The sequence below is a fragment of the Cypionkella sp. genome (genome assembly GCF_034376685.1).
Taxonomy (GTDB): Bacteria; Pseudomonadota; Alphaproteobacteria; order Rhodobacterales; family Rhodobacteraceae; genus Cypionkella.
Map to the genome: position 1 here is coordinate 1 of NZ_JAXMJJ010000055.1, position 54,422 is coordinate 54,422.

The 54,422-nt window shown below is 60.2% G+C and carries 61 protein-coding genes and 2 tRNA genes (1 of these 63 running past the window's edge); 31 read left to right on the forward strand and 32 right to left on the reverse strand.

Going from position 1 to position 54,422, the window contains the following annotated elements; translation table 11 throughout:
* The 3 genes from U1A24_RS11300 to U1A24_RS11310 all read left to right on the forward strand — a co-directional run.
* On the forward strand, positions 1-768 hold a 768-nt coding region (locus tag U1A24_RS11300), incomplete at its 5' end, for a TatD family hydrolase (RefSeq protein ID WP_322322077.1).
* Complete coding sequence (locus U1A24_RS11305) at positions 768-1,574, forward strand: MBL fold metallo-hydrolase (RefSeq protein WP_322322078.1); 807 nt, start codon at positions 768-770, stop codon at positions 1,572-1,574. The genes U1A24_RS11300 and U1A24_RS11305, both read left to right, overlap by 1 nt.
* A complete protein-coding gene (locus U1A24_RS11310) occupies positions 1,571-2,512 on the forward strand; it encodes an AEC family transporter (protein ID WP_322322079.1) in 942 nt (313 codons plus the stop codon). Before U1A24_RS11305 ends, U1A24_RS11310 begins: the two co-directional genes overlap by 4 nt.
* Before the next feature lie 26 nt (positions 2,513-2,538).
* Here U1A24_RS11310 and speB read toward each other — a convergent pair whose 3' ends face one another.
* The 6 genes from speB to U1A24_RS11340 all read right to left on the reverse strand — a co-directional run bounded on the left by speB (position 2,539) and on the right by U1A24_RS11340 (position 8,623).
* Positions 2,539-3,495, reverse strand: a complete 957-nt coding sequence (gene speB, locus U1A24_RS11315) for an agmatinase (protein ID WP_322322080.1) — start codon at positions 3,493-3,495, stop codon at positions 2,539-2,541.
* 8 nt (positions 3,496-3,503) lie between these two features.
* Positions 3,504-4,475 (reverse strand): ABC transporter permease, encoded by a 972-nt coding sequence (locus U1A24_RS11320; protein WP_322322081.1) that lies wholly within the window; start codon positions 4,473-4,475, stop codon positions 3,504-3,506.
* A gap of 4 nt (positions 4,476-4,479) precedes the next feature.
* Positions 4,480-5,733 (reverse strand): ABC transporter permease, encoded by a 1,254-nt coding sequence (locus U1A24_RS11325; RefSeq protein ID WP_322322082.1) that lies wholly within the window; start codon positions 5,731-5,733, stop codon positions 4,480-4,482.
* A 92-nt stretch (positions 5,734-5,825) separates the two neighbouring features.
* Positions 5,826-6,893 carry an ABC transporter substrate-binding protein gene (locus tag U1A24_RS11330; RefSeq protein WP_322322083.1) on the reverse strand — a complete coding sequence of 356 codons (1,068 nt, stop codon included), beginning with the start codon at positions 6,891-6,893 and terminating at the stop codon, positions 5,826-5,828.
* A gap of 72 nt (positions 6,894-6,965) precedes the next feature.
* On the reverse strand, positions 6,966-8,069 hold the full coding sequence (locus tag U1A24_RS11335; RefSeq protein WP_322322084.1) for an ABC transporter ATP-binding protein: 1,104 nt from the start codon (positions 8,067-8,069) through the stop codon (positions 6,966-6,968).
* Between the two features lie 467 nt (positions 8,070-8,536).
* A tRNA-Leu gene (locus U1A24_RS11340) sits at positions 8,537-8,623 on the reverse strand.
* A gap of 145 nt (positions 8,624-8,768) precedes the next feature.
* Between U1A24_RS11340 and lipB the strand changes: the two genes are divergently transcribed.
* Together lipB and ctaD are read left to right on the forward strand one after the other, a co-directional pair.
* Positions 8,769-9,422, forward strand: a complete 654-nt coding sequence (lipB, locus tag U1A24_RS11345) for a lipoyl(octanoyl) transferase LipB (protein ID WP_322322085.1) — start codon at positions 8,769-8,771, stop codon at positions 9,420-9,422.
* A gap of 231 nt (positions 9,423-9,653) precedes the next feature.
* The gene (gene ctaD, locus U1A24_RS11350) at positions 9,654-11,324 is read left to right on the forward strand and encodes a cytochrome c oxidase subunit I (RefSeq protein WP_322322086.1); all 1,671 of its coding nucleotides are present in this window, start codon (positions 9,654-9,656) and stop codon (positions 11,322-11,324) included.
* An 89-nt stretch (positions 11,325-11,413) separates the two neighbouring features.
* Here the strand turns inward: ctaD and U1A24_RS11355 are convergent, their stop codons facing one another.
* Entirely contained in the window at positions 11,414-11,824 is a 411-nt protein-coding gene (locus tag U1A24_RS11355) for a VOC family protein (protein WP_322322087.1), read from the reverse strand.
* A gap of 130 nt (positions 11,825-11,954) precedes the next feature.
* Here U1A24_RS11355 and U1A24_RS11360 point away from each other — a divergent pair, with 130 nt between their 5' ends.
* Together U1A24_RS11360 and U1A24_RS11365 are read left to right on the forward strand one after the other, a co-directional pair.
* The gene (locus U1A24_RS11360; RefSeq protein WP_322322088.1) at positions 11,955-12,443 is read left to right on the forward strand and encodes a DUF2244 domain-containing protein; all 489 of its coding nucleotides are present in this window, start codon (positions 11,955-11,957) and stop codon (positions 12,441-12,443) included.
* Between the two features lie 70 nt (positions 12,444-12,513).
* A complete protein-coding gene (locus U1A24_RS11365) occupies positions 12,514-12,894 on the forward strand; it encodes a VOC family protein (protein ID WP_322322089.1) in 381 nt (126 codons plus the stop codon).
* A 167-nt stretch (positions 12,895-13,061) separates the two neighbouring features.
* Here the strand turns inward: U1A24_RS11365 and U1A24_RS11370 are convergent, their stop codons facing one another.
* Positions 13,062-13,514 carry a GatB/YqeY domain-containing protein gene (locus tag U1A24_RS11370; RefSeq protein ID WP_322322090.1) on the reverse strand — a complete coding sequence of 151 codons (453 nt, stop codon included), beginning with the start codon at positions 13,512-13,514 and terminating at the stop codon, positions 13,062-13,064.
* Between the two features lie 173 nt (positions 13,515-13,687).
* Between U1A24_RS11370 and carA the strand changes: the two genes are divergently transcribed.
* A complete protein-coding gene (carA, locus tag U1A24_RS11375; protein ID WP_322322091.1) occupies positions 13,688-14,860 on the forward strand; it encodes a glutamine-hydrolyzing carbamoyl-phosphate synthase small subunit in 1,173 nt (390 codons plus the stop codon).
* Positions 14,861-15,019: 159 nt separating this feature from the next.
* Positions 15,020-16,810 carry a glycosyltransferase family 2 protein gene (locus U1A24_RS11380; RefSeq protein ID WP_322322092.1) on the forward strand — a complete coding sequence of 597 codons (1,791 nt, stop codon included), beginning with the start codon at positions 15,020-15,022 and terminating at the stop codon, positions 16,808-16,810.
* Between the two features lie 17 nt (positions 16,811-16,827).
* Here the strand turns inward: U1A24_RS11380 and U1A24_RS11385 are convergent, their stop codons facing one another.
* Positions 16,828-17,463 carry a GntR family transcriptional regulator gene (locus U1A24_RS11385; RefSeq protein ID WP_322322093.1) on the reverse strand — a complete coding sequence of 212 codons (636 nt, stop codon included), beginning with the start codon at positions 17,461-17,463 and terminating at the stop codon, positions 16,828-16,830.
* Between the two features lie 90 nt (positions 17,464-17,553).
* On the opposite strand from U1A24_RS11385, the gene U1A24_RS11390 reads away from it, so the two are divergent.
* On the forward strand, positions 17,554-18,198 hold the full coding sequence (locus tag U1A24_RS11390; protein WP_322322094.1) for a pyrimidine 5'-nucleotidase: 645 nt from the start codon (positions 17,554-17,556) through the stop codon (positions 18,196-18,198).
* 71 nt (positions 18,199-18,269) lie between these two features.
* A complete protein-coding gene (locus tag U1A24_RS11395) occupies positions 18,270-19,469 on the forward strand; it encodes a UbiH/UbiF family hydroxylase (protein ID WP_322322095.1) in 1,200 nt (399 codons plus the stop codon).
* Here the strand turns inward: U1A24_RS11395 and U1A24_RS11400 are convergent.
* Both U1A24_RS11400 and U1A24_RS11405 read right to left on the reverse strand, forming a co-directional pair.
* Positions 19,466-21,784, reverse strand: a complete 2,319-nt coding sequence (locus tag U1A24_RS11400; protein ID WP_322322096.1) for a Tex family protein — start codon at positions 21,782-21,784, stop codon at positions 19,466-19,468. The genes U1A24_RS11395 and U1A24_RS11400 overlap by 4 nt on opposite strands.
* Before the next feature lie 106 nt (positions 21,785-21,890).
* Positions 21,891-21,967 (reverse strand) — tRNA-His (locus tag U1A24_RS11405).
* 102 nt (positions 21,968-22,069) lie between these two features.
* On the opposite strand from U1A24_RS11405, the gene U1A24_RS11410 reads away from it, so the two are divergent.
* Entirely contained in the window at positions 22,070-22,285 is a 216-nt protein-coding gene (locus U1A24_RS11410; protein WP_054006934.1) for a DUF6324 family protein, read from the forward strand.
* Here U1A24_RS11410 and U1A24_RS11415 read toward each other — a convergent pair.
* From U1A24_RS11415 to U1A24_RS11455, 9 genes are all read right to left on the reverse strand, one after another.
* A complete protein-coding gene (locus U1A24_RS11415; protein WP_416173487.1) occupies positions 22,263-22,724 on the reverse strand; it encodes an MmcB family DNA repair protein in 462 nt (153 codons plus the stop codon). The two genes, U1A24_RS11410 and U1A24_RS11415, sit on opposite strands and share 23 nt — an antisense overlap.
* 347 nt (positions 22,725-23,071) lie before the next feature.
* Positions 23,072-23,917, reverse strand: coding sequence for a DUF481 domain-containing protein (locus U1A24_RS11420; protein ID WP_322322097.1), 846 nt, complete (start codon positions 23,915-23,917; stop codon positions 23,072-23,074).
* A gap of 250 nt (positions 23,918-24,167) precedes the next feature.
* Complete coding sequence (locus U1A24_RS11425) at positions 24,168-24,509, reverse strand: hypothetical protein (RefSeq protein WP_322322098.1); 342 nt, start codon at positions 24,507-24,509, stop codon at positions 24,168-24,170.
* Positions 24,510-24,576: 67 nt separating this feature from the next.
* Positions 24,577-24,948 (reverse strand): META domain-containing protein, encoded by a 372-nt coding sequence (locus U1A24_RS11430; protein ID WP_322322099.1) that lies wholly within the window; start codon positions 24,946-24,948, stop codon positions 24,577-24,579.
* Between the two features lie 61 nt (positions 24,949-25,009).
* Complete coding sequence (gene nusB / locus U1A24_RS11435) at positions 25,010-25,447, reverse strand: transcription antitermination factor NusB (protein ID WP_322322100.1); 438 nt, start codon at positions 25,445-25,447, stop codon at positions 25,010-25,012.
* 20 nt (positions 25,448-25,467) lie between these two features.
* On the reverse strand, positions 25,468-25,968 hold the full coding sequence (locus tag U1A24_RS11440; protein ID WP_322322101.1) for a 6,7-dimethyl-8-ribityllumazine synthase: 501 nt from the start codon (positions 25,966-25,968) through the stop codon (positions 25,468-25,470).
* A gap of 3 nt (positions 25,969-25,971) precedes the next feature.
* Complete coding sequence (gene ribB, locus U1A24_RS11445; RefSeq protein WP_322322102.1) at positions 25,972-27,066, reverse strand: 3,4-dihydroxy-2-butanone-4-phosphate synthase; 1,095 nt, start codon at positions 27,064-27,066, stop codon at positions 25,972-25,974.
* Between the two features lie 99 nt (positions 27,067-27,165).
* Positions 27,166-27,684: a hypothetical protein gene (locus U1A24_RS11450; protein WP_322322103.1), complete on the reverse strand. Its 519-nt coding sequence runs from the start codon at positions 27,682-27,684 to the stop codon at positions 27,166-27,168.
* 36 nt (positions 27,685-27,720) lie between these two features.
* On the reverse strand, positions 27,721-28,317 hold the full coding sequence (locus U1A24_RS11455; RefSeq protein WP_322322104.1) for a riboflavin synthase: 597 nt from the start codon (positions 28,315-28,317) through the stop codon (positions 27,721-27,723).
* Positions 28,318-28,477: 160 nt separating this feature from the next.
* Between U1A24_RS11455 and U1A24_RS11460 the strand changes: the two genes are divergently transcribed.
* From U1A24_RS11460 to U1A24_RS11470, 3 genes are all read left to right on the forward strand, one after another.
* Positions 28,478-29,767 (forward strand): capsular biosynthesis protein, encoded by a 1,290-nt coding sequence (locus tag U1A24_RS11460; protein WP_322322105.1) that lies wholly within the window; start codon positions 28,478-28,480, stop codon positions 29,765-29,767.
* An 89-nt stretch (positions 29,768-29,856) separates the two neighbouring features.
* The gene (locus U1A24_RS11465; protein WP_322322106.1) at positions 29,857-30,990 is read left to right on the forward strand and encodes a polysaccharide biosynthesis/export family protein; all 1,134 of its coding nucleotides are present in this window, start codon (positions 29,857-29,859) and stop codon (positions 30,988-30,990) included.
* 7 nt (positions 30,991-30,997) lie between these two features.
* Positions 30,998-33,061 carry a capsular polysaccharide biosynthesis protein gene (locus tag U1A24_RS11470; protein WP_322322107.1) on the forward strand — a complete coding sequence of 688 codons (2,064 nt, stop codon included), beginning with the start codon at positions 30,998-31,000 and terminating at the stop codon, positions 33,059-33,061.
* Positions 33,062-33,070: 9 nt separating this feature from the next.
* Here the strand turns inward: U1A24_RS11470 and U1A24_RS11475 are convergent, their stop codons facing one another.
* The 3 genes from U1A24_RS11475 to U1A24_RS11485 all read right to left on the reverse strand — a co-directional run bounded on the left by U1A24_RS11475 (position 33,071) and on the right by U1A24_RS11485 (position 34,327).
* Entirely contained in the window at positions 33,071-33,568 is a 498-nt protein-coding gene (locus tag U1A24_RS11475; RefSeq protein ID WP_322322108.1) for a MarR family transcriptional regulator, read from the reverse strand.
* A gap of 88 nt (positions 33,569-33,656) precedes the next feature.
* Positions 33,657-33,929: a succinate dehydrogenase assembly factor 2 gene (locus tag U1A24_RS11480; RefSeq protein WP_322322109.1), complete on the reverse strand. Its 273-nt coding sequence runs from the start codon at positions 33,927-33,929 to the stop codon at positions 33,657-33,659.
* Positions 33,926-34,327 carry a helix-turn-helix domain-containing protein gene (locus U1A24_RS11485; protein ID WP_322322110.1) on the reverse strand — a complete coding sequence of 134 codons (402 nt, stop codon included), beginning with the start codon at positions 34,325-34,327 and terminating at the stop codon, positions 33,926-33,928. Before U1A24_RS11485 ends, U1A24_RS11480 begins: the two co-directional genes overlap by 4 nt.
* Before the next feature lie 97 nt (positions 34,328-34,424).
* Between U1A24_RS11485 and U1A24_RS11490 the strand changes: the two genes are divergently transcribed.
* Genes U1A24_RS11490 through U1A24_RS11500 form a run of 3 tightly spaced genes read left to right on the forward strand, consistent with a single transcriptional unit; the run spans position 34,425 to position 36,430 of the window.
* Positions 34,425-35,627, forward strand: a complete 1,203-nt coding sequence (locus tag U1A24_RS11490) for a pyridoxal phosphate-dependent aminotransferase (RefSeq protein ID WP_322322111.1) — start codon at positions 34,425-34,427, stop codon at positions 35,625-35,627.
* A gap of 8 nt (positions 35,628-35,635) precedes the next feature.
* Positions 35,636-36,016 (forward strand): bleomycin resistance protein, encoded by a 381-nt coding sequence (locus U1A24_RS11495; RefSeq protein WP_322322112.1) that lies wholly within the window; start codon positions 35,636-35,638, stop codon positions 36,014-36,016.
* Positions 36,017-36,430 (forward strand): hypothetical protein, encoded by a 414-nt coding sequence (locus tag U1A24_RS11500; RefSeq protein ID WP_322322113.1) that lies wholly within the window; start codon positions 36,017-36,019, stop codon positions 36,428-36,430. It begins immediately after the preceding gene.
* 13 nt (positions 36,431-36,443) lie between these two features.
* Here the strand turns inward: U1A24_RS11500 and U1A24_RS11505 are convergent, their stop codons facing one another.
* Positions 36,444-37,781, reverse strand: a complete 1,338-nt coding sequence (locus U1A24_RS11505) for an MATE family efflux transporter (RefSeq protein ID WP_416173488.1) — start codon at positions 37,779-37,781, stop codon at positions 36,444-36,446.
* Between the two features lie 387 nt (positions 37,782-38,168).
* Between U1A24_RS11505 and U1A24_RS11510 the strand changes: the two genes are divergently transcribed.
* From U1A24_RS11510 to U1A24_RS11525, 4 genes are read left to right on the forward strand one after another with little or no spacing between them, the layout of a single operon-like run.
* Entirely contained in the window at positions 38,169-38,549 is a 381-nt protein-coding gene (locus tag U1A24_RS11510; RefSeq protein ID WP_322322115.1) for a DUF488 domain-containing protein, read from the forward strand.
* Positions 38,542-38,838 (forward strand): nitronate monooxygenase, encoded by a 297-nt coding sequence (locus U1A24_RS11515; RefSeq protein WP_322322116.1) that lies wholly within the window; start codon positions 38,542-38,544, stop codon positions 38,836-38,838. The genes U1A24_RS11510 and U1A24_RS11515 overlap by 8 nt, the downstream gene beginning before the upstream one ends.
* Positions 38,835-39,494 (forward strand): 5-formyltetrahydrofolate cyclo-ligase, encoded by a 660-nt coding sequence (locus U1A24_RS11520; protein ID WP_322322117.1) that lies wholly within the window; start codon positions 38,835-38,837, stop codon positions 39,492-39,494. Before U1A24_RS11515 ends, U1A24_RS11520 begins: the two co-directional genes overlap by 4 nt.
* Positions 39,495-39,542: 48 nt before the next feature.
* Entirely contained in the window at positions 39,543-39,917 is a 375-nt protein-coding gene (locus tag U1A24_RS11525) for a DUF393 domain-containing protein (protein WP_322322118.1), read from the forward strand.
* Positions 39,918-40,011: 94 nt separating this feature from the next.
* Here U1A24_RS11525 and U1A24_RS11530 read toward each other — a convergent pair whose 3' ends face one another.
* Both U1A24_RS11530 and U1A24_RS11535 read right to left on the reverse strand, forming a co-directional pair.
* On the reverse strand, positions 40,012-40,374 hold the full coding sequence (locus U1A24_RS11530) for a diacylglycerol kinase (RefSeq protein ID WP_322322119.1): 363 nt from the start codon (positions 40,372-40,374) through the stop codon (positions 40,012-40,014).
* A 54-nt stretch (positions 40,375-40,428) separates the two neighbouring features.
* Positions 40,429-40,788: a YigZ family protein gene (locus U1A24_RS11535; protein WP_322322120.1), complete on the reverse strand. Its 360-nt coding sequence runs from the start codon at positions 40,786-40,788 to the stop codon at positions 40,429-40,431.
* Positions 40,789-40,958: 170 nt separating this feature from the next.
* On the opposite strand from U1A24_RS11535, the gene aspS reads away from it, so the two are divergent.
* The 3 genes from aspS to U1A24_RS11550 all read left to right on the forward strand — a co-directional run bounded on the left by aspS (position 40,959) and on the right by U1A24_RS11550 (position 45,547).
* On the forward strand, positions 40,959-42,752 hold the full coding sequence (gene aspS, locus U1A24_RS11540; protein ID WP_322322121.1) for an aspartate--tRNA ligase: 1,794 nt from the start codon (positions 40,959-40,961) through the stop codon (positions 42,750-42,752).
* A 210-nt stretch (positions 42,753-42,962) separates the two neighbouring features.
* Complete coding sequence (locus U1A24_RS11545) at positions 42,963-44,318, forward strand: DUF1800 domain-containing protein (RefSeq protein WP_322322122.1); 1,356 nt, start codon at positions 42,963-42,965, stop codon at positions 44,316-44,318.
* A gap of 20 nt (positions 44,319-44,338) precedes the next feature.
* Positions 44,339-45,547 carry a DUF1501 domain-containing protein gene (locus U1A24_RS11550; RefSeq protein ID WP_322322123.1) on the forward strand — a complete coding sequence of 403 codons (1,209 nt, stop codon included), beginning with the start codon at positions 44,339-44,341 and terminating at the stop codon, positions 45,545-45,547.
* A gap of 59 nt (positions 45,548-45,606) precedes the next feature.
* Here U1A24_RS11550 and U1A24_RS11555 read toward each other — a convergent pair whose 3' ends face one another.
* Complete coding sequence (locus U1A24_RS11555; RefSeq protein WP_322322124.1) at positions 45,607-46,350, reverse strand: response regulator; 744 nt, start codon at positions 46,348-46,350, stop codon at positions 45,607-45,609.
* Positions 46,351-46,537: 187 nt separating this feature from the next.
* On the opposite strand from U1A24_RS11555, the gene mce reads away from it, so the two are divergent.
* Together mce and U1A24_RS11565 are read left to right on the forward strand one after the other, a co-directional pair.
* Positions 46,538-46,942, forward strand: coding sequence for a methylmalonyl-CoA epimerase (mce, locus tag U1A24_RS11560; protein WP_322322125.1), 405 nt, complete (start codon positions 46,538-46,540; stop codon positions 46,940-46,942).
* Positions 46,939-47,214, forward strand: coding sequence for a DUF1467 family protein (locus tag U1A24_RS11565; protein WP_322322126.1), 276 nt, complete (start codon positions 46,939-46,941; stop codon positions 47,212-47,214). Before mce ends, U1A24_RS11565 begins: the two co-directional genes overlap by 4 nt.
* Here the strand turns inward: U1A24_RS11565 and U1A24_RS11570 are convergent.
* Positions 47,208-47,897 carry an EI24 domain-containing protein gene (locus U1A24_RS11570; protein ID WP_322322127.1) on the reverse strand — a complete coding sequence of 230 codons (690 nt, stop codon included), beginning with the start codon at positions 47,895-47,897 and terminating at the stop codon, positions 47,208-47,210. The two genes, U1A24_RS11565 and U1A24_RS11570, sit on opposite strands and share 7 nt — an antisense overlap.
* A gap of 31 nt (positions 47,898-47,928) precedes the next feature.
* Complete coding sequence (locus U1A24_RS11575; protein WP_322322128.1) at positions 47,929-48,528, reverse strand: nitroreductase; 600 nt, start codon at positions 48,526-48,528, stop codon at positions 47,929-47,931.
* A gap of 90 nt (positions 48,529-48,618) precedes the next feature.
* Here U1A24_RS11575 and U1A24_RS11580 point away from each other — a divergent pair, with 90 nt between their 5' ends.
* Entirely contained in the window at positions 48,619-48,873 is a 255-nt protein-coding gene (locus U1A24_RS11580; protein WP_322322129.1) for a DUF167 domain-containing protein, read from the forward strand.
* Here U1A24_RS11580 and U1A24_RS11585 read toward each other — a convergent pair.
* On the reverse strand, positions 48,870-49,115 hold the full coding sequence (locus U1A24_RS11585) for a hypothetical protein (RefSeq protein ID WP_322322138.1): 246 nt from the start codon (positions 49,113-49,115) through the stop codon (positions 48,870-48,872). The genes U1A24_RS11580 and U1A24_RS11585 overlap by 4 nt on opposite strands.
* 173 nt (positions 49,116-49,288) lie before the next feature.
* Between U1A24_RS11585 and U1A24_RS11590 the strand changes: the two genes are divergently transcribed.
* A complete protein-coding gene (locus tag U1A24_RS11590) occupies positions 49,289-50,026 on the forward strand; it encodes a M48 family metalloprotease (RefSeq protein WP_322322130.1) in 738 nt (245 codons plus the stop codon).
* Between the two features lie 408 nt (positions 50,027-50,434).
* A complete protein-coding gene (locus tag U1A24_RS11595; protein WP_322322131.1) occupies positions 50,435-51,685 on the forward strand; it encodes a class I SAM-dependent methyltransferase in 1,251 nt (416 codons plus the stop codon).
* Here U1A24_RS11595 and U1A24_RS11600 read toward each other — a convergent pair.
* Together U1A24_RS11600 and U1A24_RS11605 are read right to left on the reverse strand one after the other, a co-directional pair.
* Positions 51,635-52,285: an aminotransferase class IV family protein gene (locus U1A24_RS11600; RefSeq protein ID WP_322322132.1), complete on the reverse strand. Its 651-nt coding sequence runs from the start codon at positions 52,283-52,285 to the stop codon at positions 51,635-51,637. The genes U1A24_RS11595 and U1A24_RS11600 overlap by 51 nt on opposite strands.
* Positions 52,243-53,388: an aminodeoxychorismate synthase component I gene (locus tag U1A24_RS11605; protein ID WP_322322133.1), complete on the reverse strand. Its 1,146-nt coding sequence runs from the start codon at positions 53,386-53,388 to the stop codon at positions 52,243-52,245. The genes U1A24_RS11600 and U1A24_RS11605 overlap by 43 nt, the downstream gene beginning before the upstream one ends.
* 297 nt (positions 53,389-53,685) lie before the next feature.
* On the opposite strand from U1A24_RS11605, the gene U1A24_RS11610 reads away from it, so the two are divergent.
* Positions 53,686-54,422, forward strand: the 5' end (the start) of a protein-coding gene (locus tag U1A24_RS11610) for an amino acid permease (protein ID WP_322322134.1). It continues 823 nt past the right edge of the window; the window shows 737 of its 1,560 coding nt (coding positions 1-737); the start codon lies at positions 53,686-53,688; the stop codon falls past the right edge of the window.

Genomic DNA, 54,422 nt, shown 5'->3' on the forward strand with positions numbered 1-54,422 from the left:
CTTGATTTCCCCGACTTTCAGGACGAGCTGCCACAAATCATCGCCCGCGCGCATGAGGCAGGGGTGTCCCGCATGGTGACGATCTGCACCAAGCTGCACAATCTGCCGAACGTGCGGGCGATTGTGGCGGCCTATCCTTCGGTGTTTTATGCGGCAGGTATCCACCCGATGAGTGCGGCGGAACATCCTCCGGTGAGCGTGGAGGATTTGGTGGCGCTGGCTGACGATCCGAAGTTTGTCGGCATCGGCGAGACAGGACTGGATTATCACTACACCGCCGAGACGGCGGAGATTCAGCAACGATCTTTGCGCATCCATATTGAAGCGGCGCAAGAAACCGGGTTGCCGCTGATCATCCATTCCCGCGCGGCGGACGAGGATATGACGCGGATTTTGGCAGATGGTATGGCCGTAAAACCCTATTCCTGCGTCATGCACTGCTTTTCTTCGGGTGAGGCTTTGGGGCAAGCGGCGCTGGAGATGGGGTTTTATCTGTCGATGTCGGGGGTGGCGACTTTTCCGAAGTCACAGGAATTGCGCGATATTTTTGCCCGCGCGCCGTTGGACCGGATTTTGTTGGAGACCGACAGCCCCTATCTTGCCCCCCCGCCCTACCGCGGGCGGCGCAATGAGCCGGCTTATACCGCCTTCACCGCAAAGGTCGGTGCATCTGTGTTTGGCATCGGCGAAGCGGAATTTGCCGCCGCCACCACCGCGAATTTTGACCGCCTGTTCCCCCGCGCAGCCCGCAAAGCGCAGGCGGCATAATGGCGACGATGCGATTTACCATTCTGGGGTGCGGCTCGTCTGGTGGCGTGCCTCGGCTGGGCGGTGATTGGGGCGATTGTGATCCGTTGAACCGCAAGAACCGCCGTCGCCGCTGCTCTTTGCTGGTGGAGCGGCTGTCAGGCGATGCGATCACGCGGGTGCTGATCGACACCTCACCGGACATGCGCGATCAGTTGCTGGACGCCGGGATTGGTACGCTGGATGGCGTGGTGTTCACCCATTCGCATGCCGACCATACCCACGGCATTGATGATCTGCGCCAAATTGTTTTCAACATGCGGCAGCGGCTGTCGGTCTGGGCCGATCATCCGACGCAGGGGGCGCTGCTCGCGCGATTTGCCTATGCGTTTGTGCAGCCCGAAGGCTCGCCCTATCCACCGATCCTTGATCTGCACACCATTGGGCATGGGCCGTTTGAAGTGCCGGGACCAGCGGGGCCGATCAGCTTCACGCCGATGGTGGTGGATCATGGCTCGATGGAGGCCTTGGGATTTCGGATCGGGGGATTGGCTTATATCCCCGATGTGGTGACGATCCCTGAGGCTGTCTGGACGCAACTTGAACACCTTGACTGCTGGATCATCGACGCTTTGCGCCGCAAACCGCATCCGACCCATGCGCATCTGGCGCTGACGCTGGAGTGGATCAACCGGGCGCGCCCGGCGCAATCGGTGATCACCAACATGCATCTGGATATGGATTATGACACCTTGACCGCAGAGCTGCCAAAGTGCGTGCAACCTGCCTTCGATGGCATGGTGCTGACGTTTGAGAATGTCGCATGAGCGCGTTGCTTGACGTTATTCTGCCGGTGTTTTTGCTGATTGGCTTTGGCTATGTGGCCGCGCGCGCGAAACTTTTCAGCGAAAGTGCCGTCGATGGGGTGATGCGCTATGCGCAAAGCTTTGCGTTGCCGGTGCTGCTGTTCAAGAATGTAGCGACGCTGGATTTGAGTACCGCCTTTGCCCCCGGCCTGCTGATATCCTTCTACACCGGGGCGGCGGTTTGCTATGCTTTCGGGTTCTGCGTGGCCCGGTTTGGCTTTGGCCGCCCGCTGACGGATGCGGTGGCGATTGGTTTTGCCTGCACGTTTTCCAACTCTTTGCTGCTGGGTGTGCCGATCACCGAGCGCGCCTATGGGACCGAAGCGCTGGCCGGCAACTTCGCGATCATCTCGATCCATGCGCCGCTGATTTACACCTTCGGCATCGTGTTCATGGAATGGGCGCGCTCACGCGAGGCCGAGACCCGCAGTCACGCTGATCTGGCGCGGCAGGTGTTGCGCGGTATGTTTACCCAGCCGCTGGTGATCGGGTTGATGATCGGTTTCGCGGTGAATCTGACGGGGGTGCCGCAGCCGGGATTCTTCACGGCAGCAATTGACATGATGGCGCGCTCTGGCCTGCCAGCCGCGCTGTTTGGCTTGGGCGGCGTGCTGCTGCGCTATCATCCCGAGGGTGACAAAGCGCTGATCGCAATGGTGTGTTTTGCCTCGCTGCTGCTGCATCCGGCGATTGCCTATGGTTTGGGGCGCTTTGTATTTAACCTTGATGTCAATGGTTTGCGCTCGGTCACTGTCACCTCGGCCATGGCACCGGGGGTGAATGCTTACATGTTCGCCAGTATGTATGGCGTGGGCAAGCGGATCAGCGCGACGGCGGTGCTGGTGGCGACCGGATTGTCGATTTTCACCAGCTGGGGTTGGCTGCACATTCTGCCGTGACGCCGATTTCCGCAGCGGAAATCGGCTTACCTCACGCCACGCGTGTGGAAAATGAAGCCAAGGAAGTTCAACAGGATTTGCGCCGCGAGAATGCTGGTTGATTGTGTCGGGTCATAATCCGGGGCGACCTCGACCAGATCCATGCCGACCACTTCGTGATTTTTGGCAATCGCCTGCAGCATTTCCAGCACTTCGTAATAGAGAAACCCACCATGGCTGGGCGTGCCGGTGCCCGGGGCAATCGACGGGCAGAATCCGTCGATATCCAACGTCACATAAACCCGCGCGCCTTTCGGGATGCGGGCGACCACGCCTTCTGCGCCCAAAGCGCGGGCTTGACGCACCGAGAGAATATCGGTGCCCATCGCGCGCGCCGCCTCATACCCCTCACGCGAGGTGGAGGAGACGTTGCGGATACCGACTTGTGTGAGCCCCGTGACATAGGGCTTTTCCGCCGCGCGGCGCATCGGTGAGCCGTGGCCAACCTTCACGCCATGGCGTTCATCGACGAAATCCAGATGCGCGTCGATCTGGAAGATGTGGATATCGCCGTGACCCTCAAACGCTTGAATACAGGGAATGTTCACCGAATGATCGCCGCCGATCACCACGGGCAAGGCCCCTGCAGCCAGTATCGCCTGCACACCCGTGCGGATGTTGTCGTGGCTGCGGGTGGTGTCGGTATGGATGATGTCGGCATCGCCAATATCGACGATCCGCACGGCGGCTGGCAGATAGGTGCAGTCATCCTCGTGATCATAGGCTCCGGCATGGCCGAAGCTGAACAGGGTGGACGCCTCGCGCACCGAGCGCGGACCAAAGCGCGCGCCCGCCCGGAACTGCGTGCCGAAGTCGAACGGCGCGCCCATCACGGCCACATCGGCGTCGATCTTGGACCAATCCTCGACGTACGGGCGTTTGCCGAAAGTCGAAATGCCGACGAATGGCAGGTTCAGCCGCCCGGTGTCATAGGTGTTGGCCATGATGGCTCCTAGTGCGGGGTGACGCCGCGCAGGCGTTCCGAGCGGCGGCGCAGGAGTTCGACGGTGGCGAGCATACAGACCGACAGGATCACCAAGATCGTCGCCACCGCCAGAATCGCCGGGCTGATGGCCTCGCGGATGCCATTGAACATCTGGCGCGGAATGGTTTGCTGTTCGGGGCCCGCGATGAACAGCACCGCGACCACTTCGTCAAACGAGGTCACGAAGGCGAACAGCGCGCCCGAAATCACGCCGGGCAGGATTAGCGGCATAATCACTTTGAAGAAGGTGACGCGCGGATTGGCCCCCAGAGAATGCGCCGCCCGGATCAGCGATTGATCAAAGCCCGACAGTGTCGCCGTCACGGTGATGATTACAAAGGGAATGCCCAAGATCGCATGGGCGACAATCACCCCCAGATGCGAGTTGGCCAGACAGCCCTTGTTCGATAGAAACACCCCAAAAATCTCGCCCATTGCGCTGTCCGGCGCGACACAGGCTTTGGCGTAGAAAAAGCTCATCCCCACAGCGATGATGATGATGGGCACGATCATCGGCGAGATCAGCGTCGCCATGATCAGGCGGCGATAGGGCATCTCGGGGCGCGACAAGCCAAGCGCTGCCAAGGTGCCCAGACTGGTGGCGAGGATGGTTGCCCACAACCCGACCCAAAGCGAGTTTTTCGCCGCCTGAATCCAGGTGGCGTGCCGCCATGCCAGCCGCCACCATTCACCGTCACGCGGACCTTCGGGTGCGGGATGGCCCAATGTCAGCAGCGTATCATACCAACGCACCGAGTAGCCCTCGGGATCAAACGACAGCATCTTTGAGCTGAAGGTGAAGTATGCCTCGGCGTTGAAGGACAGAGGCATCACGATCAGGATCGGCGCGATCAGAAACAGGAAGATCACGGCGCAGATCACCTTGTAGGTCAGGTGCCAAGCCTTCTCGAGCGGCGATGCGTAGATTGGTAGTGCCATGATTTCACCCGAGTTTCAGGCGGTCGATGCCGACCAGCCGGTCATAGACCCAATACAGAAGCAGGATTGCTCCCAGCAGCATCGCAGCAATCGCAGCGGCCAGTGACCAGTTCGATTTGCTCATGTGGAAGCTGATCAGGTTCGAGATCAGCTGGCCATCTGCGCCACCGACCAAGGCCGGGGTGATGTAGTACCCGACGGCAAGAATGAACACCAACAACGAGCCCGCAGCGATCCCCGGCAAGGTTTGCGGCAGATAGACCCGGCGGAAAGTCGTCCAGCTGGTGGCACCCAAGCTGCGCGCGGCGCGGGCGTAAGATGGCGGGATGGTTTTCATCACTGAATAGAGCGGCAGGATCATGAAGGGCAGCAGCACATGTGTCATCGCCACAATGGTGCCTGTCATATTATACATCATTCTCATGCGGTTATCGTCGCCCAAGAGACCAATGCCAACCAGCATGTCATTGACCACACCCTGCTCTTGCAGCAGCGCGATCCAAGCCGTGGTGCGGACAAGCAGAGATGTCCAGAAGGGCAGCAGCACCAGAATCATCAGCAACGATGCCTTCGCCATCGGCAAAGTCGCCAACAAATGCGCCACGGGGAACGCCAGAAGCAGGCACAGGATGGTGATGATCCCTGAGACAATGAAGGTTTTGAAGAACAGATACAGATAGATGCGTTCCTTATCGCCACCTTGCTCCCAGCCATCGTTAGTCAGCTTGCGGTCCGCAGCGACCAGATAGAACTCGGGCGTGTAGGGGTTGGAGGCGGACCGCATTGCGGCCCAAAGCCGCGGCTCGGCCCATTCCGGGTCTTGTGCCAGCAGGGACTCTTTGAACGGGGCGGTCAGATTGGCGGCTTCGCGCGCACCTGCCTTGAACAGGCTGATGGTGCCCGGCACAGTATAGTTGATCCGGGAGCCCGCCATGCCGCTGGATCTGTCGGTCTGCATCTGTGCCAGATCTTTGACCAGCGCAGCATAGGCGGCTTCGGGAACATCATGGGTGCCCACATCCGGGTTGGCAGCAAACCAAGCTGAAACGCTGGGGGCAGAGCTGGAAAAGCCATCATGCTCGACCGAACGCTTCAACATATAGCCGATCGGGATCAGAAAGCTGAGCAGCACGAAAATCAGCAGCGGCAACACCAAAAAGAAGGCGCGGCGCTTGGCGCGGGATTGGGCGGTTGCCAAGGCGGCCTTCAACGGACGGCCATCGGCGGTGGTCAACAATATCGTGGTGGCGTCGGCCATCCCGTCATCCCTTCTGGCAGAGGCCGGGCGCGAACGGTGATCCGCGCCCGGTTTTGATCAAGCCCGGCCCAAAATCGGGCCATCGCTTTTGCTTACTGCGCCAGCCAAGCCTGGAAACGCTCGTTCAGTTCTGCGTCATGGTCGACCCAGAACGTCGCCGAGGTTTCCAGGGCGTTGGTCATGTTTTCCGGGGCGGTCGGCAAATGCGGTGCCATCACGGTCTTGCCGTCTTTGAAGATGATCTCGGTGGCCATCGACGATTTACGCGCCGGGCCGTACGAGATTTGCTGCGCCGATGCGCGCAGACCTTCGGTCGAGGTGGCGAACTTGATGAATTCCATCGCATCAGCCATGTTCGGTGCGCCCTTCGGCACGACGAACATTTCGTTCTCATAGATCTGACCATCCCAGACGATCTGGAAGGGTTTGCCTTCGTTCATCGCCGCGGCAAAGATCCGGCCGTTATAGGCGGTGGTCATCGCGACTTCGCCATCAGCCAGAAGCTGCGGTGCCTGCGAGCCTGCTTCCCACCAGACAACGTCTTTCTTGATGGTGTCGAGTTTGGCAAACGCGCGGTCAACGCCTTCGGGGGTGCCCAGAACAGCGTAAACTTCGGCAGCCGGAACGCCGTCACCCAGCAAAGCCAGTTCGAGAACGGCTTTGGCGCCCTTGCGCAGGCCACGCTTGCCGGGGAACTTGGTCAGGTCGAAGAAGTCAGCGACGGCCGTCGGGCCTTCGGGGAACTTGGTGGTGTCATAGGCGAAGACGTTCGACCAGATGTCGGTCGACACGGCACATTCGGTCACGGCACCAGCGATAAAGTCTTCAGCAGCCGGGGTGCCGTCAGCACCAGCGGGCAACGAAGCCGCGTCGATTGGCTCCAACACGCCTTCGTCGCACAGACGGATACCGTCTGCATATTCAACCGATGCCACGTCAACGGTCACGTTGCCAGCTTCGACCATGGCCTTCAGCGCCGGAGCGGGGTTATCGCTGTCGGTCATGATGGTGGGTTTGCCGGTGGCCGCGATGAACGGCTTCACAAAGGCTTCGGTCTGGGCTTCGCCATAAGCGCCGCCCCACGACATCACCGTCAGGTCAGCATGAGCCGCAAAGGCCATGCTGGACAGAGCGGTGGACAGAACGAGAAGTTTCTTCATTGAGGTCTCCCAGGTTGGATAAGGACGTTTGTTAAGAGGCCGCGTCCCTGCGGCTGCCCCTTTTGCAGGGGATCACATTGGATCAAGGGCGCGGGCGTCTTGCGGTGCCCAGCCGATCTTGATCTTCTCACCCGGAGCCAGCATGCGCTGACCCAGGGTATTTCGCGATTTGATCACGAATTCATCCGATCCGGCAACGCGCAAACGCGTGCGGAACATGTCGCCCATGTAAATAAATTCCATCACTTCGGCGTCGATGGTATGCGCGCCTTCCGGCATCGCTTCGGGTTTGTATTCGACACGCTCGGGGCGGATCGACACCAGGGTTTTCGCACCCTTGGTCGAGACGTTGACCGGGGTTGCGTCAATCACTTCGCCGGTTTCCAAGCGCACGGTGCATTTGCCGTCACCGATGGATTCGATGGTGCCGGGCAGTTTGTTATTCTCACCGATGAACTGCGCGACGAAGCTGTTTTCCGGGCGTTCATAGAGATCAGAGGGCGGAGCAAGCTGCTGGATGCGGCCATCGTTGAACACCGCAACTCGGTCAGACATCGTCAAGGCTTCGCCCTGATCATGGGTCACATAGACCACGGTGATGCCAAGGCTTTCATGCAAGTGTTTGATTTCAAACTGCATATGCTCGCGCAGCTGTTTATCCAAAGCGCCCAAGGGTTCGTCCATCAGCACGAGGCTGGGATCAAACACCAAGGCCCGCGCCAAAGCGATGCGTTGTTGCTGACCGCCGGAAAGCTGTGCGGGGCGGCGATTGATGAAACTGTACATCTGCACCATGTCGAGGGCGCGTTTGACCTTGGCCTCACGCTCGGACTTGCCCATGCCGCGCACTTCCAGCGGGAATGACAGGTTTTCGCCCACGGTCATATGCGGGAACAAAGCGTAGTTCTGGAACACCATGCCGATGCCGCGTTTGTGCGGCGGCACCTCGTTGATATTGGTGCCGTCCAGCATGATCCGGCCATGCGTCGCGGTTTCAAACCCCGCCAGCATCATCAGACACGTGGTCTTGCCCGAGCCGGATGGCCCCAACATCGTCAGAAACTCACCTTTGCCAATCGAAAGGTTCAGGTCTTTGACGACCAATGACACGCCATCATAGCTTTTCTGAACGTGCTCAAAAGCGACGAAAGCGTCGTTCGGGCTGGTTGCAACCACGCCAATCTCCCCATGTGTCCGGCAGTTTTCCTGCGCTTGTCCTATACGCTTACGGCAATGGCCTACCGAATGGCAATTCCCGATTACGCAGCAGGAAGGTTGCACGGCCAAACTGGTTCAATCGGGCATTTTGCGCCCTGTTTGCCGCTTAGAACGGCAGTTGATGAACCAAGTGGCAGTCGGATCGGCTGCAAGTCGGTGAAGGCAGCCGGGGCAGCACCCGGTTTCAGTCCATCCGCTTAGCGCTAACTGATTCCAATCTGGTCTGCAGAAACGGGTTGCCGACAAGCGAGCTGACTTTTCACGCACAAAGCACCGCTAGGCGCGCAGCACAGCTCATGAACCTTGCGCCGTAGAATGTGCCAATACCAGCAGCTGGCCGTATTGCGCGTTAAGAATTGCCGCCGGGGTATTGTGAGGATTTTTATGGTCTGGCGAGCCAGAGGGCTCAAACCACCTTGCCGGATTGGTGCGGATGAAAAGACTCGAACTTTCACTCCGATTAAAGAACAGCGACCTCAACGCTGCGCGTCTACCAATTCCGCCACATCCGCACTGATCCGGCAAGGTGGCGGCTATGTAGCCGCACAACGCCGCGATGAAAAGGGGGATTCTGCACAGGCGGCGCTTTGTGGTCACCGCAGTTGCATTCCGCCGCAGCCCGCGCCATCTCTGACACGACGTCAACGGAGAGAGCTGATGAATCCTGTGCAGTGGCAGCATCTTCCGGGGCTTGCGCCCTATGCTGAAACCCTTGCCGCGATGGAGGCCCGCGCGGCAGCGATTGCTGCAGGCGACGCACCCGAGGCGATCTGGCTACTGGAACATCCACCGCTTTACACGGCCGGCACCTCGGCCATACCGGCCGATCTGACCGACCCTGACCGCTTTCCGGTGTTTCAGGCCGGGCGCGGCGGGCAATATACCTATCACGGCCCCGGCCAGCGCGTGGCCTATGCCATGCTTGATCTGAACCAACGCGGCCGGGATGTGCGCAAATTCGTCTGCGCTCTGGAAAGTTGGGTGATCGCAACACTGGCGGAATTCAACGTCAAGGGCGAGCGGCGCACAGGTCGGGTTGGCGTCTGGGTGGTGCGGCCTGATCTGCCCGCCAACCCGGATGGCAGCCCGCGCGAGGACAAGATCGCAGCCATCGGGGTGAAGCTGCGGCGCTGGGTGTCGTTTCACGGCATTTCCATCAACGTTGAGCCGGATCTTTCGCATTTCTCTGGCATCGTGCCCTGCGGCATCCGCGCGCATGGGGTGACCAGCCTTGTTGATCTGGGCCTGCCGGTCGGCATGGCCGATCTGGATGCGGCCCTTCTGAAAACCTTCCCGCGATTCTTCCCGTAACGCCCGCAAGTTAATGGCCACAACCGAATTGCGATAACCCCGCAAAACAGTCAGTCATTTCCCGCGGTTTTTCTGCACCAACCCTGTCGCATCCTCGCGCAACTGTGGGAAAATTTGACTCAGATCAAACTCTGACATTGCCCTGCCTTCGCCTGCAATCTAGATACATCTTGTAATCCGGCGTGGGCCTCCCATGCGCGGGCAAGAATGCAATGACAACGGGAGACGCCAATGGCCGACGCAGCCATCCATGGCCACGACCATGACCAACGCGGCTTTTTCACGCGCTGGTTCATGTCGACGAACCATAAGGATATCGGGATCCTCTATCTGTTCACCTCGGGCCTTGTCGGCCTGATCTCGGTGATCTTCACAGTCTATATGCGGCTCGAATTGATGGAGCCGGGTGTGCAGTATATGTGCATGGAGGGGATGCGCTTTGTCGCGGATGCCGCCCGTGAATGCACACCGAACGGCCATGTCTGGAACGCCACGGTTACCGCGCACGGTATCTTGATGATGTTCTTCGTGGTGATCCCGGCGCTGTTTGGCGGTTTTGGCAACTACTTCATGCCGCTGCAAATCGGCGCGCCGGATATGGCGTTCCCCCGGATGAACAACCTGTCCTACTGGATGTATGTCGCAGGCACCTCGCTGGCGGTGGCATCCTTGTTCGCACCGGGCGGGGAAGACCAGTTGGGCGCGGGCGTGGGCTGGGTGCTATATCCGCCGCTGTCGACCCGTGAAACCGGCTACTCGATGGACCTTGCGATCTTCGCGGTTCACCTGTCGGGCGCCTCGTCGATTCTGGGCGCGATCAACATGATCACCACCTTCCTGAACATGCGCACGCCGGGGATGACCCTGCATAAAGTGCCGCTGTTCGGCTGGTCGATCTTCGTCACGGCCTGGCTGATCCTGCTGTCGCTGCCAGTTCTGGCCGGCGCAATCACCATGCTGCTGACCGACCGCAACTTCGGCACCACCTTCTTCGACCCCTCGGGCGGCGGTGACCCCATTCTGTATCAGCACATCCTGTGGTTCTTCGGCCACCCGGAAGTGTATATCATCGTGATCCCTGCATTCGGCATCATCAGCCAAGTGATCTCGACCTTCTCGCGCAAACCTATCTTCGGCTATCTGCCGATGGTTTACGCAATGGTCGCGATCGGCGTGCTGGGCTTCGTCGTGTGGGCGCACCACATGTATACGGTCGGCATGTCGCTGAGCCAGCAAAGCTATTTCATGCTGGCCACGATGGTGATCGCGGTGCCGACAGGTATTAAGATCTTCTCGTGGATCGCCACGATGTGGGGCGGCTCGATTGAATTCAAAACCCCGATGCTCTGGGCGTTTGGTTTCTTGTTCCTGTTCACCGTCGGTGGTGTGACGGGCATCGTGCTCAGCCAGGCTCCGGTCGACCGCGCCTATCACGACACCTACTATGTCATCGCGCACTTCCACTATGTGATGTCTTTGGGTGCGGTGTTCGGCATCTTTGCGGGTATCTACTTCTGGTTCGGCAAAATGTCGGGCCGTCACTATCCGGAATGGGCAGGCCATGTGCACTTCTGGATGATGTTCATTGGCGCAAACATCACCTTCTTCCCGCAGCACTTCCTGGGTCGCCAAGGTATGCCGCGCCGCTACATCGATTATCCCGAGGCCTATGAATACTGGAACTATGTCTCGTCGCTGGGGGCATTCCTGTCCTTCGCGTCGTTCGTGTTCTTCATCGGCATCGTGTTCTATTCGTTGATCTGGGGCAAGAAAGTCACCGAGAACAATTACTGGAACGAATACGCCGACACGCTGGAATGGACCCTGCCCTGCCCGCCGCCCGAACACACGTTCGAGCAGCTTCCCAAGCAGAGCGACTGGGACCACAACCGCGGCCACTGAAGCTCGGTTTGAAATCAAAGAAGCCCCGGAGCGATCCGGGGCTTTTTTTGTTGCAGGCTGGGTGCGATCTATCGTTGCGTTCAGCCTAACTATTCAAAGCCCCAAAGTGCTGCTTCCGCAATCTCAACCGAGTTACCTGCTGGATCGCGCACATAGACCGAGTGGGTTCCGTTCGGCCAGACATGGTGATGCTCGACCGCGACCCCCATCGCCACGAAGTGATCGCGCCACGCTTCTACCTCGGCCCGGTCCTTGGCGTAAAAGCAGAAATGCCCCGCACCCTCGGCCCCGTGGCGAGGGATGCCAATCTCGGGATCGTTTTCGCGCGATTTCTCGGGGTTGAACAACAACAGCATGTGCTGGCCGCATTTCAGGAACACCAGCCGGTCTGGCACTTTGCTGACCAGCTCCAGATCAAAGATATCGCGATAGAACGCCTCAGCGGCGTCAAGATCGCGGGCGTAGATCACCGTTTCCATAATCCCGGAAGCCATTTTCATCTGCGCACTTCCCCATTCTGCACATGCTGATGTGCGTCTCGGGTTGGATTTTGCCGCCGCATCGGCGGAAAGTAAACGCACGGCTTTGTGCCGACTTCCCTTTCCTGCGCTGCGTATTATCTTGCGCCCCATGCCCTACGAATGGCTCCCCTCTTCTGGCGACAACACCCAACGCCTGCACCTGTGGCCCTACCGATCCTTGCCGCGGCGCGGGATGGTTTGGTTCCTTGGTGGCACGGCGGCGCTGATCGCCCTGCCGCTTCTGGTGCTGATCGGTTCGCCTGTCTTGTGGGGTCTGCTGCCCTTCCTGCTGGCGGCTGTCGCGGGCATCTGGTTGGCGTTGAACCGCAGCTACAAAGATGGCGAGATCCTTGAAGACCTCAGCCTCACCGCCACCGAGATCAGCCTCACCCGCCACGGGCCGCGTGGAAAACGGCAGGACTGGCGGGCCAATCCGCATTGGGTGCGCGTCACTTTGCACAAAACCAGTGGCCCGGTGCCAGATTACCTGACCTTAACGGGCAACGGGCGCGAGGTAGAGCTTGGGGCGTTTCTGCCGCCTGAAGACCGCCTAATCCTTGAGGCCGATCTGCGCAAACGGCTGGCAGAGTTGCGCTGAATTTGGCCGAAAGCTTCAACCGGTCGTACAGCTTCTGTTAAACCCAAACCCTGCGCAGAAAGGCCAAGTCATGATTTACCGCTACACTATTCTCTACGTCGCCTCGGTGCCCACAACGCTGAAATTCTATGAAGCCGCTTTCGGCCTTCAGACCGGCTTTCTGCACGAATCTGGCGACTACGGCGAAATGCTGACGGGCGGGACCAAACTCGCTTTTTCCTCTCATGCCCTGATGGCGCAAATTGGCAAGGATGTCGCCACCGAGCCACCCGCTAAACCCAGCTATGAACTGGCCTTTGAAACCGAGGACGTCGCTGCCGCCCTTGCGCGCGCCACTGCTGCTGGGGCGATCCTGGTCAAGCCGGTTACTGAAATGCCTTGGGGCCAGACCATCGCCTATGTCCGCACCCCCGAAGGCACCTTGGTCGAGCTTTGCACCAAAGTCAGCTGATGCATGCCGCGAAAGCGGTTCGAATCTCAGGCAAGCTACGTATCGGCAGATGCGCTCAAGGGCAGCGCATAGCGCATTCCGTTTCTGTCTAATCCTGAACCGCTCTTGATTCCAAAGCCTCGGGCCAACCGCCGCCACAACACAGTGAAACGATGATCGGTCGTTGTTCAGCCCAACTGCGCTTTGATCACAGCACCCACCGCGCCAAAATCCATCATTCCGGTGTACTTGGCTTTCAACACCGCCATCACCCGGCCCATGTCCTTGATGCTGGCGGCCCCAGTTTCAGCGATGGCCGCCGCAATCGCGGCTTCAAGATCAGCGCCGGTCACCTGCTGCGGCAGAAAATCATTGATCACATTGATTTCGTTCAGCTCTTTGGCTTCCAGTTCAGGCCGTCCGCCCGAAGCATAGGCTTTGGCAGATTCCTGACGCTGCTTCACCATCTTGCCCAACAGCGCCAGAATGTCGTTCTCGCCAACCTCGGTCCCTTCACCGCGCGCCGCAATCTCGCGGTCTTTGATCGCCGAAGACACCATGCGCAGCGTCGACAGCCGCTCGGCTTGCTTCGCTTTCATCGCTTCTTTTACCGCCGCTTGCAGACGCTCGCGCAACTCCATCTTCTCACTCCTTGAAACGTTGCCGCGACCATACACCCCCACCCGATTTGGCGCAACCGCAGGCCAAAACCACAAGCCATTGATCTAACGACAGAATCCTTTTCCGTCATACCCTTGACCCTGCAAGCCCCTGCCACTAGTGTCCGCCAGATTTTGCCGACAGGAGCCTGACCATGTCCACCGCCTCCGAATCTCACCACGCATCGCGTCCTACCGCCTGTATCGCGCTATCGGATGGTTCGGTGTTCTACGGCCACGGCTTTGGCGCGGTGGGGGAAACGGTGGCGGAACTGGTGTTCAACACCGCGATGACCGGCTATCAGGAAATCATGACCGACCCGTCTTATGCCAGTCAGGTCGTCACCTTCACCTTCCCGCATATCGGCAATACTGGCGTGAATGTCGAAGATGACGAGACCGCCACTCCGGTTGCTGCTGGCATGGTGGTGAAATGGGACCCGACCGAGCCGTCGAACTGGCGCTCCACCGCTGATCTGCAAGCATGGCTGGCGCAGAAAGGCCGCATTGGCATCGGCGGCATCGACACCCGCCGCCTGACCCGTGCCATTCGCCAACAAGGCGCGCCACACGTGACTTTGGCGCATGACCCCGAGGGTAAATTTGACATCGGCGCGCTGGTCGCCAAGGCCCGGGCGTGGAAGGGTCTGGTCGGATTGGACCTTGCGAAAGACGTGTCCTGCACCCAATCCTACCGCTGGGACGAGCAGCTTTGGGCTTGGCCGGAAGGCTACACCAAACGTGCGGGCGCAGGCCTGCGTGTCGTCGCCATCGACTACGGTGCCAAGCGTAACATCCTGCGTTGTCTCGCTTCGGCTGGTTGCGAAGTGACAGTGCTGCCTGCGACTGCGACGGCTGAAGACGTGCTGGCGCTGAACCCCGAAGGTGTGTTCCTGTCCAACGGCCCCGGCGATCCGGCGGCGACGGGCAAATATGCCGTGCCGATGATTCAGGGCGTGCTTGCAAAAGACCTGCCGCTGTTTGGGATTTGCCTTGGCCATCAGATGCTTGCGCTGGCTTTGGGCGCGATCACCGTCAAGATGAACCACGGCCACCATGGCGCCAACCATCCGGTGAAAGACCTGACCACTGGCAAGGTTGAGATCACCTCGATGAACCACGGCTTCACGGTGGATAGCCAAACGCTGCCAAAAGGCGTGTCGGAAACCCATGTGTCGCTGTTTGATGGCTCGAACTGTGGCATCGCGGTGGATGGCAAACCGATCTTCTCGGTGCAATACCACCCCGAGGCCTCACCCGGCCCGCAAGACAGCTATTATCTGTTCGAGCGCTTTGCCGAGGCGATCCGCGCCCGCCGGGCCGTTTAAACCTCCGGCTTTCGGGCACTGTTAACCCACCATTAATTCTTCCGGTGCAATCTTGCGAGATTGCCCGGAGGCATGATGTCCGTCACACCGCTACGTCCAATCCATCGCTTCCAGCCCGGTATCGCTGCGCCGAGCCCAGTAGTGTTGCCACGAACGACCATGCAATCGCTGGCGGCCAAGCTGATACAAGACAGGCTGGTGCCGCCGCATATCATGCTGCAGGTGCTGGCCCATCACGGGGCCCACCACAGGCATCTGGCAGATATGCTGCTGGCCCGCCGCGCGGTCTCAGCCGAGTTGCTCTATGACGCCATCGCCGAGCATTGGGAGGTTGGCCGCGTCGATTTGGTGGCACTTCCCCCTGACCCGCGCCTGACGGCACAATTCAACCATGTCACGGCGCTGCGGGATGGTCTGCTGCCTTGGCGCAAGGTTGGTCAGGCCACGGTCATCGTCACCGCCTATCCCGATCTTTTCACGCGCCACCGCGCTTGGTTGGAAGAAAGCTTTGGTCCTGTCGCAATGGCTGTCGCGCCCTTGCCGCATATCGAAACTGCCCTGCTTGCCGCGCATGGAACGCAGCTTGCACAGGCGGCGGAAACCCGCGTCCCCGCGTTGGAAAGCTGCCGCGCCTATCACAGCACCACCTTGCAGCGTCCGGCAGCAATCCTCGCCGCCATCATCGGAATTTTCGCGCTGTTTCAACCTGTCGCGGCACTGGTTGTGCTATTTGCCGTGGCACTGACGGCCATGTTTTCCGCCAATGTGATGAAGTTGATTGCCCTGATTCTGATGCACCGGCCCACATCAGAGTCGCGCAACTCGGCCACGATCGCGCAGCTGCCGATGGTGTCGGTGATGGTGGCGCTTTACCGCGAAAGCAACATCGCCACAAAGCTGGCCGCACGGCTTGATCGGCTGGAGTATCCACGCGACTTGCTGGATATTCTGCTGGTGGTCGAGCAAGAAGACCAGATGACCCGCAACGCGCTTGACACCAGTGATCTGCCGGGGTGGATGCGGGTCATTGTGGTGCCGGATGGCACAGTCAAAACCAAACCCAGGGCTCTGAACTACGCGCTGGATCATTGTCGCGGCTCGATTGTCGGAATTTATGACGCTGAAGACGCGCCAGAACCCGACCAAATCCGCAAGATCGTTGAGCGTTTTAGGCAATGCGGGCCAGAGGTAGTTTGCCTGCAAGGTCAGCTTGATTACTACAACCCACGCAGCAACTGGCTTTCGCGCTGCTTCACCATCGAATATGCGTCATGGTTCCGCATGTTCCTGCCGGGGATCGCGCGGATGGGCATGGCTATTCCCCTTGGCGGCACCACCCTGTTCTTTCGCCGCACAGCGCTGGAAGAGTTGGGCGGCTGGGATGCACAGAACGTCACCGAAGACGCAGACCTTGGCTTGCGCCTGTTCCGCCACGGCTACAGAACTGAATTGATCAACACCACCACGTTTGAGGAAGCCAACTGCCGGTCATTCCCTTGGGTCAAGCAGCGCTCTCGCTGGATCAAGGGCTACATGATGACCTGGATCACCCATATGCGGGATCCGGGTTTGTTGTGGCAGCAACTTGGACCGCGCTGTTTCATCGGCTTTCAGGTGCAGTTCCTTGGCTCGATCCTGCAAACGCTGATGGCACCCCTGCTGTGGTCGCTTTGGATGATCCCACTGGGGCTTCACCACCCTCTGCCCGTGGTAATCGGCACCACGGGCTTCAACCTGCTTTATTTTGCCATGTTGGCCACAACAGTGCTGACCATCGGTTTTGACATCGCGGGGATGCGCCGCACCCGGCACGGGCTGAACCCGCTTTGGGCAGTAACCTTGATGCTATATCACCCTCTTGCAACCCTCGCCGCCTACAAAGCCTTGTGGGAGTTGATGACGAAGCCCTTTTATTGGGACAAAACCAGCCACGGCCACTTTGACGCTTAGCAACTGATTTCAAATCACTATCTGGTTTTCAACTCGCCAGAATCCACCCGAAGCCGCGTCTCGAATGCTTTTGAGATATGCGATTTCAGCGCCTGATATGCGGCCTCGCCATCGTGCATCTCAATCGCGCGGGCAATCTGATCATGCTCGGCCAAAGCCACCTCATCGCGCCCCGCAGCTGCAAAGGTTGTGGTCGCCATCAGCGCCATCGAGCGGTGCACCAGATCCAACTGCTGCACCAGAAACCGATTGTGACTGGCCAGATGGATCAAGCGATGAAACCGCTTGTTGGCGCGGCTCAGCGCGCGCGGATCGCCACCCAACAGCGCGCGATCCTCTTCCACCATGCCGCGCAGCACCCTGATTTCTTCGTCCGAAGCATGTCGCGCCGCCAATCGCGCCGCCAGACCCTCCAACTCGGTGCGCACAGTGTAGAGTTCCGCCAGCTGGTTGTGATCCAAAGAGGCGACGATCAGGCTGCGGCCATCCCGCGTCAGCATGCCTTGTGTTTCCAACCGTTGCAGCGCCTCTCGCACAGGTGTGCGCGACACGCCAAGCCGCTCGGCCAGCTCCGATTCGACAAGCCGATCTCCGGGCTTGTGAACTCCGGCCTCGATCGACTCGAGGATCAATGTGTAAGCATCCTTCTGCACGTCCGGTCTCCTCTTGTCGCGCGACACTAACCACCCGCGCCGCAGGATCAAGCGATTGCTGTGGCCAAAGCTTCGCGCTATTTGTGCATTATGGTAAAACAGCAGTTCCAACACGTCACAACTTGGGTCTTCGACCTCGACAACACACTTTACCCACCACAATTCCGCCTGTTCGATCAGATCGAAGTGCGGATGACGGCTTGGGTGATGAACGCGCTTGGCGTTGGCAAGTCCGAGGCGGATCGGCTGCGTCAGCATTACTGGGACAGCTATGGCACCACCCTCGCAGGACTGATGCGCGAACATGACATCGACCCGGCCCCCTATTTGGCCGATGTGCATGACATTGATTTCACGCTGCTTCCTGCCGACCTGGATCTTGCCGCCCGCATTCGCGCCCTGCCCGGCCGCCGTATCGTTTACACCAATGCCTGCGCGCCCTACGCCTATCGTGTGTTGGAAGCCCGTGGTCTGTCTGGCCTGTTTGATGCCGTCTATGGTGTCGAACACGCAGGGTTCCGGCCAAAGCCCGAACGTGCGGCCTTTGAAACCATCTTTAGCCAAGACGGCATTGATCCCGCGAAAGCCGCGATGTTTGAAGACGATCCCCGCAACCTGATGGCTCCGCATCAGATGGGGATGAAAACAGTGCATGTCGCACCCAAAGCGCTGAAAGCCTTGCATATTCAACACCACACCGATGATCTGACACGCTTTCTGGCGGCCCTGATCTAGCCCAGACCGAGACGCTATGTCGCTTCGCTTTCGGCGGAGATCGCGCTAAATTCACTGGTAAAGGGGCGGCTATGACACGGATTTCCACAGACATTCTGATTTCCGGTGGCGGCGTCGCGGGCCTCGCAGCCGCCGCCGCATTCGGCAGTGCAGGCTTCTCGGTGATCTGCGCCGATCCCAGCCCTCCCGTCACCTCTGCCGAAGCCGAAGGCGCCGACTTGCGCACCACGGCGTTTTTGCAGCCGTCTATTCCCGTGCTGCAAGCCGCTGGCCTGTGGGCGCGACTTGAGCCTTTTGCAGCCGCCTTGCAAATCATGCGCATCATCGACGCGGGGGGAGAAGTCGCGGAACCGCGCGTTGTCAAAGACTTTGACGCAGCCGATCTATCCGATGCCCCCTTTGGCTGGAACCTGCCAAACTGGCTGCTGCGACGGGAAATGGTGGCCCGGTTGCGCGATCTGCCCAACGTCACTTTTCTGCCCGGCATCGCCACCAGCGGCCTGTTGACCCGGGAGTCCGAGGCTTTGGTCACCCTGTCCAATGGCCGCAAGATCTGCGCCAAACTGGTGATCGCCGCCGATGGTCGTCAGTCCACCATGCGAGAAGCGCTTGGAATCCCGGTCAAAACCACCCGCTACGGCCAAAAGGCGCTGGCCTTTGCCGTCACCCACCCGATCCCGCACAACAATGTCTCGACCGAAATTCACCGCACCGGCGGCCCTTTCACCTTGGTGCCGCTACCGGACAGAGATGGCCTGCCCTGTTCGGCGGTCGTCTGGATGGAGACCGGGCCAGAGGTGCAGCGCCTCGCGGCCCTGCCAATCCGTGAATTTGAGGCAGCACTCGACACCCGCTCTTGCCAAATCCTTGGGTCGCTTACCCTCGCCTCACGCCTCACGGTTTGGCCGATTATCAGCCAAATCGCCGCACACATGGCGGGTGAACGCGTGGCCCTGATGGCCGAGGCCGCACATGTCGTGCCGCCGATTGGCGCGCAGGGGTTGAACATGAGCCTCGCCGATCTGGCCTGTCTGTTAGAACTTGCCCAAGCTGATCCCGCCTGCCTCGGCTCTGCCAAGATGCTCGACGCCTATCACCGCCGTCGTCATCTTGACGTGCAGGCCCGCGTGACAGGCATCGACGCGTTGAACCGGGCTTCGATGATTAAGGGCCAGTTCCTGCGCGATCTGCGCGCGGGCGCGCTGAATACGTTTTACTCAGTCACGCCGGTGCGAAAATCGCTGATGAAAGCCGGGCTCGGGATTCGTTAACGGCTGTTGAATTTGCCCTTCAACGCGTCGGCAAAGGCATTGCCACCCCCCGCATTTCCCGCCTGACTCGGCAAGGGCTTGTTCCGCTGCGGTTGCGGCGCCCGGTCCTGTTGGCGTTCGCGCACTTGCTCGCGCGCCTCACCGCTGTCGGATTTCATCGTGAGACCAATGCGCTTGCGTGGCACATCAACCTCGACCACACGCACTTTCACCACATCGCCCGCCTTGACCACTTCATGCGGGTCCTTGACGAATTTATCGGCCAGTTGGCTGACATGGACCAAACCGTCCTGATGCACACCAATATCCACAAACGCACCAAAAGCTGCGACGTTGGTGACTGTGCCTTCCAGCATCATGCCCGGTTTCAGATCCTTGATGTCTTCAATGCCATCGGCAAACGTTGCCGTCTTGAAGCTGGGCCGCGGATCTCGACCGGGCTTTTCCAACTCGGCCAGAATGTCCTTCACTGTCGGCAGACCGAATTTTGCATCGACAAAGCTGCGTGGATCGAGGCCCTTCAGCGCAGAAGGGTCCGCCATCAAAGCGCGAATGTCCCGCCCACAAGCCGTGACAATTTTGCGCGCCACATCATAGGCTTCCGGGTGGACCGAGCTTGCATCCAGCGGTTCCTTCCCGCCCGAAATCCGCAAGAAGCCCGCAGCTTGTTCAAAGGCTTTCGGGCCCAAGCGTGCCACTTTCAGCAATTCACGCCGGGTGGCAAACGGGCCATTGGCATCGCGATGGCTGACAATCGCCTCAGCCAGCCCCGGCCCCACGCCCGACACCCGCGCAAGCAAGGGCGCCGACGCCGTGTTCAGATCAACCCCAACGGCATTCACAGCATCCTCAACCACGGCCTCCAGACTGCGACCCAAACGATGCTGGTCGACGTCGTGCTGATACTGGCCGACGCCAATCGCTTTCGGCTCGATCTTGACCAATTCGGCCAATGGGTCCTGCAAACGCCGCGCAATCGACACTGCTCCACGCAAGGATACATCCAGCCCCGGAAACTCCTTGGCCGCCAATTCACTGGCCGAATATACCGAAGCCCCGGCTTCAGAGACGATCACCTTGACCGGCTTTTCCGCCCCCGGCAGCACCGCCAGTAAATCGGCCACCATCTTTTCGGTTTCTCGGCTGGCCGTGCCATTGCCAATCGAGATCAGCTTGACACCGTGCTTGGCAATCAGCTGCGCAATCGCCACCTGCGCGCCGCGCAGATCGTTTTTCGGCTGGAACGGATAAACCGTATCTGTCGCCAGAACCTTGCCCGTGCCATCTACCACGGCGACCTTCACCCCGGTGCGGATGCCGGGATCAAGCCCCATCGTGGCCTTCCCCCCCGCCGGAGCGGCAAGCAGCAAGTCCTTCAAGTTGCGCGCAAAAACCGCAATCGCCTCGGCTTCGGCCCGCTCGCGCAACTCGGACATCAGATCTAGGGTCAGCGAGGTTTTCAGCTTCACGCGCCAGCCCCAAGCCGCCGCCTCTCGCAACCAAGCATCGCCCAAACCACGCCCCCAGGCATTCAACGCCGCGGCACAGGCCCGCTCTGCCGGGCTGTCGCCTTTGGGTGCATCGGGATCAATCTCCAGGTCAACTGTCAGGAAGCCTTCATTCTGCCCGCGCAGCATCGCCAGAACCCGGTGGCTTGGTGCACCCGCCCAAGTTTCGTTGTGGGCGAAATAATCCGAAAACTTCGCGCCTTCGATCTCTTTTCCCGCAACGCCTTTGGCTTGCAGTCTGCCGACCTGCTTCATATGGCCACGCAGGCGCCCCAGCAGCGCGGCATCCTCAGAAAGCCCCTCGGCGACGATATCTCGCACGCCTTCCAGTGCGACCTTCACATCCGGCACAGCTTCGCTGACAAATCCCTTTGCCAAAACCACAGGATCAGCCGCCCGGTCTGCCAGAATCGCCTCGGCCAGCGGCGCCAGCCCGTTTTCGCGGGCAATCATCGCGCGGGTGCGGCGTTTTGGCTTGTAGGGCAGATAGATGTCTTCCAACTCCGCCTTGGTCGTGGCCTTCGCCAAGGCCCCGGACAGCGCATCGGTCAGCTTGCCCTGATCGGAAATCGAGCCCAGAATCGCCGCGCGCCGCGCCTCAAACTCGCGCAGATACACCAGCCGCTCGGCCAGATTGCGCAATTGGGTGTCATCCAGACCGCCCGTCACCTCTTTGCGATAGCGCGCGATGAAGGGCACCGTCGAGCCTTCGTCCAAAAGCGTGATCGCAGAGCTCACCTGCGCCGCAGTCGCGCCAATTTCTGCTGCAATAACAAGAGGGATACGGCGGGCGGCTTCTGGTGTCATCGGGCATTCCTTCACTTGGAAGACCGACCATACAGGCCGAATTCGCCGGGGCCAAGACCCACAACAGCAGCCAAGCGGGCTTTGACCTGATCATGCAAGGGAAAGGTGGTACCACGTCCCCGGCTCGAACGGGGGACCCCTAGATCCACAATCTAGTGCTCTAACCAACTGAGCTAACGCGGCACGCAAGCGGGGATTTAACGCCGCCCTCGCCGGATTGCAAGGGCAGGATTGCCAAAGTTTACCGCTCTTGTTACCCCAGTGCAAAGATAAAGGAGCCGCAAGATGGGCATCGACAAGCAAAGCGACATCGCCGCCAATATCCAGATCGGCCCGACCGAGCTGGGCATGGTGCGAATCTACATCGAAGCCGATGGCGGCATTGAACTGCCGCTCGATTTTGACGCCGACGAGGCCGAGGAGATCGCCGAAGAGCTGATGTCTGCCGCAGAAGCCGCGCGCGCGATCGCAGGCGGCGCTAAACCGAAGAAAAAACGCTGACACCGGGATCACGGTAGGCTTGCAGCCGCAAAGCGGCATGGCGGGCGAATTTTTGCAACATCACTTTGCGGCGAGCCGCCGGCAGCGGTGTTTCTGGCCCCATCCGCAAAATCGCTGCATCATAGGCGTCTGCGATGATCAAACCTGATGCCTCTGGCAGCAACTGGGTGGGGAAGTCACCGTCCACGGCCCAGAAAAACCGGTCACACCATTCCAGATAACTCTGCCATTTTTGATCCGCCACATAATCGGCGCGGCTGGATTTGCATTCGATGATCCATATTTCACCCTTCGGACCCAGCGCCATCACATCGACCCGCAGGCCGGACGTTGGCACCAATTCTTCCACCGTGACGAAATCAAACTGTCGCATCGCCCGGCACACCCCGCGCGCAAGGCGCTGGCCGGGCATCCCAGGCAAGAGGTTTTCCATATCCATTGGTAAAATATGAACCAAAGGTGAACATGCTGCAAGCCCATCTAGGCCCTTGTCACGCCCCTTGCTATCACACCCCGCCGGGCCTACATTCAGCCTTGGCGGGTTCTGCTCTTCTCGTGTATGGCCCTTTTCCAGTGGCCGATAAGCATCTCCGAGGGAGCTGGCTCTGGCAAGATCCTGGTCTTGCTACCTGGCGACCAACCTGAACACTCAGGCTCTCGGGAAATTCACGCCGTCACGGCCGCTGCGGGCCCGCCACCTGCAACCTCTGCCGCGCCGAAACCAGAATCGGAAAATGAAAAAGGGGACAGCATGCTGTCCCCTTTTCCGTATGTATTCTGATCAGATCAGAAGCCGTAAACCAGCGAAACGCCCAGCTTGTTGTCCGCACGGATGGTGCGGCTGTCGTTATAGTCGGTCAAGTAGCTGACACGGGTCGAGAACGCATCGGTTACCTTGAAGCTCACACCGAGATCGTTGCCGATGCGCAGCGCGGAGTCCGATTTCAAGACGTCGGTATCCATGCTGGCGAAGACATTGTCGTTGAACTTGTAGAAGAAGCGCGACGAGACGATGCCAGCGGATTCGGTGGTACTGTTGTCATCACCATATTCAAGGTAGCTGATACCAACACCAGCCTGCACGCGCCAAGCGATGTTCTCGTTGTTCACGATGCGGTAACCCGGACCAAAGCCCAAAAATGCATCCTTGGCCAAAGAGTTTGCAGGATCAACCGCATCTTGCGCCAGGCCGTCCGAGGCAATGCGGCCCAGAACAAAGCCGTAAACCTTGTCGGTGAAGTAGTAGTTGGCGTCATAGACGCCCAACACGTCTTCTTTTGACTTCACGCCGTCAGCTTCCGCGTAATCAATCACGAAGCTCAGCGTTTGCACGAAGCGGTCTTGGCCATAGCGAAGACGCGCGCCTGCCGAGAATTCCTGCGATTCATTGTTGCCGGTTTTGCCGCTGTAGCCCAGCGACGCCGACCCCGAGATGCCATCGCGCATCTCTTGGTTACCAAAGCGCAGATCGTCATTGCCACGCGCCATGTCACGATTGGCTTGAATAGCCAGATCGTCCACCTGATCGTTCACCGCAGACGACCCCAGCAGCGTTGTCTGTGCCACGGCGGGCAGCGACCCAACAGCCAGAGCGAATGCGGATACTGCCGCGATACGAGTTACGTTCTTCATGATCCGTCCTTTCAACATCTATCCCTGACGCCGAAGTTTTCCGGCGTTGAAGTGCAGATGTTTCATCGGACGGCTTGGTTCAAGGGTTGAAGGCAACAGGATGATTTTACGTCATTTTTCCGCTGATTTCACAAAATTTGCGGCAAGAACTGGCGCAAACTTTGTAACATTTCCAGTGTTGCAGAAACGTGATGGAACCACCACAAGGCTTCGCGTGGAGTTGGTTAACTCTGCTGAAACTCGGAGGTTTTCATCTCCGCGGAAGCGGCAACAATGCGCCACTGTTGCGCGAACGTCGCAGAAAGCCCCTGTCAATACGCGTGATCAGTCCCGCGTCAGGTGCCCGCGTTCCACGCGGCGGCTCATCCGGGTCTTCCGCCAACCGCATCACCGCAATGCCAAATTGCACCCCGGCAAACACCACCCCGTTCATCACAATCATCATGAAAGCCGCGATCCAGCCGACATCCGACCCCAAGATCAACTGCCGCAAGCCCGCTACGTCCTGCCACAACAGCAAACCCAGAAACACCACAGACAGCCCAAAACCATAGGCGACATTGACGATGTAAAGCTTGATCAGTTTCGGCATGCTAGCCTCCGGTTTGGAAGAGCGTAACACGCAATCGCCAAACCGGAAGCCCGCGTTTTGCCGCAGGCTAGTTTTGCAGCGGCACAAACACCATTTGATGCCCCGCCCCGCTCAGCGTCAGTTTTCCAGACGCTTCATCGGCGGTCTCGATGCCCTGCAGGGTCTGGAAGAAGTCGGCCTCCCCCTTGATCTGCAGACAGGCCATCCGCGTCGCCCCGATCATGCCCAGCTTAAAGCTGGAGCCATCGCGCGACAGATCGGCAAAATAGCGGTTGCACGGGGCTTGGCCTGTCACCCGTCCCGGTTCGGTAAGGCTGAGCGTCGCGGTGTAATCCACTGCCTGCCCATCCACCAAAGACAGCATCCAATCCGGTCCCGCCGCTTTGTCTTCCTCGACACAAGCCGCCAATGCCAACGCAGCCACCCAAAGATATTTCATCGCAGATCCCTTTCCCAACCAGATAGGGCTTTGACGCGCGCCAAAGCCCTATCCTTGGAAATTAAAATGCCTCGGGCTTGGCCTCACGCGCCATGTGGTCCAGCACCGCGTTGACAAATTTCGACTCTTTCCCCTCGGGGAAAAACGCCTTGGCTACGTCGACATACTCGTTGATCGACACTTTCGGCGGCGTGATCATCTGCGTCAACTCGGCCCCAGCGGCACGAAACAAGGCGCGGATCACCGGATCAATCCGGTCAATCGGCCATTTTGCCACCAAAGCCCGGTCGGTCATCTGGTCGATCATCGCCTGAAAGTTCACCGCATGATCGACGACAGCGCGAAAGTGATCGACATCGCCCTCGGCCATCTCGTCACCATCATAGACAGCGCCGAAGCGATGGGTTTCAAACTCGCGCCGGATCGACTCGACGGTCTGCCCCGAGGCCTCCATCTGAAACAACGCCTGCACGGCATAAAGCCGAGCGGCTGATTTCATCTGCTTCTTGTCAGGCTTAGTCATGGACGAAAACCGATCCCCTTGGTGTCGGTCGCCCATTTGCGCGATAAGGCGATCAGGTGCAAGGCCGCAGCGGCCGCTCCGCCACCTTTGTTTTGTCCGGCAGCCTCGGCACGGACTTCCGCCTGCTTGCGGTTTTCCACGGTCAGGATGCCGTTTCCGATCGCAGCACCCTGCAACCCCAGCATGGTGATCGCGCGGGAACTGTCATTGCAGACGGTATCATAATGCGTCGTCTCGCCACGGATCACGCAACCCAAGGCAACATAGCCGTCAAACTTCGCCATCCGTTCGGCCAACGCAATCGCCGAAGGCACTTCCAGCGCTCCGGGCACTTCGACCACCTCGGTCACAGCACCGCAAGCTGCAGCCACTGCCTGCGCACCTGCCACCAACTGATCGGTGATGTCCTTATAATAAGGCGCCACCACGATCAGCAACTTCACCTCAGCCTTAAATTTCGGCAGCGGCAGGGTGTAATGTGTTTCACTGGCAGCCATGATCTACTCCGAAATCGCGCGGGTGCCGGCAATCGACAACCCATAAGCCTCAAGGCCCACCACTTTCGGCGCCTTGGAGTTTGTCACAAGCGTAATCGCACTCAGACCCAGCGCCGACAGAATCTGCGCGCCCAAACCATATTGCCGCAGCGTATGCGGGCTGACCTCACCTGCCTCGATCTTCATCGAGGTGTCGCGCAACAGTACAATCGCGCCACGGCCTTCGGCAGCAATCACCCGCATGGCACCCTGCAAATCGCCGACGTGATCGTCCCCAATGCCCAGCACATCCTCCAGCGGGTTCAGTGTATGCACCCGCGCCAGAACCGGAGCATCGCCCGACAAATCGCCCTTGGTCAGCACGACATGTTCATCGCCATGCGTCTCATCCGCGAATATCCGCATCAGCCAATCGCCACCATGCACCGATTGCACTCGCTTAACCGAGCACTCCTTGATCAGATTGTCATGCCGCCGCCGATACGCGATCAGATCGGAAATCGTGCCGATCTTCAGGTTATGCTTTTGCGCGAAGGCCACCAGATCGGGCAGCCGCGCCATGGTGCCGTCGTCCTTCATGATCTCACAGATCACGCCCGACGGATTCAGGCCGGCCAACCGCGAGATATCGGTCGCAGCTTCGGTATGGCCTGCGCGCACCAGCACGCCGCCATCCCGCGCCCGCAGCGGGAACACATGCCCCGGCGTCGCCAGATCGGCAGGCCCGGTTTTCGGATCAATCGCCGCTGCAATGGTGATCGCGCGATCTTTGGCGGAAATTCCGGTCTCCACTCCCTCCCGCGCCTCGATCGACACGGTAAACGCGGTCTCATGACGGCTGGAATTCTTCGAGGCCATCAGCGGCAGCCCAAGTGTATCAATCCGCGCCCCGGTCAGCGTCAGGCAAATCAGCCCGCGGCCGTGTGTCGCCATGAAGTTCACTGCCTCAGCCGTCGCCATTTCAGCTGGGATCACCAGATCGCCTTCGTTTTCGCGGTCTTCGTGGTCAACCAGTATGAACATGCGGCCATTGCGGGCATCTTCGATGATCTCTTCGACGGACGAGATCGCGTCCGAATATTCGGTGCGTGTGGTCATGGTTTGGCTTCCTGCAACTCTCTCTTTGCCCATAGCGCCAACGGGGCGCAAAAGCCAGAGCCGCGCGGTTTGCTTTGCTGAACAGATGTTGTGCGAGGCCTATGCCCCTGCGAAGAACCGTTCTGCTGGCAGATAGCCCGCAAGCCGCCCCGCAGCACACCAGTCGCGCTCCAAAGCCAGATCGCCCACCAGCAGCACCCGATCCCCCGGCACCTTGCCCAAAGCCAGCCGGATCGCCGCCCGCGCCTCGGCAAATTTCGCCAGAGCAAAGGGGGCCACATGGGCCTGATCAATCTGCGGATTCACCAGCATGGCCTGTGGCGACAGCGGCGCCACCGCAAGCGCGATCCGGGCGCAATTCATCGCATCCAGTTTGTCCGCCCGGTCCAGTGGCAGTGCCTCGCGCCCCCGCACCAAGCGCAACGCGTTCGATGAAAACAGAAAGGCGATCAGGTCATGCCCCGTCGCCGCCCGAACCGAGGCATAGGTCTTATACTCCAGCCCCAAATCGCGCGCCCGCTTTACCCGCAAACGCACCACTTCAATCGGCAGGGTCGGCAGCAACTGTTCACGCGCGGCCCGCCAGCAATGCGCCCGCCACGCTACGCCAGGCTGCATCGAAGGCCCGCCGTTGTGGCCCAAGCCCGCCACAGCCTACGCCCACTCGCGCAGCCGCGCCACGTAGCGCGCCATGGTGTCGACCTCCAAGTTCACCTTATCGCCAAGCTTGACCTCACCCCAGGTCGTCACCGCTTGGGTATGCGGGATGAAATTGATGCCGAAATCGCAGCCATCCACCTCATTCACCGTCAGCGACGTGCCATTCAACGCGACAGAGCCTTTTGAGGCGATAAACTTCGCCAAAGTCTCTGGCGCGCGGAAGGTCACCCGCACGGACTCACCCTCGGGCACGATCCGCACCACCTCGGCCACTCCATCGACATGGCCCGAGACAATATGCCCGCCCAACTCATCGCCTACCTTCAGCGCCCGCTCTAGGTTCAACCGTTTGCCGATCTTCCACTCCGCCAGATTGGTCTTTGAGACCGATTCCGCTGAAATCTGCACGTCAAACCAGTTGCACGGACTTGTTCCCAGTGCCACCACAGTCAGGCAAACCCCTTCGCAAGAGATCGACGCCCCAATATCCACCCGCGACACATCATAGGCCGTGCCAATCCGTGCCCGCAAATCGCCGCGCTGCTCCAGTTCCAGCACTTCGCCCATATCGGTGACAATTCCGGTAAACATCGCATAGCCCTCATGATTTGCGCCAAAGCTACCGCTTGCGCCGCACCTGTGCAATCGCCTCAAATTCGCCGCGCTTATGCTATAGCGGTTCACAAAGCCGAAATTATCCCCTTCTATATTGGGCACCATCGGCGCATGCAGACTAAAAAGCGCGAGTAATATGTCAGGTTCAGGTCAAGGTCGCCGATTTCTCTTCCTGCAGGGTCCGCACGGGCCCTATTTTCATCGACTGGGCAAAATGCTGACTGCGGCAGGCGCGCAGGTCTGGCGGGTTGGTTTCAACCGCGGCGACCGCGCTTTCTGGCCCTCTGAAGACAGCTACATTGCCTTCAAAGCTACTCTGCAAGACTGGCCGCTCGCCTTCCGCACGGTGATTGAGCAAAAGCAGATCACCGACATTGTACTTTATGGCGACACCCGGCCCATCCACGCCACCGCCGTTGCCGCCGCCCGCGCGGCAGGCATCACAGTGCATGTTTTTGAGGAAGGCTATCTGCGCCCCTATTGGATCAGCTACGAACGCGGTGGCTCCAATGGCAATTCCCGGCTGATGCAAATGTCAGTGCCGCAAATGCAAACGGCGCTGGCGTCTCTGGACATGGAACTCCCCGACGCCCCCGCCCGCTGGGGTGACATGCGCCAGCACATGTTCTGGGGCGCGCTCTATCATTGGTTTGTGATGACCGGATTCTGGGATTATCGCAATTTCAGACCGCATCGTGCCTTGACTGTGCGGCAGGAATTCTGGCTTTATGTCAAACGTCTGGTTCTGCTACCCATCCATCGGTGGGAGCGTATTGCCGCCACGTTCCGCATCAAGCACGGTGGTTTCCCCTATCATCTGGTGCTGTTGCAGTTGGAACATGATGCAAGCTTCCAGATGCATTCACCGTTCAAGACCATGTCCGAATTTCTGGCACTGGTGATGGAGGGCTTTGCCAAAGGTGCAGCCCCCCATCACCATATTGTCTTCAAAGCTCATCCACTGGAAGATGGTCGCGTCCCCGTTGCCCATGAAATCAAGCGCTTGGCGAAGGTTCATGGTGTCGAGACCCGCGTGCATTTTGTGCGTGGCGGCAAACTGGCCGCCCTGCTCAACCACGCCCGCAGCGCGGTCACGGTGAACTCCACCGCTGCCCAACAAGTCTTGTGGCGCGGATTGCCGCTGAAAACCTTCGGTGCGGCGGTCTATGCCAAGCCCGAATTCGTCTCGACCCAAAGCCTGAAAGACTTCTTCACTCTGCCAACCCGCCCTGACAGCCGCGCTTACCGCGACTATCGCCACTATTTGCTGGAAACCAGTCAGGTCCCCGGCGGCTTCTACAGTTCGCGGGGACGGCGTGAATTGCTGCGACAAGTGGTAGATATGATGCTGCAATCTGAAGATCCCTACGACGCGCTGACTTCAGGCAAAGCGGCACCACGGCAACAGTTGCGCGTCGTTAAGTGAACAAAGAAAGCAAGACTGGCATTTTGTTTCGTCTTTCTGTAGCCTTACAGGCAAAACTTGAGGCAAATCCAGTTAAAGGAGCCCGGGCAGTGAAAATTACCGGATCAAGGGGGGCGAAGGCCCTTGCCCTTGTGGCGCTTGTCAGTGCGGTCGGGGCCTGTGGCCTGCCGCGCTCTGGGCCCAACAAGGCAGAAATCTTCAAGGGGTCGGTCCTCAAAGAGGGCGACGCCTTTATCGTGACGGTGAACTCTCGGGTCACCCGCGCCACGGCAGTGACGCCCGCACTGGGGTTCAGCTCGGCCTTCCGCAATGCGGGGGTGGTCGGGTCCGATCAAATTTCGCCCGGTGATGTGCTGGGGTTGACGATCTATGAAAACGTCAAGGATGATCCGCTGCTTGGCAACACCGGCCAGCGCGTTTCGGCCCTGACAGAAATTCAGGTCGATGGTGCGGGTTTTATCTTCGTGCCGTATGCCGGGAAAATCAAAGCGGCGGGCCAGTCGCCTGATGGCTTGCGTGATATCATCACCAAGAAACTCGACACCCAGACCCCGGATCCGCAAGTCTCCGTTCAGCGTCTCGCAGGGGACGGCGCAACCGTTTCGGTGTCTGGTTTTGCAGGGGCCAACGGCGTCTTCCCGATCGAGCGGCCCACGCGCACCCTCTCGGCCATGCTCTCGAAGGCCGGTGGCGTGACGATTGAACCCACTGTCGCCATCGTGCGGGTCACGCGCGGCAGCCAAACCGGCAGAATCTGGCTGGAGGATTTGTTCTCCAACCCTGGCCTCGACATCGCCCTGCGTCCCGGCGACAAGATCACCGTCGAGAAAGACACCCGCTCTTTCGTCGCGATGGGGGCCACGGGGTCGCAGACCAAAGTGCCGTTTGAAACTCAAACCCTCTCGGCGATTGAGGCTTTGGCCACCGTTGGCGGTCTGAACACCAGCACCGCAGACCCGACTGGCGTCTTCGTGTTCCGCAACGAACCTGCCGAGGTTGCCAATTCCGTGCTGGGTCGTCGTGACCTCAAAGGCGATCAGCGCATGGTCTATGTGCTTGATCTGACACAACCAACCGGCATGTTTGAGGCCCGCGATTTCCTGGTCCGCGACGGCGACACCGTTTACGTCACCGAAGCACCCTTCGTGCAGTGGACCAAAACCCTGTCGGCGATTTCGGGCTCGACCACCGCCGCCGACAACATTGCCACCGTGGGGCAATGAGGCGGTCTTGTCCGTAGCCGGAGCCAATACCCAAGCCGCCGGGGCCATCCCCCGGCGGCTTTTTTACTACAACGCCGGGTTTCTGCGCCAAGCCGATTTGCGCCGGATGCTGGCGCTTGCCGGGCACAAGCTGCGCCTTGGTCTGCCCGGACCCGAAGACGGCGTAGTGGTTTGGGGCCGTTCGCCCTATGCGCAGCGCGGTGACGCTATTGCCGCGCGCTACAATGTGCCTTTGATCCGCATAGAGGATGCTTTCCTGCGTTCGATCCGTCCGGGTCGGATGGGCGACCGGCCGCTCGGTTTGCTCATTGACGGCCAAGGAGTGCATTTCGACAGCGCCACACCCTCGACGCTAGAGGCGATCCTCTCAAAACACCCCCTGGATGATTCGAACCTTCTGACTCGCTCACGCGATGGAATTGCCCGGATTCGCGCGCTCGATTTGTCAAAATACAACCTTCATCACATTGACGCCCCCTTACCCACCCCCGGCTATGTGCTGGTGGTGGATCAAACTGTGGGCGATGCCTCGATCCGTCACTCCGGCGCCAATGTCGCACGTTTTGCCGAGATGCTGGCCACTGCGCAAATCGAACACCCCGGCGCCCGCATCGTGATCAAGTCCCATCCCGAGACCCAACTCGGCCTGCGACACGGCCACTACACCACCGCCGACCAAACCGACCTCATCCAGCTTTTGACCACCCCTGTCTCACCTTGGGCGTTGCTGGAAGGCGCCATCGCGGTTTACACCGTATCCTCACAACTGGGGTTTGAGGCGATCCTTGCCGGCCATCGCCCCCGCGTCTTTGGCCAACCGTTCTATGCCGGATGGGGTTTGACCTCTGACGCCTTCCCCATCGACCGTCGCAAACGCAACCTGACAAAAACGCAACTTTTCGCCGCTGCGATGATCCTCGCTCCCACATGGGTTGATCCTTGCCGCAACCGGCTGTGCAGCTTTGAAGAAGCTGTCGATCAACTGGAGGCCGAGGCCCGCGCCTATCGCGAGGATCGTTTCGGTCATGTCGCCATAGGGATGCGCGTCTGGAAGCGCTCGCGCCTACAAGCCGTCTTTGGTCGCGAAAGATCACTGATTTTTCAAGATAATCCAGCCCGCGCCATTGCCAAAGCCCGCGCGACGGACCGCAGTGTTCTGGTCTGGGCAGGCAAAGAACCCGCCGATTTGCCTGCGAACCTGACGATTCACCGCGTCGAAGATGGCTTCCTACGGTCGCGGGGGTTGGGGGCCGAACTGGTGCCCCCCCTCAGCCTCGTCACAGATGACCTTGGGATTTACTACGACCCCACACGCGAAAGTCGTCTTGAACGGCTGATCCAAACCCCGCTGGCTCCTGATGCGGCCCGCCGCACCGAAAAGCTGATCGCGACACTGATCACCGCCCGCCTGTCGAAGTACAACCTTCCCGGCAACCTGCCCGATCTGCCGGAAGGCCTGCGCGTTCTCGTGCCCGGTCAGGTCGAGGATGATGCTTCGATCCGTGTCGGCGCAGGTGACATCCGCACCAATCTCGGCTTGCTGCAAGCAGCCCGTAGCGCGTATCCCGATGCCACACTGATCTACAAACCGCATCCCGATGTTGAAGCAGGTCTGCGCCCTGGTGCGATCCCCGAAATCGCCCTGCGCGGTCTGGCTGACATCATCGCCCACCACGCTGATCCGATCCAACTGATCGAAGCTTGCGATGCGGTCGTCACCATGACCTCGCTTCTTGGGTTCGAGGCCCTGCTGCGCGGCAAGCGCGTTACTTGCCTTGGCGCACCGTTCTATGCCGGTTGGGGGTTGACCCAAGATCTCGGCCCCATTCCAACCAGACGTCAGCGCGCCGCCGATGGCCATCCGCTGCCCCGCCCAAACCTGCTTGCCCTCGCCCATGCCGCCCTGATCGCCTATCCGCGCTATTTTGACCCTGTCAGCCGCAAGCCCTGCCCGCCAGAAGTGGTCGTGCACCGTCTTGCAACAGGCACTGATTCAGCGACAGGATTGGGACTTCGGCTTCTGGCAAAGTTGCAGGGGCGCTTTGCCACTTATTCCCGGTTCTGGCGCTAACCGCAGGTCTTAATAAATATACCGAATCTGCTCTGTCCAATACCGCTCCATCCGCTTCAGCGACTGGTTCATGTTTTCCATGTTATTGGCATCGACCAAGCCCCGCTTCGCCAGCCCCTCGGCATGGCGCTGGAACAGATCGGTCAGCATCCCGCGCACGCGGCGGCCCTTTTCCGTCAAACGCACCCGCACCGAGCGGCGATCAATTTCCGAACGCTGATGGTGCATGTAGCCCAATTCGACCAGTTTTTTCAAATTGTAGGACACGTTGGAGCCTTGGTAATAGCCGCGCGATTTCAACTCGCCTGCCGTCACCTCATTCTCGCCGATGTTGAACAACAACAAAGCCTGAACCGAGTTGATCTCAAGCACCGCCACCCGTTCAAACTCATCTTTGATCACGTCCAAAAGCAGCCGATGCAGTCGCTCCAACAACGCCAGATTGTCGAGATAGCCCGCCATCAACAGCTTTTGCGAGCCGTCCAGCAGGGGGTCATGTAAACTCATTTGTTAACTCCGCGAGCGATGGCACCTGCGGATAGAATCGGCACAAAACAAAAACATATCGTAAACTCGCCTCGATTTTGGCGAAAAGTCACTTCGCTGCTAGGCGCTCCCGAGCATAGACCCCAATTTCAGCAATCAAATCCGTCAGATAGGCTGGCACTGGGTTCTGCCCCAAGATCCAAGGCAGCAGATCCTGATCGTTCTCTTCTAAAAGTTTATCGAAAATAATCAGCCGATCTTTCGACATCGTGGCCAAATGTGCGTCCGCGTAAGGACCCAGAATCAGATCCATCTCTTTCATTCCACGCCGCCAGCTTCGCATGGCCATCCGTTTCAGTTGGGCTTCTTGCGTCTCGCTCATTGTGTCATCCCGCGCAATTCGACTGTCAGTTTCTGCTCGGCTTGCATCAGTTCAACGCCCAATGCCTGCATTTGTCGACGCAAGCGCGCAATATCGGCCAATGCACTGCGTGCGGGCAAGGCGATCGGATCGCGCGCGTCCGGCGCAGCCACGCCTTCTCCCCGCCCCGAAAGTAGCCACATCAGCGAGACATTCAACATCCCCGCCAGCATCTGCAACCGATTGCCGCGCGGCTCCCATTCATCGGCCTCCCAGCTTTTGATTGTGGTGTCGCGCACGCCCAGCCGCTGCGCCAGTTCTGTCTGGCTCATCGCGCAGGATTCGCGCGCGGCCTCCAGCCGGTCGCCAAAGGTTGCGGTGCTTTCGCTATACCAGTCGTCATTGCTGATTTGTGCCATCTTGCCTCTCCGTAAGGTGATATCGCTTGATTGCGTAGGGGGGCCACCATATGGCAGGGAGGCGAAAATTGCAAACCAGCCCTGTGGAGCCCGCCGTATGGCCTTCCTGTCCGACACCCTTGCCCGCGTCAAACCCTCGCCCACCATCGCCGTCACCACCAAAGCACAAGAGCTGAAAGCAGCTGGCCGCGACGTGATCGGCCTTGGTGCAGGCGAGCCGGATTTTGATACGCCCGAGAACATCCGCAACGCCGCCAAGCGCGCCATTGATGCAGGCAAAACCCGCTATACGGCGGTCGATGGCATCCCAGAGCTGAAAAAGGCGATCTGTGAGAAATTCGCCCGCGAGAACGACCTGACCTATGCGCCCAATCAGATCACCGTCGGCACAGGTGGCAAGCAGACGCTGTATAATGCGCTGATGGCGACCTGTAATACCGGCGATGAGGTAATCATTCCCGCGCCCTATTGGGTGTCCTACCCCGATATGGTGCTGCTGGCAGGCGGTACGCCGGTTCCGGTTGTGGCCACAATCGACACTGATTTCAAACTGACCCCGGCGCAGCTAGATGCCGCGATCACCCCCAAAACCAAGTGGTTCATCTTCAACTCGCCTTCGAACCCGACTGGCGCTGGCTATACCCGCGCCGAGTTGCGCGCGCTTTGTGATGTGCTGCTGAAGCACCCGCATGTCTGGATCATGTCCGACGATATGTATGAGCACCTCGTGTTCGACGATTTCGAATTCACTTCCCCGGCGCAGATCGAACCCAAGCTGTACGACCGCACGCTGACCTGCAACGGCGTGTCGAAATCCTACGCGATGACCGGCTGGCGCATTGGCTATGCCGCTGGCCCCGCGCATCTGATCAAGGCCATGGGCACCATCCAGTCGCAATCCACCTCGAACCCCTGCTCGGTCAGCCAATACGCAGCCTTGGAGGCGCTCACCGGCCCGCAAGATTTCCTTGCCCCCAACCGCAAGATCTTTCAGCGCCGCCGCGATCTGGTGGTGTCGATGCTGAACGACGCGAAGGGCATCAAATGCCCGAAACCAGAGGGCGCTTTCTACGTCTATCCCGACATTTCAGGCTGCATCGGCAAAACCAGCCCCGCGGGCACCAAGATCAGCAATGATGAGATCTTTGCAACAGCCCTGCTGGAAGAAACCGGCGTTGCCGTGGTGTTTGGTGCTGCCTTCGGTCTATCGCCAAACTTCCGCGTCAGCTACGCTACCGCTGACGAGGTTCTGCGTGAGGCTTGCACCCGCATCCAGACCTTCTGCGCCTCTTTGACCTGAAGGATCTCATGGCCGACCGGATCACCGCCAATCTGCCAAGCCGCGATTTCGCAGCGACCGAGGCGTTTTATACCCGCCTCGGCTTTCGTACCACTTTCCGCGATGATGGCTGGATGATCCTGCAACGTGGTGGCTTGGTGCTGGAATTCTTCCCGCATCCTGATGTCGACAAATGGTCCAGTTGGTTCTCGGCCTGTGTCCGTGTTGATGACGTGGCAAGCTTGCTCGCTGAATGGCAGCAAGTCGGATTGCCTACCGACCACAAAGCCATCCCGCGCCTCACAGGCATTTTCAAACCCGGCAAGGCCCCCCGGATGTTCGCGCTGGTCGATGAAGATGGCTCGCTTCTGCGCGTGATCGACAACCGTGACGCTGGCGAGGCCGCCTGAATGTCCTCCGATCTGCCAGAATTCTACTTCCGCATACGCGACAACGGTGCTGCCGTGTTCCGCGTAGATACTGAAAACCGGCAGCGCCGCATCGACATGGACGAGATCGCCTTGGTCAACGTCAAGAACGGCAACATCAAGCCGCATGGCGACCACAAACTGACGCGCGAAGAAGTTGCCGTGATCGGACAATGGGTTGCCAAGAGGCAAGCCCTACTGGCCGCCCGCGACGTCGATGACATTCTGCGCGCTGTGGATCACATGAACCTGACGACGCAATGGGTGCAATCCAAGGCCACCGAGGCGCAGCTAGAGGAGGTCACAGACCTGCTGCTGCTGGCGATGCACGACTTGCGCTCGGTTCTGGTGCGCAAGAAGGCCGAGCGTTTGATGAAGGGTGAGGCCGCCGAGTAAGCAGAGGCAACACTCAGCGACGCACCCGGTGCCAAAATCGCCACATCATTGTCACCGCCGCAAACAGCAGCCCAATCACCAGCCCCAGCCACAACCCGATGCCCCCCATCCCGGCGTGGAACGCCAGATAATAGCCGGACGGAATCCCGATCCCCCAATAGCTGATCGCCGCCGCAATCATCGGCACCCGCGTGTCCTTGATCGCGCGCAAAAGCCCCAGCGCCATCACCTGCATCGCATCCGCCATTTGAAACAAGGCGGCCATTGCCAGCAGAGTGACACCGAAGGCAATGATTTCAGCGCTTTGTGGTTTCGTCTCATCCAGAAACAGCGAAATAATCGCCACGGGCAGGCTGAGAAACAGCACGACCATTGCCACACCAAAGCCGAACGACAAGGCAATCGCCACCTTGGCCGCATCACGCAAGCCTTGGGTGTCGCCCGCGCCATCCGCCCGCCCGGCCCGCACTGTCGCGGCATTCGACAGCCCCAGATGCACCATGAACGACAAAGCCGCGACCTCCATGGTGATGCCATGCGCCGCGAGTTCCACCGTACCGATCCAACCCATCATCAGTGCCGTCGCCTGAAACAACCCGCTTTCCGCCAGCGAGGTCACGCCAATCGGCCAGCCCAAGCGGAACACCTGATGCAGCGCCTGCCAATCAGGCCGCCAGAACCGCTGGAACAGCCGAAAATGCCGCAACTCGGGCAACCAGCCCGCGTAAATCGCCAGCAACACGAAGGTCAGCGTCTGCACAAATACCGATGCAATCGCCGCCCCGCGCACACCCAACTCCGGCGCGCCCCAATAGCCAAAGATCAGCATATAGGCCAACACCAGATTGACCCCCACCGCCGCCAGCGTCACCCACAGCACCACCTGCGTGCGCTCCAACGCGGCCAGATAGTTCTTCAACACCATCACCAACAGCGCCGGGATCATCCCCAGCCCCGCGATGCGCAGAAAATCCTGTCCCAGAATCGAGACCTCAGGCCGCTGCCCCAACGACAGTAGCAGCGCCTCAGACCACCAGAAGATCGGATAGCTCAGCAGGCCAAAGCCGATGGAAAGCCACAGCCCCATCCGGGTATCCCGCCGCACTTGGCCTTCGTCTCCGCGCCCCAAGGCCGAGGCGACCATCGGCAGCACCGCCTGCGCAAACCCCGCGCCCAGGATGAAAATCACGAAAAACGTCGAGGTTGCCAGCACCACCGCCGCCAACTCGTTCACCCCATACCAGCCCAAAAGCACGGTATCGGTGACATGCAGCGCCATTTGCGCCAGATGGCTGCCCACCAGCGGCAGGCCCAAAGCCAGCGTCGCGCGGGCATGTGAAAGGTAGGACATTCTTTTGATCATATGCCTGTCCTACAAGCGCAAGATGACCGGAGCAAGACACCCAATCCGCCGCAGCGCAGCGCCAAAGCCTTATGCAAGCACAGCAATTTGCAGTCGCGGTATGGCCAGAAACACCACCCCACCCAGCGAGCTCGCCATCGCCGCCTGCGCCAAAGTTGCGATGATCAGCTCAGATGAGCCCGCAACAGCCCTGCGCTGCCACCGTCTCGACCGTCGAGAACGCCGGAAAGCCCTATTCGGGAATGCGCTCAGACGCATGTCGGCTTTCGCGCTCGGTGGCGGGAAATCGGCATTTACAATGCCGCTTCATAGCCCCTATCCCTAAAGCAAGCCAAGCGCCCGGTCAGCCCAATACCTCATCGCAAGGGGCCACAGATGTTCCCGATCCAGCTCTGCCGCGCTCATGACATCCGCGCTGGAACCGCCACCGTCGGCGCCCGCTTGCTGGTCGACCGCCTCTGGCCGCGCGGCATTGCAAAATCCGATCTGAAGCTTGACGCGTGGCTGAAATCTGCCACCCCCAGCCCAAATCTGCGCGCATGGTTCTGCCACGACCCCGCCAAATGGGCCGATTTCACCACCCATTACCGCGCCGAACTCACCGCCACGCCTGAGCCACTGTCCGAGGCGCTGGAGTGGTGCCGCAAAGGCCCCGTCACCCTGATCTACGCCGCCCGTGACACCGAACACACCCATGCCCTGATCCTGCGGGATGTGCTGATTGAAATCCTAACCTATGAGGCTTCGGATGCCTAACCCCCGGCCCCCGCATCAAAACCTGCGCACCCCCGTCTGCGATCTGCTCGGCTGCGAGCACCCTATCCTGCTCGCGGGCATGGGCGGTGTTGCAAGATCAGAACTTGCCGCGGCTGTTGCAGAGGCAGGTGGCTATGGCATCCTCGGCATGGTTCGCGAATCCCCGAAACTGATCTCGCAGGAAATCGACGCCGTCCGCGCCCGCACCACAAAACCCTTCGCCGTCAACCTGATCCCGGCCGCCACCGCCCCCGTCCTGCTTGCCCGTCTTGTGGGTCCACGCCGATGACCGACAAACCCTATGCCTCGCCCGCCTGCCTTGCGCAGGAATTCGACCCCACCCATGTCGACCCGCAACAAGCCAGCGACGTCGCCCACTGGCGTCGCGCCGCGCGTATCCGCCTGCTGGCCGACCGTGCCGCCCTGCCCGTCGTCACCCGTCAGACAGCCGCCCAATCCATCGCCAGCCATCTCGACCGCCTGCTTGGCCAGCGCTTTGCCAGCCTTGAGGGCCTGATCATCTCTGCCTGGTGGCCGATCAAGGCGGAACTGGACCTGCGCTTCTGGCTTGCCACCCTAGCCGCCAAGGGTGCCACCGCAGCGCTCCCCGTCATTCTTACTCCCAAAGCCCCTCTCGCATTTCGCGCCTGGACGCCCGAAACCCGGATGGAGCGTGGTTTCTGGAACATCCCGACCCCGGCCGACGGCCCCGAGATCACCCCGCACATCACCCTCTCGCCGCTTGTCGGTTGGGATAGTGCCGGTTATCGACTGGGCTACGGCGGCGGCTATTTTGACCGCACGCTTGCCAGCCTTATCCCTTCCCCCATCGCCATCGGCATCGGTCTAACCGCGGCCCACCTGCCGACAATCTTCCCGCAACCCCATGATATCCCCATGGATTACATCCTTACCGAAACCGGCCCACAGCCGCTTCACCCCTGAGACGCAAAGCCACAGCGCGCCCTGCGTGAAACGCGCTATACTGCCGCCATGACCGATGAAACCCGCGTCCTTTACAATGAAACCTGCCCGGTCTGCCGGTTTGAAATTGGCCATTACCGCAAAGCCGCGCTTGCCGAAGACCTGCCGCTGCGCTTCGACGATCTGACTCAAGCAAACGCATGGGGTGTCCCGCCCGAGGCGGCCGCCAAGCGCCTGCATGTGATGCACCAAGGCCAATTGCTCTCGGGCATTCCCGCCTTTCAGATCCTCTGGGCGCAACTGCCGCGCTGGCGCTGGGTCGCCCGCCTGACCGCGCTGCCGCTGATCCATCCTCTCGCCTGTGCGTTCTACGATTATCTAATGGCTCCGATCCTCTACCGCGCCCACAAGCGCCGCGAAGCCGCCAAACACTTGCCGCAATGATCGGACATCCTGCGTTTGCATCGGACCCTGAGCGGCTTTCCGAAATCCGGCCTGATCACCTATGCCGATCAAAGATGCAGGAACTCTGATCGCCCTAGCCGATCAGAATAACCACCCAAGCCACCCCGCCCGCAATTGCCGTCAGCGCCACCGCCGCCGATCCGCAATCCTTCGCCTTTTTGGCGCGGGGATCTTCAGCCTTGGAGATGTAATCCACAACTTCTTCCAGCCCGGTGTTCATCAATTCCGCCGCCAACACCAACAGTCCAAGCGCCAAAATCAAACCGCGCTCGGCGGTCGACAGATCCAATGAAAACGACAACCCCGCCGACAGCACATTCACCACCGTCCATTGCCGCAAAGTCTTTTCCGTGGCCCAGGCCGCCCGCCACCCGTCCCACGACCAGATCACCGTATTGGCAAAACGCAGCGCCTCCGCCTTTAAAATATCCCGCATGGCTCCCCCCATTCAGGGCCCCATCCAAGCGCAAGCCCCCGATTTTAGCAAGCATCACGCCGAGGCGCGCGCCTCAAGATAGGCCCGTACCGCAGTCACCACATGCGCAAAGCGATCCCCGCCCAGATGCACCCCGCCATACCAGCGGGTCACCACCACGATATGGTCGCGCAGCTCCGCCCGCTCCAGCATCTTCATGATCACAGCACCTGCGCCTGCCTCACCATCATCGCCCTTCACAGGCCCTTCGTCCGACAGCACGCAAGCCCAGGTGTTGTGCGTCGCCCTGGCGAATTTCTTGGCGCGCTTCAACTCGGCTAGAAATGCCTCAACCCCGGCGCGGCCCACAACAGACCCGCCTGACACCGCATAGCGCGAGCCACGGTCGCGCAAAACATCGACGATCTGCAACATGCGGTCCTGTTATCCTCTGTGGAAACCCCCGGCAAACCGGAATGGATTCATTCCGGCCCGGATATTTGAGCCAAGATGAAATAGCAAAGCCAATGGGCTTGGGCTTGACTTCACCCGGTCGGCAGAGTGTATCGGGCAAAACCGATCCAGCCTCCGTGAAGGGGAAGTCCATGCACGCCTATCGCAGCCATACTTGCGCCGATCTGAACAAATCTCATGTGGGCAATGACGTCCGCCTTGCGGGCTGGGTGCATCGGGTGCGCGATCACGGCGGGGTGTTGTTCATCGACCTGCGCGACCACTACGGCATCACCCAGGTGATCGCCGACAGCGACAGTCCTGCCTTTGCCGATATGGACAAAGTCCGCGCCGAGTGGGTCGTGCGGATTGATGGCCGGGTGAAGGGCCGCGATGCGTCGCTGGTCAACGCCAAGCTGCCAACGGGTGAGATTGAGGTCTATGCGACTGGCCTGACCGTGCTGGGCGCCGCCGACGATCTGCCGATGCCGGTGTTCGGCGATGTCGACTATCCCGAAGAAACCCGCCTCACCTACCGCTTCCTTGATCTGCGCCGCGAAAAGCTGCACCGCAATATGATGCTGCGCTCGAACGTGGTGCGCTCGATGCGCAACCGGATGTGGGATCAGGGCTTCAACGAATTCCAGACCCCGATCATCACAGCATCTTCGCCTGAAGGTGCGCGCGACTTTCTGGTGCCGTCGCGCCTGCATCCCGGCAAGTTCTACGCCCTGCCGCAAGCGCCGCAGCAGTTCAAACAGCTGATCATGGTGGCGGGGTTTGACCGCTACTTCCAGATCGCGCCCTGCTTCCGCGATGAAGATCCCCGCGCGGATCGCTCGCCGACCGACTTCTATCAGCTTGATATTGAAATGTCTTTTGTCGAACAGGAAGACGTCTTCGCAGCGGTGCAACCGGTTGTGCAGGGCATCTTTGAAGAATTCGCCCCGCACAAGAAAACCTATTCCGACTGGACCAAGATCGCCTACCGCGACAGCCTGAAATGGTATGGCTCGGACAAGCCCGACCTGCGCAACCCGATCAAGATGCAGGACGTGTCGGAGCATTTCGCAGGCTCGGGCTTTGCGATCTTCGCCAAACTTCTGGAGCAGGCAGGCAATGAGGTTCGCGCTATTCCGGCACCGAAAGGGCCAAGCGGCGAGCCGGTAGGGCGTAAATTCTGCGACCGCATGAACGCCTTCGCGCAAAAGGAAGGCCTGCCGGGCATGGGCTATATCTTCTGGCGCGAAGCTGAAGATGGCTCGGGCATGGAAGCCGCCGGCCCCTTGGCGAAAAACATCGGCCCCGAGCGCACCGAAGCCATCCGCGTGCAACTTGGCCTGAACAAGGGCGACGCTGCCTTCTTCCTCGGCGGCAAACCGGAAACCTTTGAAGCCATCGCAGGCCGTGCCCGCAATGAAATCGGCCGCGAGCTTGGCCTGACCGAGCAGAACTGCTTCAAATTCGCCTGGATCGTCGATTTCCCGATGTATGAGAAGACCGACGACGGCAAGATTGATTTCAGCCACAACCCGTTCTCGATGCCGCAAGGCGGGCTTGAGGCGCTGAACGGCGACCCGCTGGAAGTCTATGCTTATCAATACGATCTGGCCTGCAACGGCTACGAATTGATCTCGGGCGGCATCCGCAACCACCGCCCTGAAATCATGTTCAAGGCCTTTGAACTGGCAGGCTACCCGAACTCGGAAGTGGAAAAACGCTTCGGCGGCATGGTCAAAGCCTTCAAATACGGCGCCCCGCCCCACGGCGGTTGCGCCGCTGGCATCGACCGTATTGTCATGCTGTTGGCGGATGAGCCGAACATCCGCGAAGTCATCATGTTCCCGATGAACCAGCGCGCCGAAGATATGCTGATGGGGGCGCCGTCCGAGCCGACCAACGCCCAGATGCGCGAGCTTTCCCTGCGTGTGACGCCGAAAGAGTAACCGCTGAAGCGTGATCTGGATGGCCTGCCCGCGCAGGCCATCCGGCACATAGCGCAGCCTTACAAGCGGCTTTCCGCCCCGTTTTGAGCAAACATCGGCCATCCCGTGCCAACGCAGCATTTTTGACACCAAAACGGTGGTATTCTGCCCGCACATGCCTATTTCATCCCAAAGGCAGGCCTTGGCCGCGTGAATCGGAGTGCGAGAACGATGTCAAAGCTAACGACCCTTGCTGCGATACGTTTTGGCTATGGCCTGCCGCAGGCAAAGGGCGCGCCAGACACACCGGACGCGATTCTGGCAATGTTGGCCGGGCCAGATCGCGCCATGCAAAGCTTGCCGATCCGCGCCTCTGCGGATTTGATCCCGAATATTCAGGAACTACGTCAGATCCAGAAGGCCGGCAAGAAAGCGACCGCCAAAAACCCCAAGCGCGATGCGCTGCTACAGGATTTCACAGTCGCGGCACAACAGGCCACCGTGGTAACCTTCGCCCGCGCGCTGGACAGCGCCGATGGTTTTCGCGAACGCCTGACCACGTTTTGGGCCGATCATTTCTCGGTCATCGCCAAACGCCAACTCGAAGCCCTTTTCCCCTATGCCTTGGTCGACGATGCCATCCGCCCGCATCTGACCGGTAATTTTGCCGATATGCTGACGGCGGCCACGTTGCATCCGGCGATGCTCAGCTATCTGGACCAATCCAGCTCGGTCGGACCGAATTCTCACTTTGGCAAAAACCAGCGCAAAGGCCTGAACGAAAACCTTGCCCGCGAAGTGATCGAGTTGCACAGCATGGGTGTTGGCGCAAAATACAGCCAAACCGATGTCACCGAGATGGCGAAAATCCTTGCAGGTCTGACGATGAATGCCGATTTGCTGATGGAGTTTCAGCCTCGGCGGGCCGAGCCCGGTCCACGCGAATTGCTGGGAAAAACCTATGACGCGGTCGGGCTGGACAACATCCACGCGGCCCTGCGCGATCTGGCCCTCCAGCCCGCAACCGGTCAACATCTGGCGCGCAAACTGGCGGTGCATTTCGTCTCCGACAGCCCCGATGCCAGTCTCGTCAAAGCGATTGCCACAGCCTACAATGGTTCCGGCGGCGATCTTATGGCGACCTATACCGCCATGCTCAATCACCCCGCGGCTTGGGCCGAGGTGACCGAAAAAGCGCGACAACCGTTTGATTTCATGGTCGCCTCTCTGCGCGCTTTGGGTATCAATGGCCAACAGCTTCAAAAAATGCCCTACAAGCAGTTCCGAGGCCAAGTGCTGGCGCCAATGGTGGGCATGGGCCAACCGTTCAAACGCCCCGGCGGGCCGAACGGCTTTGATGAGGCCGCAGAGGAATGGATCACCCCGCAGGGTCTTGCCCGCCGGATCACTTGGGCAATGCGGGTGCCGCCCAGGCTGGTCGAACCTTTGCCTGATCCCGTCACGCTGGCCCAAACCTGCCTTGCTGATCGCGCCAGCGAAGCCCTGCTCTGGGGTGCCGCCCGCGCTGAAGACATCACGCAAGGCGTTGGGCTGGTGTTGGCTTCCGCCGAATTCAACCGCAGATGAGGGCCGCCATGACAGCTTCGATGGACAGACGGAAATTTCTGCGCGGGATGGGGGGTGTTCTGGGTTGCTCGATCGCGGCGCATCCAATGCTCACAACCGTGACGATGGCAGGTGCCAATGGCGGGAAGCCGCTGGGCGATCATCGGTTGATCGTCATCATCCTGCGCGGCGCGATGGACGGCTTGGATGTGGTCCAGCCGCAAGGGGATGCCGACTACGCCGCCCTGCGCCCCACACTTCTGAACCCACAAGCCGCTGACCTCGATGGATTTTTCCGCCTGCACCCGGCCTTTGGCGACCTGATGCCCCTGTGGGGTGCCGGCCAGTTGGGCTTTGTCCATGCCACTTCCACGCCTTACCGTGACAAGCGCAGCCATTTTGTCGGTCAGGACATGCTCGAGGCCGGAACTGGCATGGATGTACCGCTCAATCAGGTCAAGGACGGCTGGCTGAACCGTTTGTTGCAAACCCAAAAAGGCCTGACCTCGGAAACCGCTTATTCCATTGGCCAGATCGCGATGCCGCTGCTGGAAGGCCCCGCCGAGGTGCGCAATTGGTCGCCCGAGACCACGCTGCTGCTGACGCCCCAAGCGCGGCTGTTGTTTGATCGGGTCTACGAATCCGATCCCTTGTTCCATGCCGCATCGCAAGAGGCGATGGAACTGGCAGACGCGGGCAACGGCGACATGGCAATGGCGGCAGACCCGTCGCAGACGCCCGGCCTGAAGGTGCAGGATGTCGAGCAACTGGTGGATTACGCTGCCGGAAAACTGCGGCAAGATGCGCGAATTGCCGCATTCTCGATGTCCGGCTGGGACACCCATCGCGGTCAGGCGGGCGGCCTCTCCAAATCACTGGCCCGGTTGCAATACGCGATCCTGCGGCTTCAAACCGGACTGGGAGAGCAAGTCTGGGGCAAAACCGTGCTGCTGGCGATGACCGAATTTGGTCGCACCGCGCGGGAAAACGGCACAGCGGGCACCGATCACGGCACTGGTGGCGTGATGGTGATGGCGGGTGGGGCGCTGAACGGCGGCAAGGTGTTTGGTGAATGGCCGGGGCTGTCCGAGGCCAATCTTTACGAACGCCGCGATCTGATGCCGACGTCGGACGTGCGGGCCTGGGCCGCCCATGCGATCCAAGGGCTTTATGGCATTGACCAGACCGTGCTGGAAAACACGGTGTTTCCGGGCCTGCAAATGGGCAAAGACCCCCGGATTTTGCTGTAATCAAGCCATAAATCTCGGCCGCGTCTCGACGATCGCGGCCAGTGCAGGGCCTGACTGCGTCACGCAGACTCGGGTTTGGCTGCGAAAGCTGTGGCCAGACTGGCGACATCCAGCCTTTTGTCAATCAAGCCGCGCAGCAGCATCAGATCACCACTGTCTGGCGTGCCCGCATCGCGCGCGGCACGGGCCAAGGCGTTGTCATGGGCGTGACGCGCCACCCCCAGCAGAAACCCCGCCAGATAGCGCCGCCCTGCCGCATCCGGCTCGGTTGAAAGCGCTGCCGCCGCGCGCGAAAGATCATCTTGCAGCGCCAATGGGTCTGGATGAATCGCCGCGTCTTCGATCAGGGCAGGCGCCAGCCCCGGCAGATACCGCCGCAATACGGTGCAAAATGCGGCAAAGCTTTCCAACGGTTTTTCAAGAAACCCCTCCGCCCCCGCAGCCAAAGCCGATCCTCGCCCGTCTGGATTGCCCGAGGTGCCAAGCACCGCCAACGGTCGCTGTCGCGCCATGGCCAACTCTCGGATCAACCCCTCACCCCGGCCATCCGGCAAACCGAGGTCGATAATCACCACATCGGGGCGGTAGACCCGCAAATGCGCCCGCGCGCGCGCCAGCGTATCGGCCCTTCGCAGCCGCGCACCGGCACGCTGGCACATCAACCGCAGCGCCTCGCACGCGTAGCGACTGTCCTCCACCGCCAGAATGGTGACGCCTTGCAACGGCAGCTCTGCCCCCGTTGCAAGGTTTGGCAAGACAAAACCGGGCGGCAGCGGTGGATCATGGGTCAGTGGGCTGGGCATGGCAGACCTGCGGCAAATGCGACCCCGCCATTCATCCACGACTTTGGTTCATAAATCGTAAACACCAAAGCCACCGGAAAGATTTTGAACAAGGCTGTATCTGGCAGGCCTGCGACCGCGCGCCCCCTTGCCCGAACGCCTCCCTGTCGCCATAAGGCCACCATCAGCCTTGCAAGGAGCCTTGCCGATGATTGGCCGCCTGAACCATGTCGCGATTGCCGTGCCGGATTTGACCGCCGCGGCGGATCAATACCGCAACACCTTGGGGGCCAAAGTCGGCGCCCCGCAAGATGAGCCCGATCACGGCGTCACGGTGATCTTCATCGAGTTGCCAAACACCAAGATCGAACTGCTCTACCCCTTGGGTGATGCCAGCCCGATCAAAGGTTTCCTTGAGAAGAACCCCGCAGGCGGCATCCATCATATTTGCTATGAGGTAGATGACATTCTGGCCGCAAGGGACCATCTTCAAGCCAGTGGTGCGCGGGTTCTGGGGTCAGGAGAGCCGAAAATCGGCGCGCATGGCAAGCCGGTGCTGTTCCTGCATCCCAAGGATTTCAACGGCTGTTTGGTGGAACTGGAGCAAACATGACGATCACTGCCGCACTGGTGCTGTTTTCGGTCACCTGGTTCATGGTGTTTTTCTGCGTGCTGCCGATGCGCTTCAAAAGCCAGGCGCAGATGGGTGAGGTTGAGCCCGGCACGCCGCGCTCAGCACCCGCCGAAGCCATGATCAAACCCAAGGCTAAACTGACCACGCTGATTGCGCTTGTGGTGTTTGCCGTGCTCTATTTGCTGATCACCTCGGGCCGCTGGGGCATCGCTGATCTGGATGTGTTCGGGCTTTGGGCCAACCGTTACTGACGGCTCAGTCGATGGAACATATGAGTGAATGTGGCGACGCCAAGCACCGGGATCGCAAGGTTAATCAGCGGGATAGATAAGGGGGCCGCCATCAGAACCCCCGCCATCCAGATCCGCAAACTATAAGCCTTTCGCATTGCGCGTGCGCCCTCCCGCCCCAATCGGCGGGTGGCGACAAGGGTGAAATACTCCCGCCCCAGCAGATAGCCATTCATCCCCCAGAACAGCAGCGGGCTGAACGGCCCCACAAACGGGTAAAGCAGCAGCGCCAACGTGTTCAGCGCCAGCAGAAGGCCGATGAAATTGGCGGTGTCGATCAGTGTATCGCCAAAGCGAGGCCGCGCCACGGGTGGCAGGCTGGGATAGTGCTGATCCTCCACCGCTTGTGCGACATCCTCCAGAAACAGCCCCGAAAACGCCGAGGCGACCGGGATCATCAGAAACACCGACAGCACCGCCATCAGCAGAATCGACCCCCAGCTGAGCAGGGTATCCAAGCCGCCAACCGGGCCGACGAAGGGAATGTCGATGCTGCCGGGGGTGAAGGTCTCGATCACCCACAACAGCGCCGCATAGGCCCCGGTCAGCAGCGCCGCCGCAAGCGCCACCCCCAGCAGCATCACGCGCATGAATCGGCCATCCCCAAGCTGGCTCAATGCCTTGGCGAAATCACTGAAGATCATGCTCTGACACCTCCGGCCGTCCGGCCGCCCATCAGGCCCATGTGATCAGCTTCGCCAGATCGGGGCGCGGGCGATCCGAAATCGGCGTCACAACCGTGCCGATATGCACGATTCCCGCAACCGTTTCATCCCCCACACAGCCAAACGCCTGCGCGGCAAATACCGGGTCATGCGAGGGCCAACCCGACAACCAGTTCGCCCCCCAGCCCTTCGCCAAAGCCGCATTGAGCACGCCAAAGCACAAAGCCCCCGCCGAAAGCATCTGCTCGGACTGTGGAATCTTGTCGCTCGCCTTCGGTGATGAAACCACCACCACCGCCAACTGCCCAAGATCAAACTGCCCGCGCCCCTTGGCGATCTTTTCGTCATCCGCTCCGATGGCCCGCGCCCGCGCTTCGGCCAGATCGGCCAGCCGCAGCATGGCCGCACGATCCAACACCACCAGCCGCCACGGCTCCAACTTGCCATGATCAGGCACACGGGTGGCGGCTGCCAAAATCTCCAGCAGTTCGGCACGCTCTGGCACCGCACCTTTGAACAGCTTGGCCGGGTGCGATTGCCGGGTTTGCAGAAAAGTGAAGGCGTCTTGCGTCAAAGCGTCTTGGGTCAATGTGAAAGCTTCTTGGGTCATAAGGAACTCCTTTGCGCCAGAGGTGGCGCTGTGTGCGCCCCGCGTCAAGTGGGCTTGCCCTTGGCGAGCGCCTTCTGCACTCTGCACTCCATGCAAAAAGGCGCGTGGGCAGAGTTGGCGGTTTCAGGGGCAGAGTTTTCCTGCAAGGTCACACCGCGGGCGCGCCGCAGCACCATCACCCGCGACGGCAGCATGATCAAAATCAGCGTCACCGCGCCACCCGAGGACGGCAAAGCCACCGCCGCCGTGGCCGAGGCGCTGGCGCATGCCCTGGGTGTCGCGAAAACCCGCCTGACCCTGTTGCGCGGCGCAATCTCCCGCGAAAAGGTGTTCCGGCTGGATTAGGGCTGCTTCGGCTCGATCCGGTAGCTGCCCTCCGGCAGATCCAGCGCGGCTGCAAGGTCGCGCAACTGCGCGATGGAAAGCGTGATCGCGACCTCTTCGTCGGTCATCTGATCCATCTGCCGCAACACCACACATTCGGCATAGGCCTCAATGGTGATATCTTCCTGCAACGGGGTATCAGGTTCGCCCTCGTCGACCAGCGTGATCACGGTGGCGTCGAATTCATGCTCGATGGTGAACATCGCAAGGCTCCTCTGCCGGATCAACTTTTGCTCAGATGAGCCCGCATTCCGGTCAGGGTCAAGCATCCGCGCCACATCAAGCGAAAGTGCAGCCAGATCGGGCACAGATGGGGCTATGAAACAGCAACGGGTTTGATATGGGCTGTCTCAGGGCAGTGGTGAAGGCGACAGTGATGAAGCGGCAAGCAGGATGGGTTTTGGTGACGGCGCTGCTGGCGGGCTGCGTACAGCCGGGGATCACCCCGATCCCACCCACCGACAGCGCCGCACAGGTGCTGACCGATGCCTCGCAGACCGGCGGCACGTTGACGTCTCGGGCGGCGGCGGTGAATTTTCTGACCGTGGTGCAGCGGGTGGAACCGGTGGCCGAGGCGTTTTGCCGCTCGAAACATATCGGGCAGCGCTGCGATTTTCAGATCGTGATCGACGACCGGCCCGGCCAGCCCGCCAACGCTTTCCAAACCATCGACAAGGCCGGCAGGCCGATCATCGCTTTTTCGCTGGCGTTGATCGCGGACGCCCGCAACGCCGATGAGATCGCTTTCGTGATGGGCCACGAGGCGGCGCATCACATTCTGGGTCACATTCCCAAGCAGCAGCAATCGGCGCTGTCCGGCGCGATGATGGCGGGGATTTTGGCGGCGGCTTCGGGGGCCGGGCAGGATGAGGTTCAGCAGGCCCAGAAGCTGGGTGCGGGGCTTGCGACGCGGCAATTCTCGAAGGAATATGAGCTGGAGGCCGACGCAATCGGGGCCGAGATTACCTTCCATGCGGGCTATGATCCGGTCATCGGCACCGGCTTTTTTGATCGGCTTCCCGATCCTGGCGATCATTTTCTGGGCACCCACCCCGCCAATCGGCAGCGCAAGGCTTTGGTGGCCGCTGTGGTCGCAAAACTGCGCGGCGTCTAGGCTGTCCACGCGTGGCGCATGATCCGCACCACGCAAGATCAATGGCTTAACGGACATCCGTTCAGGTTTGATTAACCTTTCCGTTGGAGCGTCAACGGTCACACAAGCACGACTCTGCCCGCGTGGCGCTGACGGCAGGACTGGGCAGAAGCCAAAGTTTTCGAGCGGCGCCCACAGGTCCGCGAACGACAATCCCCGGACACGCTTGGCCGCGATGCTGACGTGTGTACCTTTGGATACCGCCAAGGCAACGGAATGTGATAGGATCGGAACCGGACTTGGGCTGGTTCGCTGAAAAACGCTCAAATCTGTCTTTGCCAATGCGCCCCATGGGCGGTTTCGCTCCCGCATCTGGCTGGGACCATTGATGTGCCAAATCTACGCTACCGGTGCAAAAAGGGTATGACCATGTGGACGACTATTCTGAATAGAATGTTGGCTCAGTTGATCCGGCGCGGCACGCTGATCCTGCATTTTCCAGACGGCACAACCCACCGTCATGGCAACGGCAATCGGCCTGCGGTGACGGTGCGGCTGACTGACCCTGCGGTGATCGCGCGTTTGGTGCGCAATCCTGATCTGGCGTTGGGCGAGGCCTATGTTGCGGGCCACCTGACCATCGACGCGGATGATCTGCGCGGCTTGTTGGCACTGGTGATTGCCAACACCAAAGGCGGTGGCCCGCTGGTCTGGTGGCGGCGGATACAGGATGCGGTGCGGGTGATGCTGCGCGGAGCGGCGCAATTCAACAGCGCCAACCGATCTGCCGCCAATGTCGAACACCATTATGATCTGTCGGGCGCGCTCTACGATTTGTTTCTGGATGCCGACAGGCAGTATTCTTGCGGCTATTTCATCCAACCCGATGACACGCTGGAACAGGCGCAGCAGCAAAAGAAGGCGCATATTGCGGCAAAGCTGTGCCTGCAACCGGGCATGACGGTGCTGGATATCGGCTCGGGCTGGGGCGGCATGGCCCTGACGCTGGCGCGGGATTACGGCGCAAAGGTGCTGGGGGTGACGCTGTCGCAAGAGCAATACAAGCGATCAATGCAGCGCGCCGCCGAGGCTGGGCTGTCTGATCGGGTGTCGTTTCAACTGATGGATTATCGCCATCTGACTGGCACATTCGATCGCATCGTCTCGGTTGGGATGTTCGAGCATGTCGGCGTGCCGCATTATCCGGCATATTTTGCGCAAGTGAGAAACCTGCTTGGCCCTGATGGCATCGCGCTGATCCATACGATTGGACGTGCCGCACCGCCGAGTTCGACAAATCCGTGGATCGCAAAATACATCTTCCCCGGCGGCTATGTGCCTGCGCTGTCAGAAATTGCAGTGGCGATGGAAAAATCCGGGCTGTGGCCGACGGATATTGAGGTCTGGCGGCTGCATTACGCGATGACTTTGGCGCATTGGCTACAGCGTTTTGACGCCAATATCGAGAAGATCCGCGCGATTTACGATGATCGGTTCTGCCGGATGTGGCGGTATTATCTGATCGCCTCCGAGATGACCTTCCGGGAAGGCCGGCAATGCGTGTTCCAGATCCAGCTTGCCAGACGACAGGATGCGGTGCCGCTGACCCGCGATTATATCACCGAGACATCACGCCCCGATCTTCTGCACAAACAACGCTGGAATGAGGCCGCGCAGTGAATTGCCCAGCCAAAGCCGGACATTTTCAAGATCGTCGGCCCGCAAAACCGCCTCGCGCACGGCACCCGCCGCCAGCATCTCGGCGCGCAGCACACCCGGAAGCAATCCGCAGCTGAGCGGCGGCGTGCAAAGCCCGTCGCCTTGGTCGAAAAACACGGTGGTGATCGAGGCATCGCAGACCTCGCCGCGTTCATTGCGGAAGATCACTTCGTCCAGCCCATCCGGCAGGTTGGCCCGCGCCGCATCATAGGCTGCGCGGTTTGTTGATTTGACGGTGAGCCAAGGATCGTCTGAGGTCAGCCGCGTGGTCGCCAGACCCACCCGCCATTCCGGCTTGCCCGCAGGCAAAGCCGCCGCCTGCACTTCAAACCGGCCCTCAGACTCCAGCGTCAACCGCATCCGCGCGGCCCCCACAGGCACCGCTGCCATCAGCGCTGCCTCAACCGCCGACAGATCACAGCCCCAGCCCAGCGCCTGCGCGGAACGCCGCAGCCGCGCCAGATGCAGGGGCAAGCGCACCAGTGCTGCGCCATCCCAAGCCAACGTCTCGATCAGCTTCAGCCCTGCCGCACCAGCCCCTGCAAGTAACGCGCTTTCCACAAAGCCTCCTCCCACTCGCCATCGGGGGTGCTGTCTTGCACCACGCCGCCGCCGACATTCAACTCTATCGCGCCACCCGCAAACACCGACAACGTGCGGATCGCCACGTTGAACGACGACGCGCCATCCGGGGCCATCCAGCCAATCGCACCACAATAGACGCCACGCGGGAAGGGTTCGACCTCGTGGATGATCTGCATCGCGCGGATCTTTGGGGCCCCAGTGATCGAGCCGCAGGGGAACAACGCGGGCATCAGCGCGGCCATGCTGGGGGGGGCCACCAGTTGCCCGACCACGCGGCTGACCATCTGATGCACGGTTGCATAGTGTTCCACCGCGAAAAGTTCCGGCACCTTGACCGAGCCTATCTGCGCCACCCGGCTGATATCATTGCGCAACAGGTCCACAATCATCAGGTTTTCCGCCTGATCCTTGGGGGAGCCGCGCAAAGCCTCGGCCAGTTCCGCATCGCGCACGGGGTCGGCATCGCGCGGGGCGGTGCCTTTCATCGGCCGCGCCTCAATCCGCCCTGCCGCGGTGGTGCGCAGAAAGAGCTCAGGGCTGCGCGAGACCAGCACCGGCCCGACGCCGAGATCGAGGAACGCGCCATGCCCCACGGCCTGCCGCGCCCGTAGCGCGCCGTAAAGCCCGAGGGGTGTGCCTTGTAGCAGCCTTGTGCGCAGTGGAAAGGTCAGGTTGATCTGATAGCAGTCACCCGCGCCGATATAGGCCATCACGCGATCCATCGCAGCCCCATAGTCGGCGCGGCTGATCGCAGGCTGTAGCGCCGCCACGGCGACGCCGCGCGCCTCAGTTTTCGCCTCTGCCAACACCTGCGCCGGATCGGCTGGCCCGGTGAACACCCCGAACACCAGCAAAGGCCGCTCCGGATCAGTCGGAGGCATCAGCCCCGCCAGCTTCGGCTCTAGCGCATAGCCTGCTTCATAGCTGATGTATCCCGCGACCCATTTGCCCTGCGCGCGGGCGGCGTCCAGTTGGGCCAAAGCCGGAGCCAGCTCATCCGCATGCTGCGCCACGATCAACGTCTCTGCGCCGTCAAACAACGCAGGCTGCCCAAAAGGTCCGTCTTCGATCAGGATCACGCCCGCGCCCCTTGTTTGCCTGCCTGACATCTAAGCCAGCCCCACCACCTAGGCCAGCCCTGCCCGCAAATCCAGTCCAAGCTTTTTTCTGAATCGGGGCCGCCCGTCTTTTGCGCATTTGCGACGCGAAAATGTCCGTCTTGAACTGCACAGCCGTCGGCCCAGTGCTGTTTTCTGTAAATATCTATTCAGTGCTTGCCAGACTGAAAAATCCGCGCTTCCTTGGCGGAAGGGACGGCAAAATGTCGCACCTCTCACAATAATAACGACCAATCAAACGGTTCGGAGGGTAACTGAATGGCATCGGACGACTATACCGACAAAGATGCACATGAGGACATCAAAGTCCTGCATGGCATGGGCTACGCGCAAGAGCTTTCGCGCTCTATGTCGAAATTTTCCAACTTCGCAATCTCGTTCTCGATCATCTGCATCCTGTCGGGCGGCATCAACTCTTTCGCCCAAGCGATCTCATCCATCGGCGGCGCGGGCGCTGGCCTTGGCTGGATCACCGGCTGCATCATTTCGGGCATGTTCGCTTTGGCGATGGCGCAGATCGCCTCGGCCTTCCCAACCGCGGGTGGGCTTTACCACTGGGGCTCTATCCTGGGGGGCAGGTTCTGGGGCTGGCTGACCGCTTGGCTGAACCTTTTGGGTCTGATCACCGTGTTGGGCGCGATCAACATCGGCACCGCCTATTATTTCACCGGCACCTTCGGATATCTGATCAACTTTGGCGGCAGCGACACGGAAATCGTGCTGTTCGTCGCCGTGATCACCGCTGTTCAGGCGCTGTTCAACCACCTTGGCATCAAGGTCACCACCTTCCTGACCGACATTTCGGGCTACATCATCTTCGCCACCACCGCCGTGCTGGTGGTGGCCTGCCTGTATTATGCCCCCAGCCTGGAATTCTCGCGGCTGTGGACCTTCACCAACTATTCGGGTGACGCGGGCAATGGCACCTTCCCGCAATCCGACAACATGGCCTACCTGTTCCTGCTTTGCCTGTTGTTGCCGGTTTACACCATCAC

Coding starts and splice junctions, on each gene's coding strand:
- U1A24_RS11305 (WP_322322078.1), top strand. CDS start 768: ATGGCGACGATGCGATTTACCATTCTGGGGTGCGGCTCGTCTGGTGGC.
- U1A24_RS11310 (WP_322322079.1), top strand. CDS start 1,571: ATGAGCGCGTTGCTTGACGTTATTCTGCCGGTGTTTTTGCTGATTGGC.
- speB (WP_322322080.1), bottom strand. CDS start 3,495: ATGGCCAACACCTATGACACCGGGCGGCTGAACCTGCCATTCGTCGGC.
- U1A24_RS11320 (WP_322322081.1), bottom strand. CDS start 4,475: ATGGCACTACCAATCTACGCATCGCCGCTCGAGAAGGCTTGGCACCTG.
- U1A24_RS11325 (WP_322322082.1), bottom strand. CDS start 5,733: ATGGCCGACGCCACCACGATATTGTTGACCACCGCCGATGGCCGTCCG.
- U1A24_RS11330 (WP_322322083.1), bottom strand. CDS start 6,893: ATGAAGAAACTTCTCGTTCTGTCCACCGCTCTGTCCAGCATGGCCTTT.
- lipB (WP_322322085.1), top strand. CDS start 8,769: ATGAATCCTGTGCAGTGGCAGCATCTTCCGGGGCTTGCGCCCTATGCT.
- ctaD (WP_322322086.1), top strand. CDS start 9,654: ATGGCCGACGCAGCCATCCATGGCCACGACCATGACCAACGCGGCTTT.
- U1A24_RS11355 (WP_322322087.1), bottom strand. CDS start 11,824: ATGAAAATGGCTTCCGGGATTATGGAAACGGTGATCTACGCCCGCGAT.
- U1A24_RS11360 (WP_322322088.1), top strand. CDS start 11,955: ATGCCCTACGAATGGCTCCCCTCTTCTGGCGACAACACCCAACGCCTG.
- U1A24_RS11365 (WP_322322089.1), top strand. CDS start 12,514: ATGATTTACCGCTACACTATTCTCTACGTCGCCTCGGTGCCCACAACG.
- U1A24_RS11370 (WP_322322090.1), bottom strand. CDS start 13,514: ATGGAGTTGCGCGAGCGTCTGCAAGCGGCGGTAAAAGAAGCGATGAAA.
- carA (WP_322322091.1), top strand. CDS start 13,688: ATGTCCACCGCCTCCGAATCTCACCACGCATCGCGTCCTACCGCCTGT.
- U1A24_RS11380 (WP_322322092.1), top strand. CDS start 15,020: ATGCAATCGCTGGCGGCCAAGCTGATACAAGACAGGCTGGTGCCGCCG.
- U1A24_RS11390 (WP_322322094.1), top strand. CDS start 17,554: ATGGTAAAACAGCAGTTCCAACACGTCACAACTTGGGTCTTCGACCTC.
- U1A24_RS11395 (WP_322322095.1), top strand. CDS start 18,270: ATGACACGGATTTCCACAGACATTCTGATTTCCGGTGGCGGCGTCGCG.
- U1A24_RS11400 (WP_322322096.1), bottom strand. CDS start 21,784: ATGACACCAGAAGCCGCCCGCCGTATCCCTCTTGTTATTGCAGCAGAA.
- U1A24_RS11410 (WP_054006934.1), top strand. CDS start 22,070: ATGGGCATCGACAAGCAAAGCGACATCGCCGCCAATATCCAGATCGGC.
- U1A24_RS11415 (WP_416173487.1), bottom strand. CDS start 22,724: ATGGATATGGAAAACCTCTTGCCTGGGATGCCCGGCCAGCGCCTTGCG.
- U1A24_RS11420 (WP_322322097.1), bottom strand. CDS start 23,917: ATGAAGAACGTAACTCGTATCGCGGCAGTATCCGCATTCGCTCTGGCT.
- U1A24_RS11425 (WP_322322098.1), bottom strand. CDS start 24,509: ATGCCGAAACTGATCAAGCTTTACATCGTCAATGTCGCCTATGGTTTT.
- U1A24_RS11430 (WP_322322099.1), bottom strand. CDS start 24,948: ATGAAATATCTTTGGGTGGCTGCGTTGGCATTGGCGGCTTGTGTCGAG.
- nusB (WP_322322100.1), bottom strand. CDS start 25,447: ATGAAATCAGCCGCTCGGCTTTATGCCGTGCAGGCGTTGTTTCAGATG.
- U1A24_RS11440 (WP_322322101.1), bottom strand. CDS start 25,968: ATGGCTGCCAGTGAAACACATTACACCCTGCCGCTGCCGAAATTTAAG.
- ribB (WP_322322102.1), bottom strand. CDS start 27,066: ATGACCACACGCACCGAATATTCGGACGCGATCTCGTCCGTCGAAGAG.
- U1A24_RS11450 (WP_322322103.1), bottom strand. CDS start 27,684: ATGCAGCCTGGCGTAGCGTGGCGGGCGCATTGCTGGCGGGCCGCGCGT.
- U1A24_RS11455 (WP_322322104.1), bottom strand. CDS start 28,317: ATGTTTACCGGAATTGTCACCGATATGGGCGAAGTGCTGGAACTGGAG.
- U1A24_RS11460 (WP_322322105.1), top strand. CDS start 28,478: ATGTCAGGTTCAGGTCAAGGTCGCCGATTTCTCTTCCTGCAGGGTCCG.
- U1A24_RS11475 (WP_322322108.1), bottom strand. CDS start 33,568: ATGAGTTTACATGACCCCCTGCTGGACGGCTCGCAAAAGCTGTTGATG.
- U1A24_RS11480 (WP_322322109.1), bottom strand. CDS start 33,929: ATGAGCGAGACGCAAGAAGCCCAACTGAAACGGATGGCCATGCGAAGC.
- U1A24_RS11485 (WP_322322110.1), bottom strand. CDS start 34,327: ATGGCACAAATCAGCAATGACGACTGGTATAGCGAAAGCACCGCAACC.
- U1A24_RS11490 (WP_322322111.1), top strand. CDS start 34,425: ATGGCCTTCCTGTCCGACACCCTTGCCCGCGTCAAACCCTCGCCCACC.
- U1A24_RS11495 (WP_322322112.1), top strand. CDS start 35,636: ATGGCCGACCGGATCACCGCCAATCTGCCAAGCCGCGATTTCGCAGCG.
- U1A24_RS11500 (WP_322322113.1), top strand. CDS start 36,017: ATGTCCTCCGATCTGCCAGAATTCTACTTCCGCATACGCGACAACGGT.
- U1A24_RS11505 (WP_416173488.1), bottom strand. CDS start 37,781: ATGTCCTACCTTTCACATGCCCGCGCGACGCTGGCTTTGGGCCTGCCG.
- U1A24_RS11510 (WP_322322115.1), top strand. CDS start 38,169: ATGTTCCCGATCCAGCTCTGCCGCGCTCATGACATCCGCGCTGGAACC.
- U1A24_RS11515 (WP_322322116.1), top strand. CDS start 38,542: ATGCCTAACCCCCGGCCCCCGCATCAAAACCTGCGCACCCCCGTCTGC.
- U1A24_RS11520 (WP_322322117.1), top strand. CDS start 38,835: ATGACCGACAAACCCTATGCCTCGCCCGCCTGCCTTGCGCAGGAATTC.
- U1A24_RS11525 (WP_322322118.1), top strand. CDS start 39,543: ATGACCGATGAAACCCGCGTCCTTTACAATGAAACCTGCCCGGTCTGC.
- U1A24_RS11530 (WP_322322119.1), bottom strand. CDS start 40,374: ATGCGGGATATTTTAAAGGCGGAGGCGCTGCGTTTTGCCAATACGGTG.
- U1A24_RS11535 (WP_322322120.1), bottom strand. CDS start 40,788: ATGTTGCAGATCGTCGATGTTTTGCGCGACCGTGGCTCGCGCTATGCG.
- aspS (WP_322322121.1), top strand. CDS start 40,959: ATGCACGCCTATCGCAGCCATACTTGCGCCGATCTGAACAAATCTCAT.
- U1A24_RS11545 (WP_322322122.1), top strand. CDS start 42,963: ATGTCAAAGCTAACGACCCTTGCTGCGATACGTTTTGGCTATGGCCTG.
- U1A24_RS11550 (WP_322322123.1), top strand. CDS start 44,339: ATGGACAGACGGAAATTTCTGCGCGGGATGGGGGGTGTTCTGGGTTGC.
- U1A24_RS11555 (WP_322322124.1), bottom strand. CDS start 46,350: ATGCCCAGCCCACTGACCCATGATCCACCGCTGCCGCCCGGTTTTGTC.
- mce (WP_322322125.1), top strand. CDS start 46,538: ATGATTGGCCGCCTGAACCATGTCGCGATTGCCGTGCCGGATTTGACC.
- U1A24_RS11565 (WP_322322126.1), top strand. CDS start 46,939: ATGACGATCACTGCCGCACTGGTGCTGTTTTCGGTCACCTGGTTCATG.
- U1A24_RS11570 (WP_322322127.1), bottom strand. CDS start 47,897: ATGATCTTCAGTGATTTCGCCAAGGCATTGAGCCAGCTTGGGGATGGC.
- U1A24_RS11575 (WP_322322128.1), bottom strand. CDS start 48,528: ATGACCCAAGAAGCTTTCACATTGACCCAAGACGCTTTGACGCAAGAC.
- U1A24_RS11580 (WP_322322129.1), top strand. CDS start 48,619: ATGCAAAAAGGCGCGTGGGCAGAGTTGGCGGTTTCAGGGGCAGAGTTT.
- U1A24_RS11585 (WP_322322138.1), bottom strand. CDS start 49,115: ATGTTCACCATCGAGCATGAATTCGACGCCACCGTGATCACGCTGGTC.
- U1A24_RS11590 (WP_322322130.1), top strand. CDS start 49,289: ATGAAGCGGCAAGCAGGATGGGTTTTGGTGACGGCGCTGCTGGCGGGC.
- U1A24_RS11595 (WP_322322131.1), top strand. CDS start 50,435: ATGTGGACGACTATTCTGAATAGAATGTTGGCTCAGTTGATCCGGCGC.